The organism is Methylobacterium sp. J-070 (assembly GCF_022829385.1).
Classification (GTDB): domain Bacteria; phylum Pseudomonadota; class Alphaproteobacteria; order Rhizobiales; family Beijerinckiaceae; genus Methylobacterium.
In genome coordinates this window covers 1-47,882 of the sequence record NZ_JAKSXX010000285.1, presented here as the reverse complement: position 1 = coordinate 47,882, position 47,882 = coordinate 1, and the positions used below count along the sequence as shown (strand labels likewise).

The 47,882-nt window shown below is 71.5% G+C and carries 42 protein-coding genes, 1 rRNA gene and 1 pseudogene; 28 read left to right on the top strand and 16 right to left on the bottom strand.

Features of this window, described 5'->3' with window-relative positions; all coding sequences use genetic code 11:
• A 16S ribosomal RNA gene (locus MKL01_RS31750) occupies positions 1–81 on the bottom strand; the annotation flags it as partial.
• A gap of 931 nt (positions 82–1,012) precedes the next feature.
• On the opposite strand from MKL01_RS31750, the gene MKL01_RS31745 reads away from it, so the two are divergent.
• The 3 genes from MKL01_RS31745 to metB all read left to right on the top strand — a co-directional run bounded on the left by MKL01_RS31745 (position 1,013) and on the right by metB (position 5,006).
• The gene (locus MKL01_RS31745) at positions 1,013–2,740 is read left to right on the top strand and encodes a putative bifunctional diguanylate cyclase/phosphodiesterase (RefSeq protein ID WP_243909159.1); all 1,728 of its coding nucleotides are present in this window, start codon (positions 1,013–1,015) and stop codon (positions 2,738–2,740) included.
• Between the two features lie 28 nt (positions 2,741–2,768).
• Positions 2,769–3,668, top strand: a complete 900-nt coding sequence (locus MKL01_RS31740) for a BLUF domain-containing protein (RefSeq protein WP_243909158.1) — start codon at positions 2,769–2,771, stop codon at positions 3,666–3,668.
• 177 nt (positions 3,669–3,845) lie between these two features.
• Positions 3,846–5,006, top strand: a complete 1,161-nt coding sequence (metB, locus tag MKL01_RS31735; RefSeq protein ID WP_243909157.1) for a cystathionine gamma-synthase — start codon at positions 3,846–3,848, stop codon at positions 5,004–5,006.
• A 9-nt stretch (positions 5,007–5,015) separates the two neighbouring features.
• Here metB and MKL01_RS31730 read toward each other — a convergent pair whose 3' ends face one another.
• Positions 5,016–5,783 (bottom strand): hypothetical protein, encoded by a 768-nt coding sequence (locus tag MKL01_RS31730; RefSeq protein WP_243909156.1) that lies wholly within the window; start codon positions 5,781–5,783, stop codon positions 5,016–5,018.
• 719 nt (positions 5,784–6,502) lie between these two features.
• Here MKL01_RS31730 and MKL01_RS31725 point away from each other — a divergent pair.
• The 15 genes from MKL01_RS31725 (at position 6,503) to MKL01_RS31655 (ending at position 24,646) form a co-directional block, all read left to right on the top strand.
• Positions 6,503–7,483, top strand: a complete 981-nt coding sequence (locus tag MKL01_RS31725) for a hydroxyacid dehydrogenase (RefSeq protein ID WP_243909155.1) — start codon at positions 6,503–6,505, stop codon at positions 7,481–7,483.
• Positions 7,484–7,502: 19 nt separating this feature from the next.
• A complete protein-coding gene (locus MKL01_RS31720) occupies positions 7,503–8,276 on the top strand; it encodes a LamB/YcsF family protein (protein ID WP_243909154.1) in 774 nt (257 codons plus the stop codon).
• Positions 8,277–8,504: 228 nt separating this feature from the next.
• The gene (locus MKL01_RS31715; RefSeq protein ID WP_243909153.1) at positions 8,505–10,850 is read left to right on the top strand and encodes an Orn/Lys/Arg decarboxylase N-terminal domain-containing protein; all 2,346 of its coding nucleotides are present in this window, start codon (positions 8,505–8,507) and stop codon (positions 10,848–10,850) included.
• Positions 10,850–11,431: a GNAT family N-acetyltransferase gene (locus MKL01_RS31710; protein ID WP_243909152.1), complete on the top strand. Its 582-nt coding sequence runs from the start codon at positions 10,850–10,852 to the stop codon at positions 11,429–11,431. Before MKL01_RS31715 ends, MKL01_RS31710 begins: the two co-directional genes overlap by 1 nt.
• Positions 11,432–11,680: 249 nt before the next feature.
• Complete coding sequence (locus MKL01_RS31705; protein ID WP_279605022.1) at positions 11,681–12,307, top strand: autotransporter outer membrane beta-barrel domain-containing protein; 627 nt, start codon at positions 11,681–11,683, stop codon at positions 12,305–12,307.
• Between the two features lie 168 nt (positions 12,308–12,475).
• Positions 12,476–12,682 carry a hypothetical protein gene (locus MKL01_RS31700; RefSeq protein WP_243909150.1) on the top strand — a complete coding sequence of 69 codons (207 nt, stop codon included), beginning with the start codon at positions 12,476–12,478 and terminating at the stop codon, positions 12,680–12,682.
• Positions 12,683–13,001: 319 nt separating this feature from the next.
• On the top strand, positions 13,002–13,700 hold the full coding sequence (locus MKL01_RS31695) for a sigma-70 family RNA polymerase sigma factor (RefSeq protein ID WP_243909149.1): 699 nt from the start codon (positions 13,002–13,004) through the stop codon (positions 13,698–13,700).
• 84 nt (positions 13,701–13,784) lie between these two features.
• Entirely contained in the window at positions 13,785–14,714 is a 930-nt protein-coding gene (locus MKL01_RS31690; RefSeq protein ID WP_243909148.1) for a DUF4880 domain-containing protein, read from the top strand.
• A gap of 297 nt (positions 14,715–15,011) precedes the next feature.
• Positions 15,012–15,857 carry an energy transducer TonB gene (locus MKL01_RS31685; RefSeq protein WP_243909161.1) on the top strand — a complete coding sequence of 282 codons (846 nt, stop codon included), beginning with the start codon at positions 15,012–15,014 and terminating at the stop codon, positions 15,855–15,857.
• A 186-nt stretch (positions 15,858–16,043) separates the two neighbouring features.
• Positions 16,044–16,928 (top strand): tonB-system energizer ExbB, encoded by an 885-nt coding sequence (gene exbB / locus MKL01_RS31680; RefSeq protein WP_243909147.1) that lies wholly within the window; start codon positions 16,044–16,046, stop codon positions 16,926–16,928.
• Positions 16,929–16,932: 4 nt separating this feature from the next.
• Positions 16,933–17,370, top strand: a complete 438-nt coding sequence (exbD, locus tag MKL01_RS31675) for a TonB system transport protein ExbD (RefSeq protein ID WP_243909146.1) — start codon at positions 16,933–16,935, stop codon at positions 17,368–17,370.
• A 143-nt stretch (positions 17,371–17,513) separates the two neighbouring features.
• Positions 17,514–18,818, top strand: a complete 1,305-nt coding sequence (locus MKL01_RS31670) for a M16 family metallopeptidase (RefSeq protein WP_243909145.1) — start codon at positions 17,514–17,516, stop codon at positions 18,816–18,818.
• Positions 18,819–18,880: 62 nt separating this feature from the next.
• Complete coding sequence (locus MKL01_RS31665) at positions 18,881–20,149, top strand: M16 family metallopeptidase (RefSeq protein WP_243909144.1); 1,269 nt, start codon at positions 18,881–18,883, stop codon at positions 20,147–20,149.
• 187 nt (positions 20,150–20,336) lie between these two features.
• Positions 20,337–22,835 (top strand): TonB-dependent siderophore receptor, encoded by a 2,499-nt coding sequence (locus tag MKL01_RS31660; protein WP_243909143.1) that lies wholly within the window; start codon positions 20,337–20,339, stop codon positions 22,833–22,835.
• Positions 22,836–22,855: 20 nt separating this feature from the next.
• Positions 22,856–24,646: an ABC transporter ATP-binding protein/permease gene (locus MKL01_RS31655; protein WP_243909142.1), complete on the top strand. Its 1,791-nt coding sequence runs from the start codon at positions 22,856–22,858 to the stop codon at positions 24,644–24,646.
• Between the two features lie 153 nt (positions 24,647–24,799).
• Here MKL01_RS31655 and MKL01_RS31650 read toward each other — a convergent pair whose 3' ends face one another.
• Positions 24,800–25,420 (bottom strand): YceI family protein, encoded by a 621-nt coding sequence (locus tag MKL01_RS31650; RefSeq protein ID WP_243909141.1) that lies wholly within the window; start codon positions 25,418–25,420, stop codon positions 24,800–24,802.
• Between the two features lie 100 nt (positions 25,421–25,520).
• On the opposite strand from MKL01_RS31650, the gene MKL01_RS31645 reads away from it, so the two are divergent.
• Together MKL01_RS31645 and MKL01_RS31640 are read left to right on the top strand one after the other, a co-directional pair.
• Complete coding sequence (locus MKL01_RS31645) at positions 25,521–26,474, top strand: LysR family transcriptional regulator (RefSeq protein WP_243909140.1); 954 nt, start codon at positions 25,521–25,523, stop codon at positions 26,472–26,474.
• A 174-nt stretch (positions 26,475–26,648) separates the two neighbouring features.
• Positions 26,649–27,011 carry a hypothetical protein gene (locus tag MKL01_RS31640; protein ID WP_243909139.1) on the top strand — a complete coding sequence of 121 codons (363 nt, stop codon included), beginning with the start codon at positions 26,649–26,651 and terminating at the stop codon, positions 27,009–27,011.
• A 10-nt stretch (positions 27,012–27,021) separates the two neighbouring features.
• On the opposite strand, the gene MKL01_RS31635 is transcribed toward MKL01_RS31640, so the two are convergent.
• The 3 genes from MKL01_RS31635 to MKL01_RS31625 all read right to left on the bottom strand — a co-directional run bounded on the left by MKL01_RS31635 (position 27,022) and on the right by MKL01_RS31625 (position 28,856).
• Positions 27,022–27,594 carry a hypothetical protein gene (locus MKL01_RS31635; protein WP_243909138.1) on the bottom strand — a complete coding sequence of 191 codons (573 nt, stop codon included), beginning with the start codon at positions 27,592–27,594 and terminating at the stop codon, positions 27,022–27,024.
• A 265-nt stretch (positions 27,595–27,859) separates the two neighbouring features.
• Entirely contained in the window at positions 27,860–28,066 is a 207-nt protein-coding gene (locus tag MKL01_RS31630) for a hypothetical protein (protein ID WP_243909137.1), read from the bottom strand.
• 61 nt (positions 28,067–28,127) lie between these two features.
• The gene (locus tag MKL01_RS31625) at positions 28,128–28,856 is read right to left on the bottom strand and encodes a spermidine synthase (protein WP_243909136.1); all 729 of its coding nucleotides are present in this window, start codon (positions 28,854–28,856) and stop codon (positions 28,128–28,130) included.
• Between the two features lie 163 nt (positions 28,857–29,019).
• Here MKL01_RS31625 and MKL01_RS31620 point away from each other — a divergent pair, with 163 nt between their 5' ends.
• Positions 29,020–29,271 carry a hypothetical protein gene (locus MKL01_RS31620; protein WP_243909135.1) on the top strand — a complete coding sequence of 84 codons (252 nt, stop codon included), beginning with the start codon at positions 29,020–29,022 and terminating at the stop codon, positions 29,269–29,271.
• A 61-nt stretch (positions 29,272–29,332) separates the two neighbouring features.
• On the opposite strand, the gene MKL01_RS31615 is transcribed toward MKL01_RS31620, so the two are convergent.
• Genes MKL01_RS31615 through MKL01_RS31605 form a run of 3 tightly spaced genes read right to left on the bottom strand, consistent with a single transcriptional unit; the run spans position 29,333 to position 31,417 of the window.
• Positions 29,333–29,788 (bottom strand): SRPBCC domain-containing protein, encoded by a 456-nt coding sequence (locus tag MKL01_RS31615; protein WP_243909134.1) that lies wholly within the window; start codon positions 29,786–29,788, stop codon positions 29,333–29,335.
• 44 nt (positions 29,789–29,832) lie between these two features.
• Positions 29,833–30,129 (bottom strand): hypothetical protein, encoded by a 297-nt coding sequence (locus MKL01_RS31610; RefSeq protein WP_243909133.1) that lies wholly within the window; start codon positions 30,127–30,129, stop codon positions 29,833–29,835.
• Positions 30,130–30,145: 16 nt separating this feature from the next.
• On the bottom strand, positions 30,146–31,417 hold the full coding sequence (locus MKL01_RS31605) for a Zn-dependent hydrolase (protein WP_243909132.1): 1,272 nt from the start codon (positions 31,415–31,417) through the stop codon (positions 30,146–30,148).
• Between the two features lie 446 nt (positions 31,418–31,863).
• On the opposite strand from MKL01_RS31605, the gene MKL01_RS31600 reads away from it, so the two are divergent.
• A complete protein-coding gene (locus tag MKL01_RS31600; RefSeq protein WP_243909131.1) occupies positions 31,864–32,415 on the top strand; it encodes a PAS domain-containing protein in 552 nt (183 codons plus the stop codon).
• Between the two features lie 125 nt (positions 32,416–32,540).
• On the opposite strand, the gene MKL01_RS31595 is transcribed toward MKL01_RS31600, so the two are convergent.
• A complete protein-coding gene (locus MKL01_RS31595) occupies positions 32,541–32,975 on the bottom strand; it encodes a GlcG/HbpS family heme-binding protein (protein WP_243909130.1) in 435 nt (144 codons plus the stop codon).
• A 213-nt stretch (positions 32,976–33,188) separates the two neighbouring features.
• Complete coding sequence (locus MKL01_RS31590) at positions 33,189–36,530, bottom strand: DEAD/DEAH box helicase (protein WP_243909129.1); 3,342 nt, start codon at positions 36,528–36,530, stop codon at positions 33,189–33,191.
• Between the two features lie 399 nt (positions 36,531–36,929).
• Here MKL01_RS31590 and MKL01_RS31585 point away from each other — a divergent pair, with 399 nt between their 5' ends.
• On the top strand, positions 36,930–39,764 hold the full coding sequence (locus MKL01_RS31585) for a PAS domain-containing protein (protein WP_243909128.1): 2,835 nt from the start codon (positions 36,930–36,932) through the stop codon (positions 39,762–39,764).
• Between the two features lie 100 nt (positions 39,765–39,864).
• A complete protein-coding gene (locus tag MKL01_RS31580) occupies positions 39,865–40,155 on the top strand; it encodes a hypothetical protein (RefSeq protein ID WP_243909127.1) in 291 nt (96 codons plus the stop codon).
• Positions 40,156–40,522: 367 nt separating this feature from the next.
• Here MKL01_RS31580 and MKL01_RS31575 read toward each other — a convergent pair whose 3' ends face one another.
• Both MKL01_RS31575 and MKL01_RS31570 read right to left on the bottom strand, forming a co-directional pair.
• A complete protein-coding gene (locus tag MKL01_RS31575) occupies positions 40,523–40,720 on the bottom strand; it encodes a hypothetical protein (RefSeq protein WP_243909126.1) in 198 nt (65 codons plus the stop codon).
• A gap of 189 nt (positions 40,721–40,909) precedes the next feature.
• Positions 40,910–41,368, bottom strand: coding sequence for an NUDIX hydrolase (locus MKL01_RS31570; protein ID WP_243909160.1), 459 nt, complete (start codon positions 41,366–41,368; stop codon positions 40,910–40,912).
• Between the two features lie 246 nt (positions 41,369–41,614).
• Between MKL01_RS31570 and MKL01_RS31565 the strand changes: the two genes are divergently transcribed.
• A complete protein-coding gene (locus tag MKL01_RS31565; RefSeq protein WP_243909125.1) occupies positions 41,615–42,088 on the top strand; it encodes a CYTH domain-containing protein in 474 nt (157 codons plus the stop codon).
• A gap of 147 nt (positions 42,089–42,235) precedes the next feature.
• Complete coding sequence (locus MKL01_RS31560) at positions 42,236–42,484, top strand: hypothetical protein (RefSeq protein WP_243909124.1); 249 nt, start codon at positions 42,236–42,238, stop codon at positions 42,482–42,484.
• 38 nt (positions 42,485–42,522) lie between these two features.
• On the opposite strand, the gene MKL01_RS31555 is transcribed toward MKL01_RS31560, so the two are convergent.
• Together MKL01_RS31555 and MKL01_RS31550 are read right to left on the bottom strand one after the other, a co-directional pair.
• On the bottom strand, positions 42,523–43,113 hold the full coding sequence (locus MKL01_RS31555; RefSeq protein ID WP_243909123.1) for a hypothetical protein: 591 nt from the start codon (positions 43,111–43,113) through the stop codon (positions 42,523–42,525).
• 195 nt (positions 43,114–43,308) lie between these two features.
• Complete coding sequence (locus MKL01_RS31550; RefSeq protein ID WP_243909122.1) at positions 43,309–43,542, bottom strand: hypothetical protein; 234 nt, start codon at positions 43,540–43,542, stop codon at positions 43,309–43,311.
• A gap of 348 nt (positions 43,543–43,890) precedes the next feature.
• Here MKL01_RS31550 and MKL01_RS31545 point away from each other — a divergent pair, with 348 nt between their 5' ends.
• Together MKL01_RS31545 and MKL01_RS31540 are read left to right on the top strand one after the other, a co-directional pair.
• Positions 43,891–45,462 (top strand): ABC transporter substrate-binding protein, encoded by a 1,572-nt coding sequence (locus tag MKL01_RS31545; RefSeq protein ID WP_243909121.1) that lies wholly within the window; start codon positions 43,891–43,893, stop codon positions 45,460–45,462.
• 477 nt (positions 45,463–45,939) lie between these two features.
• Entirely contained in the window at positions 45,940–47,274 is a 1,335-nt protein-coding gene (locus MKL01_RS31540) for an MFS transporter (RefSeq protein WP_243909120.1), read from the top strand.
• 334 nt (positions 47,275–47,608) lie between these two features.
• Here the strand turns inward: MKL01_RS31540 and MKL01_RS31535 are convergent.
• A pseudogene (locus MKL01_RS31535) lies at positions 47,609–47,882 on the bottom strand (porin family protein); the annotation flags it as partial.

The window sequence follows — 47,882 nt, the reverse complement described above, 5'->3', positions numbered from 1 at the left end:
ACCCCGAAGGGCCCGCTCGACTTGCATGTGTTAAGCCTGCCGCCAGCGTTCGCTCTGAGCCAGGATCAAACTCTCACGTTGAAGAGATTGATCTGGCCGATCACGTGTATTCTCAGACGGAGCCTCACAATCGACCAGGCATCCAAACGCTTCACAGCGCCAAATACCCGTCGGTGAGCTCAGAAAGAAGTACAGCAGATCGGCACAAGTCTCTCACGCCAGGGCCATAAGCCCCAGCCGCAAGGACAAACGCCGCCCGCGTCTCCCTTCCTCAAATCCAACTTGTCAAAGAGCAGTAATTACTTCCGTAATTACCTGTCGAGGAGAAGTCAAGTACCTCGGCTGCCGCCGGATCTACTTTTCTAAACCTCAGGAAGTCCGTCCGACCCGGCCGTTTTGCTTCAGCACCGCGTCGGGAGGCGCCGTATAGGCTGCCCCAGAACCCCTGTCAACCGACCCTTTCCCGGCGAAGCAACCGGGCCGGTCGAGCCGGTATCCGGAGGCGCCATCGGGAGCGCGCCGCCAGGATCGCCCGAAGGCGGTCCGTGCCGAACGCTGACCGGTTGACGTCCCATCAGGCCCCGCATCCTGGATTCGGGGCATGCCCGAACCCGTTCGCGTCCCGACTCGCCGAGTCGAAGCCGCAGGACAGTGCTGACGAGATCCCGGCGGACGGCGTACCGTCGCTGCCGGAGGACGCATCTAAGGATCCCCGTCCCGAAGCGCAAGGGGCGCGGCCGTGGCGCCATCCGGCGGACCGGCCGGGCCCCCAGGGGGCCGGGCGCGGCTGCGGCGCTCCTCGGCGGCCGGACCGTCGGCCGGCATTCCGCCCTCGCGCGGGACCGCGGCACGGAGGGCGTACGCCTCCCGGCGCGCGCAGATCTGCCGGAAGCACAACTTAGGTTAAGATGACCTCGGCGTTGCTGTAACCGCCGATTAGGATCTCCCCCTCTATCGTGGCTGTATTTCCTGCCGCGCGCCGAGAGGCGGTCGCAGTTCGAGGCCACCTCCCATGAGCCCGGATCTTCAGCCTGCCGCCCTGTCGGGTCGGGAGGCAGCCCCCCCGTTCCCGACCCGGCTGGCCGCGACGCCGCGCGACCTGCTGCCGCCCTACCTGGATGCGGTCCGGCAGGGTCTCCTGATGATCGACGGATCGGGGACGGTGGTGGCGGCGAACGCCCCGGCGCAGGCCCTGCTGGCGGCCATGACGGTGACGCTGCGGCCGAACGCCCCCGCCCCGCCGCTGCTGCGGGTCCTGCGGGCTGAGGCCGGCCCGGCCCGGCGCGCACTCCTGCTGGCGCTGCGCCGGTCCCTCGGTCAACGCCAGCCGGCGGTGTTCGAGTTCCGGCGCGAGGACCATACGGTGCAGGCGGAACTCCGTCCCGTCGCCGGCGACCGCTGGGTCGTGACGCTGGAGGATGTGAGCACCCGCAAGGCCATCGAGGCCCGCGCCGACGCGATGGCGCGGCTCGATCCCCTCACCGGCCTCCCGAACCGGCTGCTCCTGCGCGAGCGCCTCGCGGAGGCCCTCGCGCGCCTGCGGCGCAACGGCGAGGCCTGCGCCCTGCTGCTGGTCGATCTCGACCGGTTCAAGCCGGTCAACGACACGCTGGGCCACCCGGTCGGCGACGCGCTGCTGGAGAAGGTGGCGGACCGCCTGCGCTCGACGGTGCGGCCCACCGACACGGTGGCGCGGATCGGCGGCGACGAGTTCGTCATCCTGCAGGCCGGGATCCGGGACGCGGCGGGCACGCAGGCGCTCGCCCGCCGCATCGTCGACCTGATCGGCCGGACCTACATGGTCGAGGGCCACCTCCTGACGATCGGCGCCAGCGTCGGCGTGGCGCTGGCACCGGAGGACGGGACGGATGCCGACCGGCTCCTGAAGAACGCCGACCTCGCCCTCTACCGGGCCAAGCTCGACGGACGCGGCACCTACCGGTTCTTCGAGCCGGAGATGGATGCGCGCATGCAGGCGCGGCGGAAGCTCGAACTCGACATGCGCCAGGCGCTCGCGCGTCGGGAGTTCCAGTTGCACTATCAGCCGCAGCTGCAGCTGGAGAGCGGTCGTCTGATCGGCTGCGAGGCCCTGATCCGCTGGAAGCATCCCGAGCGCGGGCTGGTCTCGCCCCTCGACTTCATCCCGCTGGCCGAGGAGATCGGGCTGATCGTGCCGATCGGCGAATGGGTCGTCCGTCAGGCCTGCCGGGACGCCATGACCTGGCCGGCCGCCATGTCGGTGGCGGTCAACGTCTCGCCCGCGCAGTTCAAGAACGACCGCCTCGTCGAGACGATCATCTCGGCGCTCGCGACCTCGGGGCTGCCGGCCCGGCGACTCGAGGTCGAGATCACCGAGGGCGTGCTTCTGCAGGAGAACGAGCGGACGCTCCAGACCCTGCACCGCCTCCGGGAACTCGGCGTGCGCGTCTCGATGGACGATTTCGGCACGGGATACTCGTCGCTCAGCTACCTGCGGTCGTTCCCGTTCGACAAGATCAAGATCGACCGCTCCTTCGTGAAGGATCTGGCCGGCAAGCCCGACGGCGAGGCGATCATCCGGGCCATCGCGGGCCTGGGCAAGAGCCTGGGCATGACCACGGTCGCCGAGGGCGTCGAGACGGCCGAACAGATGCAGCGCATCCGCCTGGAGGGCTGCACCGACGTCCAGGGCTACCTCATCAGCAGGCCGGTCCCGGCCGAAGAGCTCGCCCGGGTGTTCGCGGGCTATCCGCAGGCCTGATCTCCGTCCTCATCCTGGAAGCGCCGCCATGAGCGATCTCTACCGCCTCGTCTACGCCAGCAAGAACCTGCTCAACGTTCCGGAGGCCGACATGACGGCGGCCGTCCGGCAGATCCTGGAGGCCTCGCAGCGGAACAACCGGGCGGTCGGCGTGACCGGCGCCCTGATGTTCAACGCGGGCGCCTTCGCGCAGGTGCTGGAGGGTCCGCGCCGCGGGGTCGAGGCGACCTTCGAGCGGATCCAGCGCGACCTGCGCCACGACGACGTGACGGTCCTGCAATGCGGACCGGCGGAGAGCCGCGCCTTCGCCAACTGGTCGATGGCGTTCGTGGGCCAGTCATCCCAGGGACAGGCCCGGTTCAGCACCCTCGCGGCCGAGAGCGGGTTCGATCTCGCCCGCCTCGACGGCGACCAGGTCTTCGCCATGCTGCACGGGCTGGTGATCGAAGAGGAGGGCCTGCCGGCTCCAGAGGCGGCGTCTCCGGTGCGGACGGGGCGCGACGCGACCGGTCTCGACGTCGCGCAGGTGCGCTCCGAGATCGCGCAGCTTCGACCGGAGATCGCGGCGGCCCAGGCGCCCGTGGCCGCTCCCGAGCCGGTCGCGATCCCCGCGCCGGCCGCGCCGGTCGCCGGTGGCCGGGGCGGGTCGTCGCGGGACGCCGCCGAGGCGGCCCTCTGCGTCCTGAAGGCGGCGCTGGCGAGCGAGCGCCATCGCACCAGCGATCTGCGCGCCGAGATCGATGTCCTGCAGGCGGCCCTGGCCGCCGCGGAGGACCGGGTCGACGACCTTCGGGCGGAGCGGGATCTCTGGGCCGGGCGGGCCCGGCTGCTCGCACAGGCCATGATGCGGGAGGCCGACGGCCTCGCGGCGGCGCCGTCGTTGGGGGCGGCCGGGCCGGCGGGAGCGCACGACACCCTCGCCGCCTGATCGGGGGCCTCCGCGCGGCAAAGCCGGACCGGCAAGGTCGCCTGCGGCCGGGCCGTGCCGGCACAGGCGGTGGGACCCGACCGCATTCGTTCTCTTGAAAGTCTGATCTGTCCTCTATAAAGAACGCACCGGGTTTCGCTGGCGCGGCCGGCCGAAGGGCCGGGCGGAGGAGGATCGATGTCGGAAGACTTGGCAGCCCGCACCATCGCGGCCACCAACGGCGTGGCCCAGGACACCGCGTTCGGGGCGGTCATCGCGCCGATCCACCTGTCTACGACCTTCAAGTTTCCGGCTTTCGAGCAGGCCGGGCCCTACGACTATTCGCGCCTCGGCAACCCGACCCGCGACCAGCTCGCCGACACGATCGCCAAGCTCGAAGGCGGTGCCCGGGCCGTCATGGTGGCGAGCGGCATGGCGGCGCTCGACCTCGCCCTGTCGAGCCTGCGGCCGGGGGACCTGCTGGTCGCCCCGCACGATTGTTACGGCGGCACCCACCGCCTCCTCAGCCTGCGCGGCGCCCGGGGCCATTACCGGGTGGCCTTCGTCGATCAGACCGATCCCGAGGCCCTGGCGGCGGCGCTCGCCGAGCGTCCCAAGGTCGTGCTGATCGAGACGCCCAGCAACCCGCTGATGCGGGTGGTGGACATAAGGCGGATCACCGCGGACGCCCGGGCCGCCGGCGCGGTGGCGGTGGTGGACAACACCTTCCTGTCGCCCGCCCTGCAGCGGCCGATCGCCCTCGGGGCGGACCTCGTGGTTCACTCCACCACCAAGTTTCTCAACGGCCATTCCGACGTCATCGGCGGGGCCGTGATCGCCGCCGACGCGGCGATGGGGGACGACCTCGCCGCCTGGGCCAACACGATCGGCGTCACGGGATCCCCCCTGGACGCCTACCTGACCCTGCGCGGCCTGCGCACGCTGTTCGTGCGGGTGGAGCAGCAGCAGCGCAACGCCGCGGCGCTGGCGGCTTTCCTGGATGCGCATCCTGCGGTCCGTTGCGTCCACTATCCCGGCCTGCCCGGGCATCCGGGCCATGCCCTCGCGCGGGCGCAGCAGGCCGGTTTCGGCGCCATGCTGAGCTTCGAGCTCGCCGGCGGGCGCGACGCGGTGCGGCGCTTCGTCGGGGCCCTGCGCGTCTTCACGCTGGCCGAATCGCTCGGCGGGGTCGAGAGCTTGGTCGCCCATCCGCCGACCATGACCCACGCGGCGATGGATCCGGAGGCGCGCGCCATCGCGGGCATCACGGACGGCCTGCTGCGTCTCTCGGTCGGGCTCGAAGCCGAGAGCGATCTGCTGGCGGATCTGTCCCGGGGCCTGGCGGCCCTGGCCGGTTGAGCCGGAGCCTCAGGCCTCCTGGATCACCTCGAACCCGAAATCGCCCTCCACCACCCGGAATCTGGAGAGCCGCAGGACCTGGGAGCGCTCGGCCGCCTCGTCCCGGCACTTGAGGACGTGGCTCGCGCGGTTGACCACCTGCAGGTTCGGCGCCCCCCAGAAGGCGAGCAGCTCAGGCCAGGGCCGGGTGCGGTGCTCGCGCCAGACCTGGTAGAGCGGCAGGGCGTGGTCGACCTCGGCGGTCCGGAGCAGCCGCTTGCCGGAGGTGGCGCAGCGGTGAAGCTGGCGGAGCTTGAGCGCCCGGATCTGGGCATGCGGGGCCAGCCAGAACTTCCAGGCGGTGACACAGGCGGCGTGCCAGCCGGCATTGGCGTTCGGCACGCCCCGCGCCCAGAGATCCCGGTGCCAGCCGAACCGGTACACGGGCTGCCCGCAGATGCAGCAGGCGCCGCGACCGCGGGCCAAGGCCGGCTCGCGGTACGGGGCGGGCGGCATCCGGAAGCTCCCGGCGCGGCCCGCCCCCGGTCCCCCGCCGCCGATCTGCCAGGTCCAGCCCTCCGGCGTCCCCGAGCGGGCGGCCAGGGCCCGGGCGAGCCGGTCCGCCCGCAGGACGTGGTTGCGCCAGTAGCTCTCGACGGCAAGGCGGGGCGTCGGCGGGATCAGGGGCCGCGCCAGGGCGTGCCGGAGGACCGGGGCCGGGAAGACCGGCGGCAGGGCGCGCTCCAGCCGTGCCCGGGCCTGCGCGTTGCGGAGGGTCCGCCAGTTCGATGTCGTCATGCTGGATCTGCTGCCGATTGCTCTCCGCCGACGGGGCGACCGGTTCCCCGTGGACGCGCGCGTCCCACCGGCGCCGCGCCCGGTCGCGACCCTGCGGTTCACGACGGTGCCGGATGACGGGTGCCCGGGCCGTCCCCATCCCCGGTATCGCCGGCGCGTCGCGGAGCGGGCGCGGCATCCCGGGGCGCAACCCTAACCCGGCCCAATCCGCGAGGCGACGGCGCCGGTGCAACAGCGGTCCGGATCCGGACCGGACCGGCGCAACCCCGCGAGGCGCGGAGAGCAGAGATCGCGGCGCAGACGGGCTGCCCGGTTCACGCGTGCAGGGTTAAGATCATGTTTCCCGTGAAACATCGCCCCACGGAGCGGCGGGCGGCGGCGCCCGCGGGAGGCCAGTCCGGTCTCGCCGACCCAAGTCCTGTCCGGACCCCGAGGCTGCGCGGCACCCAGAGGCGAAGAGGCGTCGTACGACCGGGATCGCGGCCGGTTTTCGATTGCACCGCGATCGGGAACCGCTTTAGAGCCTGCGCACGATCCCGATCGGACCCCGCGCCTGCGCGCAGGGTCCCGGTCTCACCTGAAACCCGGCGATGCCGAACGGGGGCCTGCCTCCCGGGTCGCGGGCGCGGACGGGACATCCCAAGGCGAGCGGGCTTCGAGACGATCGTGGCGAGAGACGTGCCTTCCAATCCTGTTCTCCTGCAGAGGCTGCCTGTTCCGTGATCACCGGCCCGTGCCTCATCGTCCAGCCGATCCATGCGGCGGGCCTCGACCGGCTGCGCGCGGCCGGGCTGGAGCCGCGCCCGGCCAGCGGCACCGACGCCGAGACCCTGGCGCGCGAGGTCGCCGGATGCGTCGCCGTCATCACCCGCAACACCGGCTTCCCGGCGCAGGCCATCGCGGCGGCGGCGGACCTGCGGGTGATCGGCGTGCACGGGACCGGCACCGATCACGTCGCCAAAACCGCCGCGACCGAGGCCGGGATCGTGGTGGTCAACACGCCGGGCGCCAACGCCGTTTCGGTGGCCGAGCAGACGCTGGCGCTGATCTTCGCCCTGGCCAAGGCCCTGCCGGGGGCCGACCGATCGGTCCGGACCGGCGACGACAGCTTCAAGTTCACCGCGCGCCTGGTCGAGCTCGCCGGCCTGACGCTGGGCCTCGTCGGCTTCGGGGCGATCGGGCAGGCGACCGCCCGGCTCGGCGCCGCACTCGGCCTGCGGGTGCTGGCCTACGGGCCGAGCCGCCCGGAGGCCGATTTCGCCACGGCCGGCGCCCTGCGGGCCGCCTCGGTGGAGGCGCTCCTGGCGGAGGCCGACATCGTCTCCCTGCATCTGCCGCTGACGCCGGGCACGCGCGGCCTGATCGGCCGGGCGCAGCTCGCCCGGATGAAGCGGGACGCGTTCCTGATCAACACCAGCCGGGGCGGCCTGATCGACGAGGCGGCCCTGGTCGAGGCGCTGGAGGCCGGCACGATCGCGGGCGCCGGGCTCGACGTCTTCGCGCAGGAGCCGCTGCCGGCCGATCACCCGCTGGCCCGCCAGGAGCGGGCGATCCTGACGCCCCATGTCGGCGGCTCCACCGGGGCGGCCCTGATCCGCACCGCCGAGACCGCGGCGGGCCGCGTGGTCGACGTGCTGGCCGGCCGGCAGCCGGGCGGGCTGGTCAACCCGGATGTCTGGCCGCGGCGGCGCGGGCTGTGATGCGCCCCGAGGCCGCCCGATGATCGTCGATCTGAACTGCGACATGGGCGAGGGCTTCGGCGTCTACCGCCCGGGCGACGACGCCGGGATGCTCACGATCGCCACCTCGGCCAACATCGCCTGCGGCTTCCATGCGGGCGACCCGCTGGTCATGCACGAGACCCTGCGGCTGGCCGCGGAAAACGGCGTCCAGGCGGGGGCGCATCCGGGCTTCCTCGACCTCTGGGGCTTCGGCCGGCGCCAGATCCACGGCGAGCGGCCGGCGGATGTCGAGAAGGCCGTGCTCTACCAAGTCGGCGCGCTGCTGGCGCTGGCGCAGGATGCGGGCTGCCGGGTGAGGCATGTGAAGACCCACGGGGCGCTGGGCAACATCGCCAACGCGGACGCGGATCTCGCCCTGGCGGTGGCCCGGGCGATCCGGACCCTGGACCGCGACCTGCTCTTCGTGGTGATGCCCGGCCTGGAGACCGAGCGGGCGGGCGAGCGGCTCGGCCTGCCCCTCGTCCGCGAGGTCTATGCCGACCGCGCCTACGCCGAGACCGGCAACCTCGTCTCGCGCAGGCTTCCCGGAGCGGTGCTGCACGAGCCCGACGCGGTGGCCGAGCGGGTCGTGCGGATGCTGGGGGACGGGGCGATCACCTGCCAGTCCGGCCGGCGCATCCCCGCCCGGATCGACAGCGTCTGCGTCCATGGCGACACGCCGGGTGCGGTGGCGATGGCGGCGCGGCTGCGCGACGCGCTGGCCGATGCCGGCATCGCGCTGAGGCCCATGGCCGCGGTGATCGGCGCCTGACGCCCGGCGGGGCGGGCCGGTGTCGCGACATCCGCGATCGCTTCGAGGCGCCCTTGCCCCGGGACCCCGCACCGCGCGCGGTTCTGGGTTCCGGTCTCCCACCGGCCGCCGCCGCCGCGGACAGGTCCGATCCGCAGGCGTGTCCGAGCGTCCGCGCCGCGCAATGTCATGCAATCGTCGCAGACGGGCCGGAAAGCCACGCGCTGCGCTTGAGGCAGAGAGGGCTCCATGGACTTCCACCGCCGCTTCACGGTCCTGATGTGCGCCCCGGCCTTCGACCCGGACGACCTGGAGGGCGCGCGCGTCGCCCAGATCGTGGCGGCGGTCGAGAATCGCGGCTTCGAGGTGGTGCGGGCCCGGCGGGTCGAGGACGCCGCCATCGCGGTGCAGACCGACGCGGCGGTGGGCTGCCTCGTGGTCGACTGGGGCAAGCGCGGCCTCGACGGCAAGGCCGCCGCCCTCATCGACATGATGCGCAAGCGCGGCCTGGAGATGCCGATCGTCATCATGGTCCGCCGCAAGCGGCTGGAGGACATCCCGGTGGAGCTCCTCGACTTCATCGACGGCTACATCTTCCTGGCCGAGGAGACGCCGGAATTCATCGCCCGCGGCCTGGTCAGCCGGGTGACGCAATACGCCGGGACCCTGAAGACGCCGTTCTTCGGCGCCCTGGTCGACTACGCCGAGAAGGGCAACCAGCTCTGGACCTGCCCGGGCCACAACGGCGGCATCTTCTACAACCGCTCGCCGATCGGCCGGATCTTCGTCGAGCACCTGGGCGAGGCGATCTTCCGCGACGACCTCGACAACTCGGTCCTCGACCTCGGCGACCTGCTGACCCACGAGGGCCCCGCGCTGAAGGCCCAGAAGGAGGCCGCCAAGATCTTCGGGGCGGAGAAGACCTACTTCGTCCTCAACGGCACCTCGGCCTCCAACAAGATCGTCCTGTCCTCCCTGGTGGCGGAGGACGACCTGGTGCTGTTCGACCGCAACAACCACAAGGCGGCCCATCACGGCGCCCTGTTCCTGGGCGGCGGCATCCCGATTTTTCTGGAGACCGACCGGAATGCCTACGGGCTGATCGGGCCGATCTACCACGAGGCCCTGGACGAGACCCGGATCCGCGAGAAGATCCGGGCGAACCCGCTGGTGACCGATCCCGAGGCCTGGCGCCGGGAGCGGCCGTTCCGGGTCGCGGTGATCGAGCAATGCACCTACGACGGCACGATCTACGACGCGCAGGTCATCCTGGAGACGATCGGCCCCCTCTGCGACTACATCCTGTTCGACGAGGCCTGGGCGGGCTTCATGAAGTTCCACCCCCTCTACGCGCGGCGCTTCGCCATGGGGCTCACCGGCCTCGACGAGACCTCGCCGGGCATCGTCGCCACGCAATCGACCCACAAGCAGCTCGCGAGCTTCTCCCAGGCTTCGCAGATCCACACCCGGGACGGCCATATCCGCGGCCAGACCCGGCGGGTCGAGCATAAGCGCCTGAACGAGAGCTTCCTGGTCCACGCCTCGACCTCGCCGTTCTACCCGCTCTTCGCCTCCCTCGATGTCGGCGCCCAGATGATGAAGGGGCGCTCCGGGATGATCCTGTGGGACGACACGATCCGGCTCGGGATCGAGTGGCGCAAGAAGGTCCGGGCGATCCGGCGGGAATTCGAGGAGCACGAGCGCGACCCGGCCCGGCGCTGGTTCTTCGACCCGTTCGTGCCGGACGTGACGGTGAACGCCGACGGGGCCGAGGTGCCCTGGGAGAGCGTGCCGACCGACGAGCTCGCCGCCACGCCGCGCCACTGGGAGCTGAAGCCCGGCGCCCGCTGGCACGGCTTCACCCACGTGGCGCCGGGCTACGCCATCACCGACCCGAACAAGCTCACGGTCCTCACCCCGGGCTTCGACCGGCACACGGGCGCCTACGCGGAGCACGGCGTGCCGGCGCCGATCGTGGCCCAGTACCTGCGTGAGAACCGGATCGTCGCGGAGAAGAACGACCTGAACTCGCTGCTCTTCCTGCTGACCCCGGGGGTGGAATCCTCCAAGGCCGGCACGCTGATCTCGGGCCTCGTGGCGTTCAAGCGGCTCCACGACGACAACGTCCCGCTGGAGGAGGCCATGCCGGAATTCGTGAACCGCCGGCCGAACCGCTACCGGGGCGTACGCCTGCGCGACCTCTGCGGCGAGTTCCACGCCTTCCACCGGGAGGCCGGCACCTCGGCGCTCCAGCGGCGTCAGTTCGCCCCGGAGCACCTGCCCGAGATGGTCATGCCGCCCAAGAAGGCCGCCCAGATGCTGACCCGCAACCGGGTCGACTACGTGCCGATCGCCGAGGCCGAGGGGCGGATCGCCACCACCCTCATGCTGGTCTACCCCCCGGGCATCGGCACGATCCTGCCCGGCGAGCGGCTGGACGAACGGGCCAAGCCCATGCTCGACTATTTCAAGATGTTCGAGGCCTCGGCCAACCTGTTCCCGGGCTTCGAGGCCGAGATCCAGGGCGTCTACCGGGAGGTCGAGCCGGACGGGCGGATCCGCTTCCACACCTACGTGGTGCGGGAGCGGGCCTGATGGAGATCGAGGTCGAGACTCCCGGTCCGCTCGTCGCGCCGCCCTGCCCGGACATCGTCATCCGCGCCTCCTCGGACGCCGATGTCGAGGCGATGGTGGCGATCTACGAGCACCACATCGGCAAGGGCGTGAGTGAGGTCGGCGTCGCCGAGGATGACCGCCTGCTGCCCGACGACCTGAAGCGGCGGCGCAAGACCATGCGGAAGAAGCGCCTGCCCCATCTCGTGGCCGAGCGCGCCGGCGCGGTCGCGGGCTACGCCTACGCGGTGCCGTTCCGGAAACGCCCGGCCTACCGCTATACCCTCAAGCACTCGATCTACGTGCATCCCGACCATCTCCATGCCGGGATCGGCCGGCGCCTGCTGCCGGCCCTGATCGAGGCCTGCGCGGCCGGCGGCTACCGCCAGATGATCGGCTACATCGATGCCGAGAACGCCGCCTCCCTGCGCCTCCACGAGGCCTGCGGGTTCGTTCAGGCGGGCTACCTGCGGGCGGTGGCGTTCAAATACGGCCACTGGGCCGACAGCGTGATGGTCCAGCGGGCGCTGGGCACCGGATCCGAGGATCGGCCCGGGACCTGAGGCACCGGCACCCGGCCCGACCGGAAACCGGGCAGATGCAGCCACGGCAATGTCGGTCCGGCCCGTTCCACAGCGGCCGCGACGGGCTTTGGAGCGGATGGCGGAGCCGGCGCGGGCCGCGGCTTCTGCTGGACTGCGCCATCCTGAAAGCCGATCGCCGCCGCTCAGAACGCTGCGCGATCCCCGTAAGGACAACCTGGGCTCCGGTTTCCGCGTGGACCATCGGCCCCCCATTTCGCGGCCGGCACGCTGGAGAGCACGTTCGGGGGCGTCTACGGCAGCCTCGCGGTCGGTCCGACAGTGCTGCGGTTCGGGGCATTGGCGGCGGACGAGCCGGCGCGGCTGCGGCGGGTGGTGGCGTTCCCGGGACTGACCGACACGCCGACGGCGCGCAGCCAGGGCCGCAGCGTCCAGGGCTTCGGCGAGGCCGGGTACCGGATCGCGCTCGGGGCCGGGGCGGAGTTGGAGCCGTTCGTGGGTGGCGGGGTCGTGGCGCTGGGCCGCGCCCGCTTCGCCGAGCAGGGCGGCGCCGCGGCGCTGACCGGTCCGGGACAGGCGCGGCTGGTGCCCACGGCCACGGCCGGCCTTCGGGCGGAGGCGCGGCTGGCGGAGGCGAGCCCGGTCTTGGTGTTCGGCCTGGTGGGCTACCGGCGTTCGTTCGGCGACGTGGCCCTGCCGAGCCTGCTGGCGTTCCGGGGTACGGGCGCGCGGTTCACCAGCGCGGGCCTGCCGATCGACCGGGATGCGCTGGTGGCGGAGGCCGGGCTCGGCGCGACGCTGGCACCGGGGCTGAGCGTCGGCCTGTCCTATACCGGCCAGGTCGGGGCCCGCGCCCAGGACCACGCCGCCAAGGCCAGCCTCGCCTACAGGTTCTGAACCGAGAGGGCCGTGCCCGAGCGCGCAGCCGTCGGACACGGCTCCGAGCCCCTGGTCTAACCTGTTATGACAGGAACCGGTGAACGCTTCGGCAGAGAGCGCTCTCACGGTGCGCCGGTCACGCTTCGAGGCCGCCCCGCTGCGAATGACGCGCAGGCGCGTGTCGCGATGGACTGCCCGCCTAAGACGCTGGGCGAGGCCCGCGTGGGGCCGATCGCAGAGCGCGAGACCGCGGCGACGGACGACCTGCTCTCGCCCGGAGGTCCGTCGCACGCGGACCTGGAGCTCGACGTGCCGACCACCGTGCAGGCGGTCGACGGCCTGAGGCCGGGAGCGGCTTTGGATGCGATATGGATGCGCCGTGGATGGGTCTGACAGTCCGGGCGGGCCGTCACCGGGGCTCACCCCCAGACCGATCCGGTCGGTACCGACGTCGAGACGATCGACGATAGCACCCTTGAGAGTGGGGCAGTGCCGAAGTTGCACGCCGAAACACACCGCGCCACCGCAAAATGTCTCAGATCTTCTGACCGCGTCCGGGCGCGCGGGAAAATTTTCATCTTGCGCGATAGCTATTTGAGGGACCGTAGTTTCGAGATTGTGCCGCTAAGAGTGTATTTAACTTTCCTGTTCGGCCGTAAAAATGCACTTATCCAAATATCCAGGGAGTATTTTTCCGATAAAACTTCCGAAAATGACGGCCGTCAAACATGTCCACCCGCTTAAACTGATAGAAATAGCGGCACTCGGATTAAAAATCGACCGCTCTGCAAAAAATCAATTCTTGAGTCATTCGAAAAACGATACTATCCGTATCGGGTTCGAGTTTCCTCTGCCGGGCAGGGGAAGTGAATTTGAATCGAATGTCGCAATGAACAGATCTGCCTCGTGTCCAGCAGACAATGCCATCGTCGATCGTCTGTACCGCGATCACAGCTTATGGCTCGTCAAGTGGATAAGATCTTACACGAAGACCGAGGGCAACGCCGACGACATCGCGGCGGAGGTCTTCATCCGACTCCTCTCGATGTCCAAGCTTTCGGCGATCCGCGAGCCGAAGGCGATGATGATCACGATCGCCAAGCGGCTCGTGATCGAGATTTTCCGTCGCAATCAGCTCCGGAAGGATTACGAGGCCGAGCTGGCGCGGGCTCCGGTCGGCTTGGTCGACTCGCCGGAGCACCAGCTCATCGTGCTGGAGGCTCTCACGGAGATCGCCAAGATCCTGGGATCGATGTCGCCCCGGGCGCGGGCGGCCTTCCTGCTCAGCCACGTCGATGGCATGACATACACCGATGTCGCCCGGGAGCTCGGCGTCTCGGTGACGATGGTCCGGCGATACATCGCGCAGGGCCTGTTGCGCTTCTACGAGCATCACCCGGATCGGGCCTGAGCCGCCATGCCGTCGCCCAGCTCTTCCGATGCGCGCTCTGCCGTTGCGCCAGCCGCGATTCTAGGTGGAGACGCTCCGCCCGAGGTGATCGAGGCGATCACCTGGATGGTCAACCTGAAGTCCGGTGAGGTGACCGAGCGCGAGCGTCGGGAGTTCGAGGCCTGGTATGGGGCCGACCCCGCACACCGGCGGGCCTGGGACCGGCTGTCCGCATCGGTCGCCCGGGTTGATCTCGTGCGCGACGTGCAATCGGGGACGGGGGGCAGGCTCGGCAGCGGAATCGTCCGGCGGGAGATGAGCCGCCGCCGCGTCGTCAAGACCCTGGCGCTCGGCGGTGCGGCGACCGCGGCCATCGGTCTGGCGGACAGGGTGCTGCCTGTCCGCGATCTCCTCGCCGACCAAGGGACATGGACCGGCGAGCGGCGGGTGCTCACCCTTGCGGAGGGCGTGACCCTGATCCTTGGACCGCGCGCCGCCGCCAATCTGCACAGTGAGGCGCAGGCCGACCACGTCGAACTCCTGGCCGGCGATCTCTTCGTGACCGTCGAGGCCGACCGGCGCCGGCCCGTTCACATCACCCTGGGCGACTGGCTCCTCGAACCGAGCCCCGGGCGCGTGTCGCTGCACCAAGACGGGCCGTCCCTCTCGATGGTCGGTCTCGATGCTCCCGTCCGGGCGGCCGTCGGCGGGCGGCGGTTCACCGTCGAGGCGGCACAGGCCCTGTCATTCGAGGATGGCGCCCTGAGCCAGAGGCGCATCGACGGCGACGTCGAGGCGGCCTGGACGCGGGGCCTCCTGATCCTTCGCGACGGACATCTCGCCGGGGTGGTCCGCGCGCTGCAACCCTACTTCGTGGGCCTCATCCGGATCTCGCCAGCGGCGGCGGCGGTCAGGGTAGCGGGCGTGTTCGACCTGAGCGATCCGCGCGGCACATTGGCCACCCTCGCCGAAGGCTTCCCCATCACGGTCCGGGCCGTGACGCCGTTCTGGCTGAGCGTCGATGCGATCGTCTGAGCGGGACGGATGCCCCGCCGACCCCGGCAAACTTTTTGGTGCCCGCGGGGTGTCACTCTCGGCTCCAGCTTCGTCTTCCAGAGAGATATCGCGAAGCGACCGCGCCATCGTCAGGCCCGGTCTCGGCGGAGGTGACGCATGACGGCTGATGGGTGGCCCGCTCTGCAGCTTTTCGCTCCGCGGCCGGTGTCCCGGCTCCGCCCGCAGGAGACCGAGATCGGCCGGCGAGGGACACCTCAACGCGGTCGATCGCGACGCGAGGGGGCGGCCGAAGGACGGACAGGGCCCGTGAACACGATGACCTTCGTCGTCCCGGCTCATCTCCATCCGGCTCGCTCCTATCACGATCGCAAGCAGGCGCTCCGCGTCGAGGAGATCCGTACCCGCAGGGTGCAGGCCGCGGCCTGGGGCGGGGCCGCCCTGCTCGTGGTCGGGCTGCATCTCACCGGGGCCCTCTTCCTCACGCGCGCCCGGGTCCCCGAGACCGTGGCCCCCGACGAGATGGGGGCGATCATGATCGAGCTTGCCCCCGAGGTGCAGCGGGCCGCCTCGCAGGTCGATGCCGCCCTGGCCAAACCGGAGGAGCAGGCCGAGCCCGTCCCGCAGGAACCCGCTCCTCCGGAGGAGGTGGTGCCTCCGGAGCTGAGGGCCCCGGAAGCACCGGTCGAGGCGCTCGCCCCGCTCCCGCCGCCCAAGGCGGTGCCGAAGCCGGACCGGAAGACTCCGGTGCCGCGCAAGCCGCCCGAGCATAAGCTGCCCGAGCACAAGCCGCAGGTCCCGCGCAAACCACCGGCCCTCCGCACCGCCAGCGCGCCGCGCTCGGAGCAGCGCGCCGCCACGACCGCCTCCGCATCCGCGGGCGCCGCCAACGCGCTGTCCGCCGCCGACTGGAAGAGCCTCGTCTCCGCCGCCCTCAACCGGCACAAGCGCTTCCCCTCCGGCATCGCGTTGAGCGGCAGCCCGACCCTCAGGGTCGCCATCGCCGCCTCGGGCCAAGTCACCGGCGCGACAGTGGTCGCCTCCTCGGGCTCCCCGGAACTGGACGACGCGGCGATCCAGACCGTCCGTCGCGCCTCGCCGCTGCCGCCGCCTCCGGCGGGCCCCCAGACCCTGACCTTCAGGATGAACTTCCGCCCGCACTGAGCGGGCGCCCCGGACAGCCCGGGACGCGAAGAAAAAAGCGCCGGCCCGGTTCAGATTCCGCGGCTCGCCGCACAAGCAAGAGGAACCGTCAACGTCTCCAGGGGCCTGAAAACGATGCCGGCATGGATGCCAGCACTTCAACCAATCCTGCGTCCGGGTGTGACGCATCCGCTCCGGAGGGCCGTCGTGCTCGCCGTCCTGCTCGGCGGCCCGGCTGCGCTGCCCGCGAGCGCCCAGGATGTCGGACAGGCCGCGTCCGCCGTCCCCGCGGGGGAGGCCGGCGCACCGGCTGCCCCGCCTCCAGCGCCCGCCGCGGAGGCGCCGCCTCCTGCGGTACCCGCCGCGCCGCCTGCCGGGACATCCGCTCCGAAGGAGCACGACCTGACACCGACCGGCATGTTCCTGCACGCCGACCCGGTCGTGCAGGGCGTCATGATCGTGCTCATGCTCGCCTCCATGGCGTCCTGGGTCGTGCTGCTCGTGAAGGGACTGGGCCTCTGGCTCGCCAAGGGGCGCCTCGCCGCGGCCCTGGCGGCGATCCGCACGGCCGACAGCCTCGCCGCGGCGAGCCACAGGGTCCGGAGGGGTCCGGCCGCCCGTCTCCTGCTGGAGGCCGAGGAGGAACTCGGCCTGTCTCAGGGGCTGTCGGGCGAGGGCATCAAGGAGCGCGCCGCCATCGGCCTCCAGCGCATCGAGGCCGCAATCGCCAAGCGCATGGCGGTCGGCACCGGCATCCTGGCGACCACCGGGTCGATCGGCCCGTTCGTCGGCCTGTTCGGGACCGTGTGGGGCATCATGCACAGCTTCGTCGGGATCGCGAATTCCAACACGACGAACCTCGCCGTGGTCGCCCCGGGCATCGCCGAGGCTTTGCTGGCGACCGGCATCGGCCTCGTCGCGGCGATCCCGGCCGTGGTGATCTACAATGTCCTGACCCGCGCGATCGGCAGCTACCGGATCCTGGTCGGCGATGTCGCGGCGCTGATCCTGCGCCACCTCTCCCGCGATCTCGACCGGCGCGGCACCGAGGCTTCGGCGTCCGCGGTCGGCCTGCGCGCGGCGGCGGAGTAAGGCGATGGCCGTCCAACTCGGATCCGGCGGCGGCGACGATCTCAGCGAGAACGCCGACATCAACATCACGCCGTTCATCGACGTGATCCTCGTGCTGCTGATCATCTTCATGGTGGCGGCCCCGCTCTCGACCGTGAGCGTCCCGGTCGAATTGCCGACCTCGAACGCCAGGGTGCAGCCGCGCCCGAGCAAGCCGATCTTCGTCAGCGTGAAGCCGGATCTGTCCCTCGCCCTGGGCGAGGAGCCGGTCGCCCGTCCGGCGCTCGGTGCGGCCCTGAACGCGGCGTCGAACGGCGCGAAGGACGAGCGCATCTTTCTGCGGGCGGACAAGGGCGTGCCCTACGGCGAGCTGATGCAGGTGATGAACCTGCTCCGGGCGGCCGGCTACCTCAAGATCGGCCTCGTCGGCCTGGAGGATACGGGGAGCGGTCCCGCCCCCTGATGGCGAAGCGGGAAGCGCTGGCGATGCCGGCCTGCGCGGCGGCGCCCGATCATCCACCCCCGATCACCCACCCATGGAATGCGCCGGGCTCGCTGAGGTGCGGTCCGCGCCGCGGCGAGCCGAGGGCCAGGATGCCGACCGTGATGCATCGTCCCCCCGCATACGACAGCCCGGCACCGGACGGCGGCGCGGCGGTCGCCGTCGAGACCGCGCGCCTGCCGAACGGCCTGCGGATCGTCGTGATCCCGGACCGGCGCTGCCCCGTGGTCACCCACATGGTCTGGTATCGGACCGGGGCGGCCGAGGATCCGCCCGGACGATCGGGCACGGCCCATTTCCTGGAACACCTGATGTTCAAGGGCACGGCGCGCTATCCGGCCGGGGCGTTCAGCGCGTTTCTGGGGAGCGTCGGCGGTCGGGAGAACGCGTTCACGAGCTGGAACTACACCTGCTACCATCAGCAGGTAGCCCGCCCGCACCTGCGCGCCTGCATGGCGTTCGAGGCCGACCGGATGGGCCGCCTCGCGATCGATGAGGCGGTGGCGGCGACCGAGCGCGCGGTGATCCTGGAGGAGCGCGCGACGGTGGCCGACGGCCGGCCGCAGGCGCTCCTCGAGGAGGCGATGGCGGCCGCGCTCATCCCGGAGCACCCGGCCGGGCGCCCGATCATCGGGTGGCGGCACGAGATCGCCGGCCTCGCGGCGGCCGATGCGCAGGCCTATCACGGGCGCTTCACCGTGCCCGCCAACGCCATCCTGATCGTCGCCGGCGACACCACGGTCGAGGAGGTCGTGCGGCTCGCGGAGGACGCCTACGGCCCGGTTCCCGGCGGGGCGGCCTTCGTCAGGCGCCCGGCGCCGAATCCGCTGCCTCCGGTCGGCCGGCGGATCACGCTGGCGGATGCGCGCGTCCGGCAGCCGCAGATGCAGCGCCTTCACGCGGTGCCGGCACCGGGCACGGCCGCGCCCGGCGAGGCGGAGGCCCTCACGGTGCTGTGCCATCTGCTGGGCGGGGGGCGGACCTCCGCGCTGCACCGGCGGCTGGTCGTCGAGGTGCGATGCGCGAGCTCGGTGGGCGCGTACTACCTGAGCGAGTACTTCGCCCAGCAATCGCGGTTCTACCTCGTCGCCGAGCCGGCCGCCGGGGTTACGCCGGAGGCCCTCGACGACGCGGTGGAGGCGGCCCTTCAGGCCGTGCGCGACACCGGTTTCGCACCGGCCGCGATCGCGCGGGCCAAGACCCAGCTTGTCGCCGATGCCCTCTATGCCCGCGACAGCCAGGTGCAGCTGGCGAGCTGGTACGGGCGGGCCCTGGCCCTGGGCGGGAGCCTCGCCGATCTCGCGGGCTGGCAGGACCGCATCGAGGCGGTGACGCCGGAGGCGCTCGCCGCGGCGCTGACCTTCCTCGACCGCCGGCACGGCGTCTCGGGCTACCTCGTCGGCGGCTGAGGGCACCGGGGCGTTCCACCGTTCCAAGCCGAGACGTTTCCACCCGGATCGAGACCGCGTCCATGTCGTTGCGCCCCCCTTCGCCCGCCCCCTCCACCTATGCGGAGCGGATCCGAACCCTGCGCAGTCCCGGCGGCATCGCGGCCTGGCTGATCGAGGACCAGACCCGCCCGGTCCTGACCTGCGCGTTCGATTTCCGCGGCGGGGCACGCCTCGATCCGAAGGATGCCGCCGGGACGACGCGCATGCTGGGGGCGCTGCTCACGGAGGGCGCCGGCGAGCTCGACGGCACCGCCTTCCACGAGGCCCTCGGCGACGGGGCGATCCGGCTGGGGACCAGCGTCGGGCTCGACGGCCTCCAGGGCAGCCTCAGGTGTCTCGTCCGGACGGCGGCGGACGCCTTCACGCTGCTCGGGCTCGCCCTCCGGGAGCCCACCCTGGCCCCCGACGCGGTGGAACAGGCCCGCGTGGCGATCACGGCGCAGATCCGGTCCGCCGGCGGCCGGCCCGAGGAGCTCGCCCGGCAGGCCTTCATGGCGCGGGGCTTCCGGGGCCACGCCTATGCGCGGCCCGTCCCGGGCGACCTCGCCTCCGTCGCGCGGATCGGGGAGGCCGACCTGCGCGCCGTCCAGGCGCGGCTCCTGACCCGGGACAACCTGCACATCGCGGTGGTCGGGGCGATCACCGCCGACGCGCTCGGGCCGCTCCTCGACCGCGCCTTCGCGGACCTCCCCGGCGGGGCCGCGCCGCCGGTCGCCCGAACCGACCTCGGCGGCCTGGGCGAACAGGTCCGGACGGACCACGCCGCGCCGCAATCCGCGATCGTCTTCGGCCGGCCCGCGCTCCCCCGGGACGATCCGGACTTCGCCGCCGCGATCGTGGCGAACCATTGCTTCGGCGGGGGCGGCCTGACCTCCCGCCTGTTCCGCGAACTGCGGGAGAAAAGCGGCCTCTGCTACGCGGTGGGGACGAGCGTGGCCCCGTTCCGGGGGGCGAGCACGCTCATCGGCTCGACGCGGACCGGCACCGACCGCGTACCCGAGATGATCGACCGGCTCCAGGGCGAGATCCGACGCCTCACCGGGACGGGCCTGGAGGCGGCCGAGTTCGAGGCGGCGAAGAGCTATCTGATCGGCTCGCACGACATGGGGCTCGCCAGTTCCTCCGCCCTCGTGGGCGCCCTGCTGATGCTGCAGGTCGAGGCCCGGCAGCCGGGCTGGCTCGATGCATGGCCGGCGATGATCGCGGCGGTCGGGGCGGCGGAGGTGGACCGGGCCATCGGCCGCGTCTTCGGCGACGGCGCGCTGCTGGTCTCCGTCGCGGGCCCCTGACGCGCAAGATCCGGCCGGAACCGGTTGCGCTTTCGCGATCTCGCTCGTCATCCCAGGACAACAGAAAGGGCTGAAACGGCCCGGGTCTTGGGGGCGTGGCATGAACTTGCGGCGTATTGGGAGAATATTTGTCCTATCAAATCTGCCAATATTATTGGCGATACCGGCAAACGTCACGGTTAGCACCGTGGTACGCGCCGAAGACGGCGCGGTCGATTTCGCCATTGCCTCCGGCGCACTCGGCGACGTGCTCACGCAGATCGGAACGGCCTCGGGGTCGCCGATCTCGTTTCCGCCGCAGGCGGTCCAGGGCCTGAAGGCCGGCCCGATCCGGGGACGGATGAGCAAGACGGATGCGGTCGCGCGGGCCATCGCGGGCACGCCCCTGCGGATGAGCGTGGGCGCCAACGGCATGGTGATGGTCACGGCCCGGCCGGCGCCCGCGGCATCCGGGGGCGCCGCCACCGACATCGCCGACATCGACGTCACCGGCAACGGCATCAACGCCAACGGCAGCAGCGATCCCCTGGCGACCGAGGGATCGGCGAGCTATGCCGCCACCGGCGCCAACGTCGCCAGCAAGACGGCCCTGTCGCTCAAGGAGACGCCGCAGAGCGTCTCGGTGATCACCCACCAGCAGTTGCAGGACCAGAAGATCACGACCCTTGACCAGGCGGTCGATGCCGCCCCGGGCCTGATCCGGGAAACCGGCGGCGGCGCCGGCCAGAGCAATCTCAGCAGCGCCTATTACGCCCGCGGCTTCCAGATCAACAGTCTCTCCGTCGATGGCGGCACCCCGATCCTGGTCGGTGGCCTCGGAGAGGCCTTCAACTCCAACTACATCCCCGTCATCGACCTGTCGCAGTACGACAGCGTGCAGATCCTGCGCGGCTCCGGCGGCCAGTACAGCGGCACCGGCTCGCCCAGCGGAACGGTCAGCCTGCAGCGCAAGCGGCCGGTGGACCGGATGACCGGTACGATCGATCAATCCTTCGATTCCAACGGGGGGCGTCGGACCGTCGGCGACCTCAACACGGGTCCCCTGCTCGAGGGCCTCGTGAGCATCCGCGGATCCTTCGTCCACGACGATGCCGAAAACTTTTACCGGATCTCGAACAAGGCGGTGAACCAGGGCTACCTCAACGCCGAGATCCATCCTGCCGAGGGCACGCAGATCAACCTCGGCGGCACCCACAACGAGACGAATGCTGTCCCCTGGTTCAACGGGTTGCCGACCTACCAGAGCGGCCGGTTCGTACCGTTCTCACGCTCGACCTGCCTCTGTGCGCCCTGGAGCAAGACCGACATCGTCACCGACGAATATTTTGCGCAGCTGCGCCAGGATATCGTCGAGGGCTGGCAGTTCAACGTCAATGCGTCGATGAATTTTCAGGCCTCAAAGAACGACAATTTGACCATTAACGCCTTTGATTCTCACGGCCTTCTGGCAAACAACACCGGAGCGCGCTGGTTCGCGACGTATAATGAGAGGAAGTCCGACCAGTATCTGCTCGACAGCTTCATCACCGGCGAGGACGAGTTCCTCGGTATGCCGATCGAGACGACGTTCGGTACGAGCCTGCAGTATATCGATCAGTCACTGACGAAAGAACCGCTCAGCTACAGCTACCCGAACGCGACCCGCGTCAACGTGCTGACCTTCACCGGCCACGAGTTCCCGCGGATGCCGCTGACGCGATACACCAAGGTTTCCCAGTACGATAAGGCCTACGCGCTCACCCAGATCGGCGGCTACGCGAGCATCCGGCTCTCGCCCGTTCCCTGGGCCCACCTCCTGATCGCCGAGCGGATCAGCGGCTTCCAGCAGGATATCCAGCAGTACCGTTCCGGGACGACAGTGACCTCGAACAGCGGCGATATCCACATCCCGGTCCCGGATGTCGGGCTGACCCTGGATCTCGATCCGCACATGTCGATCTACGGCAGCTACTCGACCACCTACCTGATCACCCAGAACCTCGCTTCCCCGGGGAAGCTGCTGCCGCCGACCGACGGGCATACCTGGGAGGCCGGGATCAAGCGCAGCGATCTCGATGACCAGTTGCAATCCTCACTGGCATTCTATCGGGCGGAACTGACCAACGTCCCGTTTCTCGATCCAAACCAACCATACAGCCAGGATCCCAACTCGCTCCTGAAATGCTGCTTCCTGGCTGCCGGGCGGACCCTGTCCCAGGGGATCGACGCGGCCGTCACCGGCAAGATCACGCCGGATTGGGATGTGACCGCGAACTACACGTTCAACGACAACAAGACGTACTCGGGTGACGGCTCGCAGACGAAGGCCAGCTACATCTTCCCGAAGCACATCGCCAAACTGTTCACGTCGTTCAGGCCGTCGACCGGGTGGACCGATCTGGACCAGGAACTCCGGCATGTCCGGATCGGATTCGGCGCCGACTTCCACAGCACCACGATCCATTCCGACACGTACCAAGTGTACAACAGGGGCCGGATCCAGTCGTACTTCTACCAGGTCAGGCAGCCGAGCTACGCCACGTTCAGCGCCTTCGCCAAGTACGACATCAACGAGACGGCGTCCGTCCAGCTCAACGTCTACAACCTGCTCGACCGTCGGTATTACCAGTCCATCGGCAACTACGCCGGCGGGAACTGGTTCGGCCAGGGCAGGACGGTGGTGGGCTCGGTCCATCTCAGCTTCTGACCGGTTGCGGGCCGCCCGAGATGACGACGTTCGCGCCGTCCGGGGCGGCCCCGGACACGCCGGATCCCGGCAATTTCAAGCTCGACCTCCGGTTCGCGCGGCGCCTCTGGGCGGTCCTGCGGCCGTACTGGCTGCGCCGGGGGGCCTGGCCGTCCTGGCTGCTCGCGGGCGCCGGGATCGCCCTGTCGGTCGCGTTCGGCGTCGCCGGGGGCTTCGTGACGACGACCACGGCCGCGCTGACCAACGCCCTCGTCGCGCGCGATGCCGCCGCCTACTGGCCGCTGTTCATGGGGCTGCTCGGCCTCAATTTCCTGCGGCAGCTCCTCAGCACGCTCCAGATCCTGGCGAGCCAGTCCCTCACCCTGCACTGGCGCGGATGGCTGACCACCCGGCTGATCGACCAGTACCTGTCCCGAAGGACCTATTACGAGATCAGCCTCACGCAGGCGATCGACAATCCCGACCAGCGCATCCAGGAACAGGTCGAGCCGTTCTGCGAAGCGGTCAGCCGGTTCCCGCGGGAGCTGACCCATGCGAGCATCGACGTCGTGGTCCAGGTGGCGATCCTGGCCAGCATCTCCCGGGCGATGCTGACCGCGACGCTGGCCTATGTCGGCTTCCAGATCGTCCTCAACTACTACGTCTACCGGCCGCTGATCCGGAAGCAATGGGACGTGACCGTGGCGGAGGCGGACCTGCGCTACGGCCTGCTGCACGTGCGCGACCATGCCGAGACCATCGCGTTCTACCAGGGTGAGGGCGCCGAGCGGACTCAGCTCGTGGAGCGCCTGCGCCGCGTCCTCGCCCGGAAGCTGCGCATCGTCCGCTACCAATTGGTGACCGCCGGGGCGAGCGAGGTCTCGGCGATCATCTGGCACGCGCTGCCGGCGCTCTGCCTCGCGCCGGTCTTCTTCGCGGGCGGGATGGATTACGGGACCATGACGGCCGGGATCGCCGCGGCGGCCATGATCGTCGGCAGCCTCAGCGTGATCTCACGCTTCATCCCGAGCCTCGTCGAGGCGGCGCCCACGGTGGTGCGCATCGCGGAGATCCAGGAGGCCTTCGACGCGCAGGCGGCCGCCCTCCCGGCGGACGACGCCCCGCGCATCACCCTGCGCCGCGGAGACGGCGACCGGATCGTGCTGCGCGACGTGGCGATCGAGACGCCGGCGGGCGAGCGCCATCTCGTGGACGGCCTCAGCCTCAGCCTCCGGGCCGGGGAGCGTCTGCTGATCGTGGGCCGCACGGGGACCGGCAAGAGTTCGCTGCTGCGCGCGATGGCGGGGCTCTGGACGCGGGGGCGGGGCACCATCGAGATGCCCGACCCCGCCGCGACGATGTTCCTGCCGCAGCGGCCCTACATGCCCCTCGGCGACCTGCGGATGCAGATCACCTATCCCCGCCAGGCCAGCGTGTCCCTGAGCGATGCGGAACTCCAGGCGATCCTCGAGCGCGTGCGCTTGCCCGATCTCGCCGAGCAGTCCGGCGGTTTCTCGGCGCGGCGCGATTGGGGCCGGATCCTGTCGCTCGGCGAACAGCAGCGGATCGCTTTCGCGCGCATCCTGGCGACCGGACCGCGCACCGTGTTCCTCGACGAGGCGACGAGCGCCCTCGATCCGGAGACGGAGCAGATCCTGTACGACCAGTTGCGCCGGACCGGCTCGACCTTCATCAGCGTCGCCCACCGGCCGAGCCTCAGGGCCCATCACGACAAGGTGCTGCGCCTGTCACCGACCGGTTGGACCGTGGAGGCCCTCGACGGGGAAGAGCGTTCTGCCGGCGATGGCCGTTATGAACGGAGAGCGCGGTGACAGGGGGTGCGATCGCCATCTGGGGCGATCGAGGGCCGCCGTGAAGCAGGCTTCGGACGGATCGGCCCCCGCCGCGAAGGGACCCAGCGCGGACAGGCTCTGAACCGGGAGGGCCGTGCCGGATCCCGGCACGGCCACCCTAACGGAGGCGGGTCACTCCTGCTTCTCGAACGCCCCCGCGATGGTGAGGTGCAGCTCGTCGCCGATCAGCGGCACGTAGGTCTTCACGCCGAACTCGGAGCGCTTGAGCGTCCCGGTGGCCTCGAAGCCGACCGTGACCTTCTTGCTCAGCGGATTCACGCCCGCGCCCACGAGGGTCACGTCGAGCGTCACCGGCTTGGTCACGCCGTGGAGCGTCAGGTCACCGGTCACCTTCGCGTGGTCCTTGCCCGCGGGCACGACCTTGGTGGACACGAAGGTCATGTCGGGGAACTTGGCGGCGTCGAGCCACTGGTCGCCCTTCAACTCGTCGGTGAGCTTGGCGCTGGTGGTGGTCACCGAGGCCACCGGGATCTTCACTGACAGCTTCGACGCCGCCGGGTTCTTCGGCTGAAGCTCCAGCGTGCCCGACACGTCCGAGAAGCCACCCGCGTAGTTCGAGAAGCCCATATGGGAGACCCGCCAGCCGACCTGGGTGTGGGCGGGATCGACCGCGTAGGTTCCGGCCTGGATCTGCGCCGGGTCACGGGTCGGGGGTGTCTGGGCCAAGGCCGGGGTAACCGCCGGGGTGGCGATCAGCAGGGCCAGCAGGCCGGAGGCGAGAATCGACTTCACGGGGGTTTCCTCAAGGCAGACGATCGGGCGCGCATCGGTGCGCCGCTGCAGCCCTGTAGCGCCGTTCCCGGCTCCGGTTGAGCCTGCTATCCGGAACCCCATGGTTGCGAGAACGGAAACCTTCAGGGGCGGGCTCGACGACGTGCGGGCCTTCTGCACGGTCGTCGATCTCGGCACCGTCACGGCCGCGGCCGCCAGCCTGCGCGAAACCAAGGGCAGCGTCAGCCGGCGGATCTCCCGGCTGGAGCGGGCGCTGGGCGCCCGGCTGATGGCGCGCACCTCCCGGGCGGTCTCGCCGACCGCGGAGGGGCTCGCGTTCTACGCCAAGGCCCAGGAGAGCCTGGGGCTCCTCGACGAGGCCGCCGAGACCGCCCGCGACGCCCGGACGGTGCCGGCCGGGCACCTGCGCATGACCACCTCCATCGATTTCGGGATCGAGGTGATGCCCGAGATCGTCGCGAGCTTCCGGGCCGCCTTCCCGCAGATCACCGTGGAGATGCTGAACACCGACGCGCGCCTGGACCTCGCGGCCAACCGGATCGACCTCGCCCTGCGGCTCGGCGGCGCGGAGGAGACCGGCTACCACGCGCTGGTCCTGGCGACGCTGGCGGTGGGTCTCTACGCCGCCCCCGCCTACCTGCTGCGCCGCCCCGCCCCGGCGGACCTCGCCGACCTGCGCGACCACGACCTGATCCTCGCCCGCGAGCGGTTCGGCGCCGCGGGGCTCGCCCTCACCGACGGCCGGGGCCGCACCGAGTCGCTGGCGGTCAGCCCGGCGATCGCGGTCAGCGACTTCGCCACCGCGCACCGGCTGACCCTGGCGGGCGCCGGGATCGGCCACCTCCCCACCCTGGTCGCCGCCCGGGCGGAGGCGGCGGGCCGGATCGTGCGCGTGCTCGGCCCCTGGGCGACCCGCGGCGCGAGCCTGCGCGCCGTCACCCTGGCCGGACGCGAGCTGCCGGCCCGGGTCCGGGTCTTCCGCGCGCATGTCGGCGCGGCGCTGGCGTCACCCGCGTGCCCGCACGCGGCCGAGGAACCCGATGAATACAGTTAAGTTGCCTATAGCAACACTATACACAGCCTAAAGACTGCGCGATCGATAAAATTTTAGCGGCCCGCATAGGGCTGTCTTGAGGCGCACCCGGCATGATGCGATGCAGCGGCGCCTCAGGCCGCGCGGCGGCCGGCCCTCCCCCGGACCGCTTCGGACCTCTCGCGGACAGCCGTCATGTTCCCTCGCCGCAGGTGCCTGCGCTCCGTTCTCGTCGTCGGGATGCTCACCCTCGCGGGATCGGCGACGGTGGGGGGAACGGCCCTGGCGACGCTGGCGAGCACGACCCGGATCGTGCTGCAGAAGGGGCGTCAATACCTGCCGACCGATCTGTACCTGCATCGGGGCGACACCATCACGGTCCGCAACGGCGACGAGAGCCTGATCCACCACGCCTTCATCGAGTCGGACCGGTTCTCGTTCGACGCGGGGGATCAGGAACCCGGCACCGAGATGCGCCTGACCCTGGCCGAGCCGGGGGATTTCACGATCCAGTGCGGCATTCATCCGAAGATGAAGCTGACGATCCACGTCGAATAGGCGCCCCGCATCAGCCGTCGCGGCCGAAGCCGAGGCCGCGGAGAATGTCGCCGATCGGATCGATCCTCGCCGATGAAGCCGGCGGGGCCTGCGCGGGCCCGGCGGCGGGCGCAGCGGCGGCCCGTTCGACGGAGGCGGTGCGGGCCAGCGCGGCATGGCGCAGGCGGGCATGGTGGCGCGCGGCGCGCTCGGATCCCTTCGGCCGGTAGGCGGCGACGCCCTTCCGGGCCGGTTCGGCCGCACCCGAGATCTCACCGGCAAACGCCGGGTCCGAACGTGTCCCGGGCGGGATCACGGCGGCCTGTTGAGGAGCCGGCACCGCGGAGGGCAGCCCATCCTGCACGCCGGAGAGGCGCAGGTCGGATCGGAGCGTGCCGGTCGTCTCGGGCGCCGCGATCCGGGCCGGCGGGTCGGTCCAGGCGACCGGCAGCGCGGCGACCGCCACCGGCCGGGCGGGAGGCGTCTGCACCTCGTAATTGCCGGGATGCAGACTTCGCGCGGCCACGACCAGCCCCAATACGGCAATGGCGGTGGTTGCGAGGGTGGACCGGAAGTGTTCCATGCCGGAAAAACGTACGGTCAAGCTCCTGGTTCCGCTTGTCCGGATTTTCGGGCCGTCTCCCTGCGCCGGGTGACCGGACAGAAAAAAGGCCACTCCCGAAGGAGCGGCCCGAAGTCTAGGGAGGAAACGCCCAAGAAGGGCAGCGGGATCGCGACGCCATCGCCATCCCGCAATGCAGAGATAGGATACCGCATTGCGGCATGCAACGGGTCGGTGGCCCGGAAGGCATGCATAGGTGGCGTAGTTCGACCGCGTCCGCATGCCCTGACGTCATGACGCGGTCGTCTCACGACGGGCCCGACTGCCCGTCATGGCCGATCAGGCGCTCGACCTCGGCCAGCGCGACGGCGCGCGCGGCACGCTCGGAGGCGTGCGGGCGGTACGATCCGCGGACCAGCTTGCCGCGGTCGCGGATCGCCCAGGTGAACCGACCGGGATCATGCCGGCTGGGCCTGACCTCGACCGTGTAGAGATGCCCGCCATTCGCACCCATGCGTAGAATGTGCGGAACATCGCAGCGCCGGGATAGGGGGTGCGACCGTGAGCGGCAGCGATTATCCGGCCGACCGCGACCGGCCGGCCTCGGCCCGGGGCGCCTCCCCCGCTCCCTCGGTCCGGGTCGCGAGCCAGACCACGTGCTTGGGCCCGCTGCCCCGGCCGCTGGCGTGGACCCGCATCTCCTCCACGGCGAAGCCGGAGCGTTGCAGGCGTCCCTTGAACTTCCGGTCCGGAGCGCCCGACCAGACCCCGAGGATCCCGCCCGGCCGCAGGGCCCAGCGGGCCCGCTTGAGCCCCCAGCTGTCGTAGAGCCGGTCGTTTGCCCGGCGCATCAGCCCCTCCGGACCGTTGTCGACGTCGAGCAGGATCGCGTCGTACTGCCCGGCGCCGGCCTGGATCAGGCGGTTGACGTCGGCCTCCCGCAGGTCGACGCGCGGATCGTCCAGGCAGCCGGCGAAGACGTGCGCCAGGGGCCCCCGGGCCCAGGCGATCACGGCCGGCACCAGCTCGGCCACCACCAGCCGCGCCTCCGGCCCGAAGCCGTCGAGGGCCGCCCGCAGGGTGAAGCCCATGCCGAGCCCGCCGATCAGGATCCGGGCCCGGGGACGGTCCTTCAGCCGGGCCGAGGTCAGCGCGGCGAGCGCCACCTCGGAGCCGCTGCGGCGGTTGTTCATCAGCTCGATCGTGTCGGCCAGGATGGCGAACTCGTCGCCCCGCCGCATCAGGCGCAGGTCGGTGCCGCCACCGGGGACGCTGCCGGTGTCGAGATGAACCCAGGGTATCACGGGAGGCGTCCTCGTTTGACGGGGCGGAAGGGTCGCGGCGGAAGGATCGCGGCGGAAGGATCGCGCTGGAAGGGCGGCGCCGGGCGCGGCATGTGCGCGCCGCGCCCCCCTCCGCCCGGCGCAGCGCCTTGCCGCGGTCGATTCCGGCGGCGTATCAGCACCTATGGCCAAGCGCATCAAGTCCAGACCGCAGGAGCGGGGCTTCATTATGTTCGATATCGTCTACACGGACGGTTCCCGAGCCTCGAACCGGCGCGTGCCGGTGGAGATCCTCGGCGGCCTGGACGGCGACGAGCCGGCCCGGCAGCTCATCGCCGAGCAGGAGGAGGAGATCGCCCGCAAGTCGGGGCGGCCGAGCCGCGAGATCCAGAGCCTGACGCGCTCGCCCATCGTCAAGCCGAAGCCGGTGGTCTGACGCGCCCGGGGACAGGCCGGGCATCGCCCGTCTCCCGGCGCCGCCCCCCCGATCGGGACGGTCAGGCCGTCTCGGCGATCCGGCGGGCGACCTCGGCCCGCAGCGCCTCATTCAGCTCGGCGAACCGGGCCTGCATGCAGGTCCGCAGCCACGGAAACAGGCCGGGCGCGAGCAGCCCCGCGAAGGTCCCCGCCTGAACGAGGCTGACGCCCTGGCGGGTCTCGACGATCCGGACGTCGTGGCAGCCCGTGAGCAGGTGCGGCATCGCGATGCCGCCGCGCCAGGTCAGCCGCCGCCCCGGATCCCAGCAGGTCACCTGCGCCCGCAGCGTCAGGCAGGCGCGGCCGTTCAGGGTCAGCGCCAGGCGCCAGCGCGCGCCGCTGCCGTGCCGGCCCTCCGCCTTGCGGAGGAACGGATTCCACGCCGGATAGGATTCCAGATCGGTCAGCACGGACCAGACCGTCCCGGCCCGGGCCGGGATCGGGAACTCGGCGCTGCTGACCCGACGGACCGTCATGCCTCCCTCCCGCCGAACCGGAGCCCGGGCGCGCCTGGTGCGGTTCAGATCGCGCCCTCCACCACCTCCAGGGTCCGAAGGATCGCGAGCCCGATCCGCTCGGCCTCGACTTCCGCCCCCTCGGCGGCGGGCAGGAGCGCCACGGTCTCGACGACCGCCTCGTCCTCCGGTCCGACCACGACCCGGAACACATCGCCCTCCTCCGCCGCGGGATCCCGGATCAGCCCGACCCGGTGGCCCGCCCCGGTGCCGAGGATCCGCAAGGGCGGCTGCGCGGATGCCGGCTCCCGGGGGGCGCGGGGGGTGCCGAAGGCCGGGCGGATGACGTTGTCGTCGGGCATCACGAAACCGTCCCCTTCAGGTCCGCGCGATCCGGGCGGTGGCCAGAACCGCGTCGGCCAGGACCTCCATGCCGGCCCGGGCCCAGTCCGGCGTGATGCTCTCGGCCTCGTTGTGGCTGATCCCGCCGTGGCAGGGGCAGAACACCAGGGCCGCCGGGACCGTCCGGGCGCAGTAGACGGCGTCGTGGTAGATCGCCGTCGGCATCCGCGTCCAGGCGTGGCCCCGCGCCTCGGCGGCCGCCTGGACCCGGTCCACCAGGACCGGATCGAACGGCGTCGGCGGGGCGCGCCAGAACTCCTCCACGCGGATCGCGACGCCGCGCTCCGCCGCCAGCGCATCGGCCCGGGCCAGGATCCGCCCGCGCATCGCCTCCAGCTGCGCGGTGTCGCCGTGGCGGGTGTCGAGGCTGAACCAGACCCGGCCCGGCGTGATGTTGCGGCTCGACGGCTCGGCCTGCAGCACGCCCACGGTGGCGCGGCCGCGCTCGTCGTCGACGCCGACGGCCTCCCGGGCGATGCCCTCGAGGGAGGCGATCAGCGCCGCCGCGGCCATCATGGCGTCGCGCCGTCCGTCCATGGGGCTCCCGGCATGGGCTTCCTCGCCCAGCACGGTGATCTCGTACCAGATCTGCGCCAGCGCCCGGTCGACCACGCCGATCGTCAGCCCCGCCTCCTCCAGGCGCTTGCCCTGCTCGATATGCAGCTCGAAATAGGCGCCGACGCCGCGCAGGGCCGCCGGATCCGCCGCGCCCTGCCAGCCGATGCGCCGCAGCTCGTCGCCGAAGGCGTGGCCGGCGAGGTCCCGGGTCGCCAGGATGTCGGCCTCCGGGACGATGCCCATGGCGACGCCGCTGCCGCTCATCGGCGGCGCGAAGCGCGCGCCCTCCTCGTTGCACCAGTTGATCAGCAGGAGGGGCGCCTCGGTCTCGAGGCCGGCCTCGTGCAGGGCGCGCATGATCTCCAGCCCGGCGAGCACGCCGAGCGGCCCGTCGAACTTGCCCCCCGTGGGCTGGGTGTCGAGGTGGCTGCCGATCGCCACCGGCCTCCGGTCCGGATCGCGCCCGGGCCGATGGAAGATCATGTTGCCGACCCGGTCGACCGTGAGGGTGAGACCCGCCGCCTCGCCCCAGCGCCGGAACAGGGCCCGTCCCTCGGCGTCGCGGTCGGTCAGGCTCTGCCGGTCGTTGCCGCCGTTGGGCAGCGCGCCGATCCGGGCGAGCTCCATCAGGCTGTCCCAGAGCCGGTCCTGCGAGAGCGGGAGGTTGGTGCGATCCGAGATGCGAACCATGGCGCCTCTGCCGGCTGCAGGCGGGAAGCCGCGAGGTTAGGCCGCGATCCCGGCCGGCGCCAGAGAGCCGCGCCACGATCGCGACGTTTCGATGCCGTCCGCGCGGGACCCGTCGGGATGTGCCGCCCGCCGGAGCGGATCCCGGCCCCGCGCGGCGCGCGTCCGCGGCCCCTCGTCGGACCCTCGCGAAGTATCCGCCACGAGCGGACCGAAACCCCTTCCATCCGGCGCCACCGAAGATCGACGGGTTACGGAGGAAAGCTCGCTCTGCGGGATTCGATGCGAAGATTTACCAGTTCCCAATGCCGCGACACCGTGACAGGTACCCCACGGCACGCCAAACAGGCGCCGCCCCCTGGACATCCGCGCCGGCGACTGTCTGTGTCGTGGCCGAGTCTGTCTGCCATAATACAATTTCCGGTTGCGACCGGTCGAGGGGAGGCTCGATGCATCTGGCGTCCGAGGCAATCGCCGCCCTGCAGGCCGCGGGCTTCGTCGGAACCTGGGACACCGACGTCCCGGCCGGCCGGTCCGTGCTCGACGCGGGGGCCGCCTCCATGCTCGCCGGGAGCCCGAGCCTCGCCGGCCAGCCCCTCCCCCTCGACATCGCCCTCGGACGCATCGATCCGCGGGACCGCGGCTGGGTGTTCGGGAAGATCCGGCGCGTCCGGCAGAGCGGCGGACCGGTCTCGCTCGAGTTCCGCGTCCTGACCGGGCCGGGCGACGTCCGCTGGATCCTCAACCGGGGCTTCCTGGCCCCCGACCCGTCGGGCACGCTGCACGGGCGCGGCGTCTATCTCGACGTCACGGACCTCTACGCCCCGTCGCCGCCGCCTGCGGGCCACGGCGGCGATCCGGGACAGACCGACCCTCTGGAGGCGGCGGCCGACCATTGCATCCAGGCCCATGCGGCGCTCGAACGCCACGGGGACGGGTACCTGCGGATGCTCTCCGACATGCTGCTGCTCGGGATCGGCCGCACGCTCGCCCGACGCTAAGCCGGCTTCGCGGCGAAAACCCGCGACCGCACAGGAACCTCAGCCGGTGAGGCGTCGGCCTGCCGACGCCAATCCGCTCAGAGCCCCGTCCGCCGACGTGGAGGCCGGTCCGGGTGCCCCCGCGCTCAGGTCCGCCAGGGATGGGCCGGCAGCTCCGTGCGGCCGATGGCCCTGGCGCCGGCCTCCGCGACGGCGTGGTCGTCCTCCACCGTGGAGCCGCTGACGCCGATCGCCCCCGACATCACGCCGTCGGCATCGACGATCGGGATCCCGCCGGGGAAGGTGATCAGCCCGTCGTTGGAATGCTCGATCCCGTAGAGCGGTCCGCCGGGCTGGGAGAGCTGGCCGATCTGGCCGGTCATCATGCCGAAGAACACCGCGGTCTTGGCCTTCTTGTGGGCGATGTCGATGGAGCCGACCCAGGCGTCGTCCATGCGATGGAACGCCTTGAGGTTGCCGCCGGAATCGACCACCGCGATGCACATCTGGGTGCCGCGTTCCACCGCCGCTGCCCGGGCGGCGGCGATGGCCGCCTCGGCCTGCTCAATCGTGACGTGCATGAGACACTTCCGTTCGCGTTTCTCGCGCGCCAGCGTGTGACCGCTGGACGGCTCCGGCGCAAGCGTGGCGTGGGGCCAGAGTACGGCGCCATCGTTCCGACCCGCGCTCCCGCATCCGCCGCGGCGGCGAGCGTCCTCGCCCGCACGGGAGAGACGACCCGCGCCGCGTTCGGCACGGCCGGCGGCCCTGGCGCATCCCGGGCGGGAACGGCCCTAGCGGGCGCGTTCCCGGGCGGCGCGGACCCGGTCGAGGAGGTCGACCGCCAGCCCGGCGCACGCCGCGGGCTCGGGGCACGGGCGCTTCCACACGACCCGCCCCTCGCGCAGGACGATGCCGTCCTCCGCCGCCAGGGCGGGCAGAGGCCGGTCGGGCCTGAGATCGGCCGCGACGCCCTGCGGGCCGCCCCGGAGCCGGGCCACACCCAGCGCGCAGCAGGAGGCGCGCAGCCGCGCGAGGTCGAACAGGGCGAGCACCGGCTCCGGCGCCGCGCCGAACCGGTCCTCCACCTCGCCGGCGAGCGCCTCGATCGCCTCGGCGTCGCGCAGGCGCAGGAGCCGGCTGTAGAGGCTGAGGCGGATCTCGGGCTCGGGCACGTAATCCTCGGGGATCCGGCTCGGCAGGCCGAGCTCGATCTCCGGGCTCCAGTCCTCGGCGCGCTCGCCCTTGGCGGCGGTGAGCGCCAGCTGCAGCAGGTGCTGGTAGAGGCCGAGCCCGACGAGCTTGGCGTGGCCGGCCTGGTCCTCGCCGACGAGGTCGCCGGCGCCGCGCAGGTCGAGGTCCCGGGCGCTGACCGCGAAGCCCGCCCCGAGGCGGTCCAGGGCCTCCAGGGCCCGCAGGCGCTGGAGCGCGGCCGCCGGCGGCGGCGCGGCGGGGTCGCTGAGCAGGTGGACGGTGCCGCGCCGCTGGCCGCGGCCGACGCGCCCGCGGAGCTGGTGGAGCTGCGCCAGCCCGAACCGGGCGGCCTCCCAGACCAGCATGGTGTTGGCCCGGGGCACGTCGAGCCCGCTCTCCACGATGGCGGTGGCGAGCAGGACGTCGCCGTCGCCGTCGGCGAAGCGGACCATGACCTCGTCCATGGCCGAAGGCGTCAGGTCCCCGTGCGCCACCAGGATGTCGAGGCCCGGCACGAGCCCGCGCAGGCGCTCGGCCATGGGGGCGATGTCGTCGATCCGCGGGCAGACCACGAAACTCTGGCCGCCCCTCCGGTGCTCGCGGACGAGCGCCTCGCGCACGGCGTCGGGGTCGAACGGCGCCACCACGGTCCGGACCGGCTGACGGAGCGCCGGGGGCGTAGCCAGCACGCTGAGGCTCTGGAGTCCCACCAGGGCCGCCTGGAGGGTGCGGGGGATCGGGGTGGCGGTCAGCGTCAGCACGTGGCCGCCTTGTTGGCCACCCTTCTGGCCGTCCTTCTGGCCGCCTTGCCGCCCGCCCTGGGCGAGGCGGCGCAGGTCGGCCTTCATCCTGGCGCCGAAGCGCTGCTCCTCGTCGATCACCGTGAGCCCGAGATCGGCGAAGGACACCCCGCTCCCGGCCAGCGCGTGCGTGCCGACCACCAGCCGGATCGAGCCGTCCGCCAGCCCCGCCCGGACGCGCCTGGCCTCGGCCGGCGCCACGAGGCGCGACAGCTGCGCCACCTCGATGCCGAAGCGGCCGAAGCGGCGGCGCAGGGTCTCGGCATGCTGGCGCGCCAGCACGGTGGTCGGGGCGATCAGCGCGGCCTGCTTGCCGGCGAAGATCGCGGCGGCCAGCGCCCGGAGCGCCACCTCGGTCTTGCCGAACCCGACATCGCCGCAGACCAGCCGGTCCATCGGCCGGCCCGCGGCGAGATCGGCCATCAGGGCGTCAACCGCGGCGGCCTGATCGGGGGTCGGCACGAAGCCGAAGCCGGCGGCGAAACGCTCCATGTCGCGGGCCGGGGGCGCCAGCACCGGGGCCCGCGTCTCCCGGCGGGCGCGGGCGGCCTCCAGCATCAGCCGGGCGGTCCGCGCCATGGTGGCCTCCGCCTCCAGGCGGCGCCGGGGCCAGGTGCCGCCGTCGAGCTTGTCGAGGGTGACGGCGTCGGGCTCCGGCCCGTAGCGCCAGATCCGGTCGGCCTGCGTGACCGGCACCATCAGGATCGCGTCGCCCGCGAAGCGCAGGCGCAGGGCCTCGGAGGGCGCCTCCCCGGGCGTCGCCACCGGCTCCAGCCCCTCGAACACGCACAGGCCGTGGTCGCGGTCGACCGCCACGTCGCCGACGCGCAGGTCGACCTCGCCCATCGGCAGGATCGCCCGCGCGCCGCCCGCCACCGCGGCCTCCGGCCCGAACAGGTCGGCGGCGGCGATCACGGTGGCGGCCTGCTCGGGGACCCGGAACCCGGCCGCCAGGGGCGCCTCCAGGGCGAGGACGTCGCCCGGGGCCGCCGCGGCCACGTCGGCCCAGGCGTCGATCAGGCGGATCGGGCGCTCGGCGATCTTGCCCGCCTGACGCACGAGGCGCCGGAGCGGCCGGACCGCGCCGGCGAGGACCACCACGTCGCCGGCCGTCAGCCGCTCGCGCACGACCTTGGCGAAGGCGGTCCCCGGCCGGCGCTCCCGGGCGAAGGACGGCATGGCGCGGGGCTCCCCGGCCGCCTCGGTGGCGGCGATCCGGCCGCGGGCCGCCACGATGGCGTGCCACGCTTCGGGGGGGAGGTAGAGGCCGGCGCCGGCCAGGCCCCGCTCGTCGCGCGCCTTCAGCCGCCCCCGCGCCTCCTCCATCTGCTCGTAGAAGGCGTCGATCCGGGCCTGCGTGCCGTCCTCGACCACGAGGCGCGCCTCCGGCACGTAGTCGAGGAGGGTGACGAGGCGCGGGTAGTAGCGGTCCAGGCGGTGCTCCTGGCCGGTGAAGGGCTCGAAGCTCTGGCCGGAGCCGGGCTCCAGGACGATCTCGGTGGCGGGATCGACGATGAGGGCGTCCGCCTCCGCCACCGAGCGCTGCGAGATCGGATCGTAGGAGCGGATGGCGGTGACGCGGCCGTCCGCGTGCGCGATCCGGCAGGGTCGCGGCGCGGCGGCGGGGAACACCTCCAGGGTGCGGCCACGGACCGCGATCTCGCCGGGCTCGTCGACCCGCTCGTCGAGGATGTAGCCGAGGCGCTTGAGGTCGGCGGTCGCCGCGGCGACGTCGAGCGGGTCGCCGACCCGCAGGGTCACCCGGGCCGTGGCCCAGGCCTCCGGAGGGGGCACGCGCTGGACCAGGGCGGGGGCGGTGGTCAGCACGAAGCCCGGCAGGGCGTCCCGGTCGGTCAGCCAGCGCAGCACCGCCGCCCGGGCCCCCATCGTCGCCCGCGACGGGGAGGCGTGGTCGAAGGGCAGGCAGTCCCATTCGGGATAGACCGCCACCCGGGCATCGGGGTCGAGGGCCCGGAGGGTCGCGGCGAGGTCGTCCAGGCGGCGGGCATCCCGGGCGACGTGCACCACCGGCCCGGGCCCTTCGGCGAGGCCCAGGAGCGCCACCGCGAGGGCACCGGTGGGCATCAGCGGAGCCTCCTCCAGTGCCTGCTGCGCGCCCGCCTTCGTCCTGCGCTTGGCCATGCCCGATCCGAACCCGTCCCGTTTCAGCCGGCAACGCCGCACCGGCCCCGCCGGCTCCCGTCCGCGGCGATCCGATCCACAGCGGACTGCGCGCGCCCTCCGGTGCGAAACCGGGACCGGCCGGCGCCGGGACCGAGCCCGGATCGCCGTTCCGGCACGCGGGATGGGGCCGTGACGCCGCGCGGGGAGCGACCCGCGACCGGCCCGGGCTGACGCCGGGACCGGCCGAGCCCGCTGCCTGCGGCAAATGCGGGCTGCGGCGGGATCCGGTCCGGCCCGTCAAGAGCTGACCGTCGCGGAAACCAACGGTTCGCCACGCCGACAGATCGCCGTTGCACGGACTCACTTGGGGGGCTCGGAGGCGTGGGATATGACGATCCCGTGTCGCGGAACGAGACAATGCCCACCCCGTCGGGTTTCGAGCCCCAGAACCCTCAGCGGCTCGCCGCTCTGCGCGCCTACGCGATCCTCGATACCCCGCCGGAGCGCGAATTCGACGAAATCGCCGAGATGGCCGCTCAGGCCTGCGGCACGCCGATGGCGCATATCAACTTCGTCGACGCCGACCGGCAGTGGATCAAGGCGGCGTTCGGCCACGCGGCGCGGGCGATGCCGCTCGACTACGGGTTCTGCACCGAGGCGCTGCGCGAGGACGGCATCCTGATTCTGCCGGATCTCATGGCGTCCCCGGAGAGCGCCGCCAATCCCCTCGTGACGGGCGACCCGCACCTGCGCTTCTACGCGGGCGTGCCGCTCGTGACGCCGGAGGGCTGGGCCATCGGGACGCTCTGCGTCCTCGACCGCGTGCCGCGCGGGCTGAGCGACCAGCAGCTCTTCATCCTCAAGGCGCTCGCCCGGACGGTGATGACGCAGCTGGAATCCCGGAGCGTCGAGGCCGCCCTGCGCCGGAACCAGGCGCGCTACCGCGCGCTGTTCGAGTTCATCGATGCCGGCTTCTGCCTCGTCGAGATGAAGTTCGCCGACGGCGACCGGGCGGTCGATTACCGCTTCCTGGAGGTCAATCCGGCCTTCCAGCGGCAGACCGGTCTGACCGACGCGGTGGGCCGCTGGATGCGGGACCTTGCGCCCGGCCACGAGCAGCACTGGTTCGACCTCTTCGGCCGGGTCGCCCTGACCGGGGAGCCGGTCCGCTTCGAACAGGCGGCCGAGGCCCTCGACCGCTGGTACGACGTGCACGCCTACCGGGTCGACGGGCCGGGGCGGAACCGCGTCGCGATCCTGTTCAACGACATCACCGAGCGCCGCCAGGGCGAGCTGGCGCTCCGGGCCCGGGAGGCCGAGCTCCGCTTCGTGGCGGACGCCATGCCGGTGCTGATCGCGTTCATCGACAGGACCCTCGTCTACCAGTTCGCCAATGCCGCCTACGAGCTCTGGACGGGCCGGTCCCCCGCCGAGGTGGTCGGGCAGACCGTGCGCGACCTCCTGGGCGCGGAGGCCTTCGAGGCCCGGCGGCCGGCCATCGAGCAGGCGCTCGCCGGACACGAGGTCCGCCACGAATGGGTCTGGACCTTCCCGGATCGGGAGATCCGGACCGCCGACACCCGCTACCTCCCGCGCCGCGACGCGGACGGGCGGGTCGACGGGTTCTACGTGTTCGCGCAGGACGTCTCCGAGCGGAAGCGGATCGAGGCGCTGCTCCAGACGCGGGCGGAACGCCTGGAGGCGCAGGTCGCCGCCCAGAGCCGCGACCGCGACCGGGTCTGGACGCTGTCGCCGGTGCTGAAGCTCGTCTCGGACCGGGACGGGCAGGTGCAGTCGGTGAACCCGTCCTGGAGCCGGGCGCTCGGCTGGTCGGAGGCCGAGACTCTGGGCCGGGCCGCCCTGGATTTCGTGGCCGCCCCGGAGCGGGCGGCGGCGCAGACGGCGCTGCGGCCCCTGTGCGAGGGTCGCCGGATCGAGGACGTGGAACTCTCCTGCCTGACCCGCGCGGGCGACCGGCGCCGGGTGCTCTGGACGGTCGTCCCGGAGGACGGCCTGTTCTACGGTTTCGGGCGCGACATCACCGAGCAGCGCCAGGCCGAGGAGGCCCTGCGCCAGTCGCAGAAGCTCGAGGCCATCGGCCAGCTCACCGGCGGTGTGGCGCACGACTTCAACAACCTGCTGACCATCATCCGCTCCTCCGTGGAGTTCCTGCGCCGGCCGGACCTCGCGGAGGAGCGCCGGCGCCGTTACCTCGACGCGGTCTCCGACACCGTCGACCGCGCGGCCAAGCTCACCGGCCAGCTCCTCGCCTTCGCCCGGCGCCAGGCGCTCAAGCCCCAGGTCTTCGACATCTGCGCGCGCCTGCGCAGCATCGCCGACATGCTGGATTCGGTGACCGGCGCGCGCATCCGCGTCGCCATCGAGCTGCCGGACACGCCCCGCTACGTGCGCGCGGACGAGAGCCAGTTCGAGACCGCCCTGATCAACATGGCGGTCAACGCCCGGGACGCGATGGACGGGGAAGGCGCCCTGACCCTGCGCCTCGAGGGCGACCGGCCGATGCCGCCGGTCCGCGGGCATGCCGGCGCGCCGGGGCCGTTCGTGGCCGTGCGGGTCGCCGATACCGGCGCCGGCATCCCGGCCGCCGATCTGGGGCGGATCTTCGAGCCGTTCTTCACCACCAAGGAGATCGGCAAGGGCACGGGCCTCGGCCTCAGCCAGGTGATCGGCTTCGCCAAGCAGTCGGGCGGCGACATCGACGTGGCGAGCGTTCCTGGCCACGGCACCACCTTCTCCCTGTACCTGCCGCAGGTCGAGGCGCCCGCCGAGGCCGCCGAGGCCGGCCGCGACCGCGGGTTGGAGGCGGAGGCGCGACGCGGCCTGTGCATCCTCGTCGTGGAGGACAATCTCGGGGTCGGGCGGTTCTGCACCCAGATCCTCGAGGATCTCGGCCACGCCCCGGTCTGGACGAAGTCCGCCGAGGAGGCGCTGAGCGAACTCGACCGGACGCCCGACCGGTTCGACGTGGTCTTCTCGGACGTGGTCATGCCGGGCATGGGCGGCTTCGCCCTCGCCCGGCAGCTGGAGACGAGCCGCCCCGACCTGCCGGTGGTGCTGACCTCGGGCTACAGCCACGTCCTGGCCACCGACGACGCCCACGGCTTCGCCCTCGTGCGCAAGCCCTATTCGGCCCAGCAGCTGGCCCAGGTGCTCTACGAGGCGGCGCAGCAGCGCGACCCGCCGGGTCCGGCCCTCCCGCGCGAGCGTGCGGAGGGGTTTGCCGGCGATTAACAGTATCTAATCAAATTCTTCGCGAAACTAATCCGGTGAGTTCCATATCGTGGATTAAATTGTAGTATCCATTCTTCGGATATTTAGCCGTGATGCGGACATGCCCCTGACCGGACGTTTCTGGTTCCGCCGGACCTGGACCGGCAAGCTGGTCCTGCTCGTCGAGGAGGAGCGCGGGCGCTGGTTCCGTCGCCGGCCCGGCGGCAAGCCGCGCTGGCGCGACGCCAGGCTGCTCGACCTCGCCGAGGCGCCGCTGCGGGACCTCATGACGCTGGAACGGACCCAGCGGGTCGCGGCCGGCTTGCGGGCGATCCCCACCCGCCCCCCAAAGAGAGGCGGGGTTCTGGCCGTGGAGCCGGGTTCAGGAACCCAGGCGGCCCATGCGGGTTGACGCAGTGCAGCACGGCGACGGTGTCGCGGTGCTGCTGCCCCGCGTGGGCGTTTCCTCCCAAGACTTCGGACCGCTCCCTCGGGGGCGGTCTTTTTTTGGCCGGCGCTCCGTCGCCTCCGGGCACGCCCGGTTCGAACCGGCCCCTTCCGACGGGGGCCGGTCTCGGACCGTCGCCGAACGAGGGCTTCGGCGCCGTCGTCCCTGAGGGCTGCGCGAAGGGGATGAGCCGGCGCCACACGCGCCGCTTAGGGCCTCCTCGCTCCGCCCGTATGACGAAGAGAGACGCGTCAACCGAAGCACTCGCCCGGCAACGGACCGCCGGGGGAACACGTACGGGACGCCCCGGCTCGTCGGCCGGGGCAGTCCCTTACTCGGCCGCGGTCATCTCGGGGGTGTAGTGGCCGCACCAGTCCTGGACGGCCACCACCGGCCAGAGGCCCTTGGAATCGGGGGCGGGCTGGCTGATCGGCGGGTTGAAGCGGCACAGGCCGGCATCGCTCTGCGCCACGGCGCCATTGCCCTTGTGCTCGTCGAAGAACCGGCAGGTCTCGCACTTCGCGTTCATGGTCAGGCTCCCTGGTCGGCGGCTCGAGGCCGCGCCGCGCGTCGGAACGAAGACTTGGAACTTAGAAACGATCCAATCTGCGGGACCAACGACGGGATCGGCGGCGGGTTCCTCGCTCCGGGGGCTTCGCGCCGCTCTCCGATACGGTCCGGGACCCGGGTCGGACGGATCCGATCGATGCGAAGCCGGTCAGGCGCGGCCGTCGAGCGGCGGCGGCGCGAAGACCGCGAGCAGGCGCTGGAGCTCGTCCTCGTGGACGAGGCGCGCCGCCTCCTCCGGACGGAACCACCGCAGCGTGCGCTGCCCCCGCTCCGGCCAGCGCTCGTGCTGGACCTCGACCCGCAACGGGTAGACGCGCACCTTGCAGGGGAGCGCCAGACCGCGATCGAGGCGCTTGTCGTAGCGGTACCAGCCGACCGGATCGGCCGCGATCTGCCCCTTCAGGCCGGCCTCCTCGAAGGCCTCGCGCTCGGCGGCCCGGTGGGCCTTGCGACCGATCATGGGCCAGCCCTTGGGAATGATCCAGCGCCCCGTATCACGCGAGGTGATGAGCAGAACCTCGATCCGGCCGTCTGCGCCGATGCGGAACGGCAGCGCGGCGACCTGCTTCAGCGGTTTGGCCTGAGCCTTCCGAAGCAGCTTCTTCAGGGTTGTCCGCTTGGATGCCGCTTTCAGGGCCGACCTCAGGGATGAAAGGCGGCGGTTCTGCCGGATAGGATTCTGCAATCGTTAAACTCCTCGCGCCTTTACATAGTTAAATTTGGCGATTCCGCATCCGTACCCGCCGGTCGGCGAGCCATGTCTGCGACGCCGTGCTCATCGCGGGCCGGCCACGCTTGTGTCGCGGGCGTTTGTCCGCGAAACCTCTTTGGTCCACCCGCAGCGAGTCGCGGCATGCCTGTCGAGATCGAGCGCAAGTTCATCGCGCACCCGTCCGTGCTGGCCCTGTGCCGGTCGGGGACGCATTTCGTTCAGGGCTACCTCTATACGGACGACGCCAACACGATCCGCATCCGCCGGGCCGGCGAGCGCACGCTGATCACATGGAAGAGCCCCCGGCGCGGTGCCTGCCGCGACGAGGTCGAGTTCGCCATCGCGCCGCAGGACGGCGAGGCGCTCATGGCCGGTGTGTCGCCGGACCGGCGGCTCGAGAAGACCCGCTACCGGATCGAGCATGCCGGTGCCGTCTGGGACGTGGACGTGTTCGGCGGGACGCTCTCGGGCCTGATCCTGGCGGAGATCGAGCTCGAACGGGAGGACCAGCCGGTGCTGCTGCCGCCCTGGATCGACCGGGAGGTCACCGCGGACGCGCGCTACCGCAATTCGCGGTTGGCGGCGGGCGCGCTGTCGGAGCTGCGGGCCGCCTGAGCCCGCGGCGAAGGGCGGAATGAACGTCCGGGCCGCGGCGACGTTCTCCAGCATCGTCCCGCAGGCGGCTGCCGGCTTTCGGGACGGCGCGACGCGAGACCCCAGCCCTTCGCGCCGGTTCGCTTGTCCGGCACGATGGCCAACGGGATGCCCCGGAGCGTGATCACCTGGACCCAGGACGTGACGGCCGGCGTGCCGCTCCCGCGCTTCGTGGGGCGGGTCGGGGCCGTGCAGGTCGCCATCTGCGAGTACGACGGCTCGAACCGCCTCTGGACGTGGTGGAGTCCCCTCGCCGAGGACATCTGGGGCCACGGCCAGGACGCCGGGGCCGCCCAGCAGGCCTGCGAGGCGTGGCTGCGCGGCTGGATCGAGAATTTCAGGCCGTTCTTCGCCTGACCGCGCGGCGGCCCGCGACCGGCCGGCTCAGGATCGGCTCAGCGGGCGAAATGGGGCAGGCGCCGCTTCCAGCGCTCGCCGAGCCGCAGCTCCTTCGTCCGGCGCCAGGTCCCGGGCCGGGCCGAGGGGCCCTGACCGGGCTCCGCCGGCGGCACCGGCACCGCGGGTGCGGCGGCCGGTTCGGAGCGCTCCGCGGCCGGGCGACGCGGCTTCGTGGCCGGTTTCGCCGCGACCGGAGCCGTCACGGCCGGAGCCGTCACGGCCGGATCGAGCAGGGCGGGATTCGGTGCGTCCGGCTTCGGCGCGACCGCAGGCGGCCGTCCGCGCCGGGCCCGCCGCACGGGGGGCGCAGCGGCGTCAGGCTCGGATTCGGTCTCGGCCGGGATCTCGAACATGGGAACGAGGCTCGGCAGGACGCGCCGGACCGGGGTCTCCGGTTCCTTTCGCTCCGGGCGCGGGGCCGAAGCGGCCGGGACGTCCGGTTGCGGCGGCTTCACCTCGACCTGGGCCAATTCCTGCCAGAGGCTGTTCTCTGGGCGCGCCCGCAGGTCGGGGGCGGTCAGCGAGGCGCGCGCGGTCCGCGCGCCCTTAACTTCGACCATGAATGGTCGCGCGCTACGGCGCTTCATGTAGAACGATCTCCGGAAGCATTCGCGTCAGCATATCGGCGACACGAACACACATAGGCTAAGCCTGATCTCGAAAAATGTCTAGGAAGACGAACACGTATTCGTTCGATTCCTCTCCGATTTTTTCTGCAGTCGAGACCGGCGGCCCGGCACCGGCGCATTGCTGCATCGGATCGGGCGGGGCGTCCGGACCGGTCAGGCCGCCTGCGCCTGGGTGGGATGGACTGGGTTCGACCCGGTGCGGCCGGTTCCGAACAGGGACTGGTACAGCGCCGCGGGCGTCCGAGCCCGGCCATTGCCGTCCGTGATCGTCACATCGGCCATGCCGGCCGCGATCAGGCTCATGCCCTGGTCGAGGGCGCTGAGGACGGAGGCGTGCTGATAGGCGAACCGGCGCGCGGAGAGGCGTGCGGAGACGGTGAAATTCATCACAACAATCCTGGGATGCCCCGCCCGTACACGGGACCGGGACGCAGCAGCTATTCGCGGAGGTCGACGGCGCGCCCGGGGGACGCCTCGTCGGGCGGCTCCGGGAACGTCAGCCCGATGGCCGCAGATAAAGACTTTATATTGACGAAAACTTGCCATTTGCGCTCTTCGCTGGCCGAAAACCGTTTTCCCGGGTCGAGCAAGCCGCCCCCCGCGGGCCCCGCCTGCCGCGGCTCCGCCCCCGGGCCGGACGCGGCTCGGCACGCCCGGTAGCCGATGAAGCTCGGTAGCCGGTCATGGCCCGGGGCGTGCTACGATGATCGGTCTTCACCGGGTGGATAGGCTGGTATGCTGAACAGACGGACTTTCGTGGCGCTTTCGGGCGCCGCCCTCGCCGCCCCCGCGCTGGCGCAGGGTACCGCCGCCCGGACCCTCAAGTTCATCCCGCAGGCCGACCTCACGGTGCTCGATCCGATCTGGACCACCGCCTACGTCACCCGGAACCACGGGCTCGCGGTGTTCGACACGCTCTACGGGACCGACGCCACCTACGCGGCCCAGCCGCAGATGGTCGCCGGCCACACGGTCGAGGACGACGGCAAGCTCTGGCGCCTGACGCTGCGGCCGGGGCTCACCTTCCACGACGGCAGCCCGGTGCTCGCCCGCGACTGCGTGGCGAGCATCGCCCGCTGGGGCAAGCGCGACGCCATGGGCCAGACGCTCATGGCCTATACGGACGAACTCACGGCGCCCGACGACCGGACGATCCAGTTCCGCCTGAAGAAGCCCTTCGCGCTCCTGCCGGACGCGCTGGGCAAGGTCGGCTCCTCCATCTGCGCGATCATGCCGGAGCGCCTCTCCAAAACCGACCCGTTCACCCAGGTGACCGAGATGGTCGGCAGCGGCCCGTTCCGCTTCAAGGCGGACGAGCGGGTGGTCGGCGCGAAGGTCGTCTACGAGCGCTTTGCCGGCTACGTCCCCCGCGAGGGCGGCGCGCCGCAATGGACCTCCGGTCCCAAGCGGGCCTTCGTCGATCGGGTCGAATGGACCATCATCCCGGATCAGGCGACCGCCGCCTCGGCGATGCAGACCGGCGAGATGGATTGGTGGGAGCAGCCGCCGGCCGATCTCGTGCCGACGCTCGGCGGCCTGACGACGCGGATCACCGACCCGACCGGCCTGATCGGCTGCCTGCGGATGAACCAGCTCCAGCCGCCCTTCGACAACCCGGCGATCCGGCAGGTGCTGCTGAAGGTGGTCGACCAGACCGACTTCATGCAGGCGGTGACCGGCACCGATCCCAAGCTGATCCACGTGCCGACCGGCTTCTTCTGCCCCGGCCTGCCGATGGCCAGCGATGCCGGGCTCGGCGCGCTCACGGCCAAGCGGGACTACGACGCCGCCAAGAAGGCGCTGGCCGCGGCCGGCTACAAGGGCGAGAAGATCGTGCTGATGGGCGCCTCCGACTTCCCGAGCCTGAAGGCGCTGGCCGACGTGGCGGCCGACATGCTGAGCCGCGCCGGCTTCAACGTCGACTACCAGGTCATGGACTGGGGCTCGGTGGTGCAGCGCCGCGCCAAGAAGGACCCGATCGCCCAGGGCGGCTGGAGCGCCTTCTGCACCTTCTGGGCGGGGCTCGATCAGGCCAACCCGGCGGTCAGCGCCTTCCTGCGCGGGACGGGACAGAGCGCCGCGATCGGCTGGCCGACGAGCGCGGCAATCGAGCGCCTGCGCGATCAGTGGCTCGACGCCCCCGACACCGCCGCACGCAAGGCGCTGGCGGACGACCTGCAGACGCAGGCCTTCGCCGACCTGCCCTACCTGCCGCTCGGGCAGTACTTCAACCAGACCTCCTACAGGCCGTCCCTGACGGGGGTCCTCGACGGCGTGCCGGTGTTCTGGAACGTCAAGAAGGGCTGAGGCGGAGGGGCCGACCGGGATCGGGGACTGCGCGCGGGCTTCGCGACGGGCTTCCTGACCCCTCTGCCGGCTTGCAGACCCACACATCGGGTTCCGGATCAGTGTCCGGTCGCCAGGTTGGGGGTCCAGACCTCTCACGCGCCCTCCCTCCCCCCTCTGCGGGGGAGGGAGAGGCGCGGAAGCCACCTTGAGACACCTGGCTCCCGGGCCCGAACCATCTCCGCCGACGCCTGCCTCGGTTTGGCCCATGCGCGTGCATCAGACCAAGCTCTTCAGGCCGTTCTCGCGCGCAATCAGCACCGAAACGGCTGCGATTTAGCGGTCGTGAACGATCTCCCGCAGTACGAATACACCGTCGCCTTCAACAGATCCGACTGCTCACGCCGCTGTGAGCGCTTCCCAGCCGTGTCGCGAACGGGTTAAGCAGGTCCGGCACAGGTCGCCGCCAGAGCCGACCGGCCCGCGAGGATACGCCCGATGACAGGTCCGACGACAGTCTACCCGGACGATACCGCGCTCGAACGCTCGGCGATGCGCCGGATCGGGTGGCGGCTCGTGCCGTTCCTGATCCTGGCCTACTTCGTCTCCTTCCTGGACCGGGTGAACGTCGGCTTCGCGGCGATCCAGATGAACCACGATGTCGGCCTGTCGGCCACGGTGTTCGGCTGGGGCGCGGGGATCTTCTTCCTCGGCTACTTCCTGATGGAGATCCCCAGCAACCTGATGCTGGAGCGCTTCGGGGCGCGGCTCTGGATCGCCAGGATCATGGCGACCTGGGGGCTGATCTCCGCCGCCATGGCCCTCGTGCAGGGGCCCTGGTCGTTCGTCGGCCTGCGCTTCCTCCTGGGCGTCGCCGAGGCCGGCTTCTTCCCGGGCGTGATCCTCTACCTGACCTACTGGTTCCCCTCGGCCTACCGGGCGCGGATCATCGGGATCTTCATGATCTCGATCCCGATCTCGTCCTTCCTCGGCTCGCCGGTCTCGGGCGCGCTGCTCGGCCTGAGCGGCTGGGGGCTGCGCGGCTGGCAGTGGCTGTTCATCATCGAGGGCCTGCCGGCGGTGCTGATGGCCGGGGCGGTCCTGTGGTTGCTGCCGAACGGCCCGCGGGATGCGGCCTGGCTACCGGCGGCCGAGCGGGACTGGCTGGAGCGGCAGCTCCAGGCCGAGGCGACCCGCAACACCCGGCGCGGCCAGGCGGCGAAGCCGCCGCTGTGGGAGGTGCTGCGCGACCGGCGGCTCGCCCTCTTCGCGGCCATCTATTTCGGATCGACCGCGAGCAGCTACGGGCTCTCCTTCTGGACGCCGCAGATCGTCAAGAGCTTCGGCCTCGGCAATTTCGAGACCGGCCTCCTGAACAGCATCCCCTACGGCTTCGCGTCGGTGGCCATGATCCTCTGGGGCCGGCACAGCGACAAGACCGCCGAGCGGCGCTGGCACCTGGCGCTCTCGTTCCTGGTCCTGGCGCTGGGGCTCGCGGGCGGCACGGTGCTCACGGGGCTCGGCCCGGTGGTGGCGGCGCTGACGGTGGCGGCGGTGGGCGTCTACATGCTGAAGGGCCCGTTCTGGGCGCTCGCCACCGAGGCGATGCCCCCCGCCACGGCGGCGGCGAGCATCGCGGCGATCAACGCGGTCGGGAACCTCGGCGGCTTCCTCGGCCCCTACCTGATCGGCGCCATCAAGGACGGGACCGGCAGCTTCACCCTGAGCCTCCTGCCCCTGGTGGTGTTCGCCCTGCTCTCGGCCGGCCTGTCGCTCGTGCCCGGCCGGACCGCCCGGCCGGACCAGGGCGCGCCGCGCCCGTCGACCGCCTGAGACCGGTTGACGGCTCCGGCGCCGATCGGGAGCCGGAGCCCTGGACCCGGACGACGTCCTGCGGGGCGCCGTCCCGGCGGCGCGGACGCGTCGGATCCGGAGGACGCGCGGATCCCGGGCGGACCGGAGGCCCGCCAGAATCCTGCCGGGGGCCGGGCCGCCGCCTCGAAGGCAGGTCCGTGTCGGACGGTGCAACGACAAGAGGGGCCGCCTCCTCTCGGAAGCGGCCCCTCCTGACCGTGGACCGGCGTCGCGATCGTGGGCCCTCGGGGACGGCAGGTTCGGGCGCCGAGGCGCGCCGGACCGTCCGTCCCCAGGGGCCGTCCCGAAGCCCTTAGTACGAGCCGAACTTGTAGTTCAGGCCCGCGCGGACGACGGCGAACTCGTCGGAGCGGCGTCCGATGCCGCTGTAGACGACGGGGAAGTTGTTGGCGGCGTTGATGACGAACGCGCCTTGGTTGCGGGTGTTGCGGTCGAGGTTGACGTACAGGCCTTCGACCTTGAGCGTGACGGCCGAGGAGCGGAAGAAGTTCAGGAACGAGTCGGTGGGCAGGGCGTACTCGATGCCGCCGCCGACGGCGTAGCCGGTGCGGAAGCTGTCGTTGCCG

What these genes read in the sequence shown, in the direction of transcription:
- MKL01_RS31600 (WP_243909131.1), top strand. Translation starts at nt 31,864, where the DNA reads ATGCATCTGGCGTCCGAGGCAATCGCCGCCCTGCAGGCCGCGGGCTTC.
- MKL01_RS31605 (WP_243909132.1), bottom strand. Translation starts at nt 31,417, where the DNA reads ATGGTTCGCATCTCGGATCGCACCAACCTCCCGCTCTCGCAGGACCGG.
- exbD (WP_243909146.1), top strand. Translation starts at nt 16,933, where the DNA reads ATGGCCGTCCAACTCGGATCCGGCGGCGGCGACGATCTCAGCGAGAAC.
- MKL01_RS31585 (WP_243909128.1), top strand. Translation starts at nt 36,930, where the DNA reads ATGCCCACCCCGTCGGGTTTCGAGCCCCAGAACCCTCAGCGGCTCGCC.
- MKL01_RS31670 (WP_243909145.1), top strand. Translation starts at nt 17,514, where the DNA reads ATGCATCGTCCCCCCGCATACGACAGCCCGGCACCGGACGGCGGCGCG.
- MKL01_RS31655 (WP_243909142.1), top strand. Translation starts at nt 22,856, where the DNA reads ATGACGACGTTCGCGCCGTCCGGGGCGGCCCCGGACACGCCGGATCCC.
- MKL01_RS31565 (WP_243909125.1), top strand. Translation starts at nt 41,615, where the DNA reads ATGCCTGTCGAGATCGAGCGCAAGTTCATCGCGCACCCGTCCGTGCTG.
- metB (WP_243909157.1), top strand. Translation starts at nt 3,846, where the DNA reads ATGTCGGAAGACTTGGCAGCCCGCACCATCGCGGCCACCAACGGCGTG.
- MKL01_RS31540 (WP_243909120.1), top strand. Translation starts at nt 45,940, where the DNA reads ATGACAGGTCCGACGACAGTCTACCCGGACGATACCGCGCTCGAACGC.
- MKL01_RS31610 (WP_243909133.1), bottom strand. Translation starts at nt 30,129, where the DNA reads ATGCCCGACGACAACGTCATCCGCCCGGCCTTCGGCACCCCCCGCGCC.
- MKL01_RS31715 (WP_243909153.1), top strand. Translation starts at nt 8,505, where the DNA reads ATGGACTTCCACCGCCGCTTCACGGTCCTGATGTGCGCCCCGGCCTTC.
- MKL01_RS31700 (WP_243909150.1), top strand. Translation starts at nt 12,476, where the DNA reads ATGGACTGCCCGCCTAAGACGCTGGGCGAGGCCCGCGTGGGGCCGATC.
- MKL01_RS31745 (WP_243909159.1), top strand. Translation starts at nt 1,013, where the DNA reads ATGAGCCCGGATCTTCAGCCTGCCGCCCTGTCGGGTCGGGAGGCAGCC.
- MKL01_RS31560 (WP_243909124.1), top strand. Translation starts at nt 42,236, where the DNA reads ATGCCCCGGAGCGTGATCACCTGGACCCAGGACGTGACGGCCGGCGTG.
- MKL01_RS31620 (WP_243909135.1), top strand. Translation starts at nt 29,020, where the DNA reads ATGGCCAAGCGCATCAAGTCCAGACCGCAGGAGCGGGGCTTCATTATG.
- MKL01_RS31645 (WP_243909140.1), top strand. Translation starts at nt 25,521, where the DNA reads ATGGTTGCGAGAACGGAAACCTTCAGGGGCGGGCTCGACGACGTGCGG.
- MKL01_RS31710 (WP_243909152.1), top strand. Translation starts at nt 10,850, where the DNA reads ATGGAGATCGAGGTCGAGACTCCCGGTCCGCTCGTCGCGCCGCCCTGC.
- MKL01_RS31665 (WP_243909144.1), top strand. Translation starts at nt 18,881, where the DNA reads ATGTCGTTGCGCCCCCCTTCGCCCGCCCCCTCCACCTATGCGGAGCGG.
- MKL01_RS31695 (WP_243909149.1), top strand. Translation starts at nt 13,002, where the DNA reads ATGACGGCCGTCAAACATGTCCACCCGCTTAAACTGATAGAAATAGCG.
- MKL01_RS31640 (WP_243909139.1), top strand. Translation starts at nt 26,649, where the DNA reads ATGTTCCCTCGCCGCAGGTGCCTGCGCTCCGTTCTCGTCGTCGGGATG.
- MKL01_RS31615 (WP_243909134.1), bottom strand. Translation starts at nt 29,788, where the DNA reads ATGACGGTCCGTCGGGTCAGCAGCGCCGAGTTCCCGATCCCGGCCCGG.
- MKL01_RS31590 (WP_243909129.1), bottom strand. Translation starts at nt 36,530, where the DNA reads ATGGCCAAGCGCAGGACGAAGGCGGGCGCGCAGCAGGCACTGGAGGAG.
- MKL01_RS31580 (WP_243909127.1), top strand. Translation starts at nt 39,865, where the DNA reads ATGCCCCTGACCGGACGTTTCTGGTTCCGCCGGACCTGGACCGGCAAG.
- MKL01_RS31720 (WP_243909154.1), top strand. Translation starts at nt 7,503, where the DNA reads ATGATCGTCGATCTGAACTGCGACATGGGCGAGGGCTTCGGCGTCTAC.
- MKL01_RS31550 (WP_243909122.1), bottom strand. Translation starts at nt 43,542, where the DNA reads ATGAATTTCACCGTCTCCGCACGCCTCTCCGCGCGCCGGTTCGCCTAT.
- MKL01_RS31740 (WP_243909158.1), top strand. Translation starts at nt 2,769, where the DNA reads ATGAGCGATCTCTACCGCCTCGTCTACGCCAGCAAGAACCTGCTCAAC.
- MKL01_RS31730 (WP_243909156.1), bottom strand. Translation starts at nt 5,783, where the DNA reads ATGACGACATCGAACTGGCGGACCCTCCGCAACGCGCAGGCCCGGGCA.
- MKL01_RS31595 (WP_243909130.1), bottom strand. Translation starts at nt 32,975, where the DNA reads ATGCACGTCACGATTGAGCAGGCCGAGGCGGCCATCGCCGCCGCCCGG.
- MKL01_RS31555 (WP_243909123.1), bottom strand. Translation starts at nt 43,113, where the DNA reads ATGAAGCGCCGTAGCGCGCGACCATTCATGGTCGAAGTTAAGGGCGCG.
- MKL01_RS31685 (WP_243909161.1), top strand. Translation starts at nt 15,012, where the DNA reads ATGACCTTCGTCGTCCCGGCTCATCTCCATCCGGCTCGCTCCTATCAC.
- MKL01_RS31575 (WP_243909126.1), bottom strand. Translation starts at nt 40,720, where the DNA reads ATGAACGCGAAGTGCGAGACCTGCCGGTTCTTCGACGAGCACAAGGGC.
- MKL01_RS31630 (WP_243909137.1), bottom strand. Translation starts at nt 28,066, where the DNA reads ATGGGTGCGAATGGCGGGCATCTCTACACGGTCGAGGTCAGGCCCAGC.
- MKL01_RS31545 (WP_243909121.1), top strand. Translation starts at nt 43,891, where the DNA reads ATGCTGAACAGACGGACTTTCGTGGCGCTTTCGGGCGCCGCCCTCGCC.